This is a genomic window from Ureibacillus sp. GCM10028918, assembly GCF_042666115.1.
Lineage (GTDB): Bacteria > Bacillota > Bacilli > Bacillales_A > Planococcaceae > Ureibacillus.
Map to the genome: position 1 here is coordinate 57,672 of NZ_JBHTFK010000041.1, position 57,671 is coordinate 115,342.

The 57,671-nt window shown below is 36.8% G+C and carries 51 protein-coding genes, 2 pseudogenes and 2 riboswitches (2 of these 55 cut by a window edge); of the genes and pseudogenes, 16 read left to right on the top strand and 37 right to left on the bottom strand.

Features of this window, described 5'->3' with window-relative positions:
* Positions 1–333: the start of a hybrid sensor histidine kinase/response regulator gene (locus ACFQU5_RS19535; protein ID WP_390291804.1), read on the bottom strand. It extends 2,727 nt beyond the left edge of the window; the window shows 333 of its 3,060 coding nt (coding positions 1–333); its start codon is at positions 331–333; the stop codon falls past the left edge of the window.
* A 267-nt stretch (positions 334–600) separates the two neighbouring features.
* Between ACFQU5_RS19535 and ACFQU5_RS19540 the strand changes: the two genes are divergently transcribed.
* Positions 601–1,737 carry a response regulator gene (locus tag ACFQU5_RS19540; RefSeq protein WP_390291806.1) on the top strand — a complete coding sequence of 379 codons (1,137 nt, stop codon included), beginning with the start codon at positions 601–603 and terminating at the stop codon, positions 1,735–1,737.
* Between the two features lie 212 nt (positions 1,738–1,949).
* Here the strand turns inward: ACFQU5_RS19540 and ACFQU5_RS19545 are convergent, their stop codons facing one another.
* Genes ACFQU5_RS19545 through ACFQU5_RS19560 form a run of 4 tightly spaced genes read right to left on the bottom strand, consistent with a single transcriptional unit; the run spans position 1,950 to position 5,923 of the window.
* Positions 1,950–2,783, bottom strand: a complete 834-nt coding sequence (locus ACFQU5_RS19545) for an ABC transporter ATP-binding protein (RefSeq protein WP_390291808.1) — start codon at positions 2,781–2,783, stop codon at positions 1,950–1,952.
* Positions 2,783–3,814, bottom strand: coding sequence for a FecCD family ABC transporter permease (locus tag ACFQU5_RS19550; protein ID WP_390292083.1), 1,032 nt, complete (start codon positions 3,812–3,814; stop codon positions 2,783–2,785). Before ACFQU5_RS19550 ends, ACFQU5_RS19545 begins: the two co-directional genes overlap by 1 nt.
* A complete protein-coding gene (locus tag ACFQU5_RS19555) occupies positions 3,814–4,848 on the bottom strand; it encodes a FecCD family ABC transporter permease (protein WP_390291810.1) in 1,035 nt (344 codons plus the stop codon). Before ACFQU5_RS19555 ends, ACFQU5_RS19550 begins: the two co-directional genes overlap by 1 nt.
* Before the next feature lies 1 nt (position 4,849).
* A complete protein-coding gene (locus ACFQU5_RS19560; RefSeq protein WP_390291812.1) occupies positions 4,850–5,923 on the bottom strand; it encodes an iron-siderophore ABC transporter substrate-binding protein in 1,074 nt (357 codons plus the stop codon).
* Between the two features lie 476 nt (positions 5,924–6,399).
* On the opposite strand from ACFQU5_RS19560, the gene ACFQU5_RS19565 reads away from it, so the two are divergent.
* On the top strand, positions 6,400–6,954 hold the full coding sequence (locus tag ACFQU5_RS19565) for a biotin transporter BioY (RefSeq protein ID WP_486395364.1): 555 nt from the start codon (positions 6,400–6,402) through the stop codon (positions 6,952–6,954).
* A gap of 3 nt (positions 6,955–6,957) precedes the next feature.
* A complete protein-coding gene (gene bioB / locus ACFQU5_RS19570; RefSeq protein WP_390291814.1) occupies positions 6,958–7,953 on the top strand; it encodes a biotin synthase BioB in 996 nt (331 codons plus the stop codon).
* A 69-nt stretch (positions 7,954–8,022) separates the two neighbouring features.
* On the opposite strand, the gene ACFQU5_RS19575 is transcribed toward bioB, so the two are convergent.
* Positions 8,023–9,432, bottom strand: a complete 1,410-nt coding sequence (locus ACFQU5_RS19575) for an OmpA family protein (RefSeq protein ID WP_390291816.1) — start codon at positions 9,430–9,432, stop codon at positions 8,023–8,025.
* A 677-nt stretch (positions 9,433–10,109) separates the two neighbouring features.
* Positions 10,110–11,612 carry a sensor domain-containing diguanylate cyclase gene (locus ACFQU5_RS19580; RefSeq protein WP_390291818.1) on the bottom strand — a complete coding sequence of 501 codons (1,503 nt, stop codon included), beginning with the start codon at positions 11,610–11,612 and terminating at the stop codon, positions 10,110–10,112.
* A 250-nt stretch (positions 11,613–11,862) separates the two neighbouring features.
* A riboswitch (cyclic di-GMP riboswitch) is annotated at positions 11,863–11,944 on the bottom strand.
* 599 nt (positions 11,945–12,543) lie between these two features.
* Between ACFQU5_RS19580 and ACFQU5_RS19585 the strand changes: the two genes are divergently transcribed.
* The gene (locus ACFQU5_RS19585) at positions 12,544–14,082 is read left to right on the top strand and encodes an AbgT family transporter (RefSeq protein ID WP_390291820.1); all 1,539 of its coding nucleotides are present in this window, start codon (positions 12,544–12,546) and stop codon (positions 14,080–14,082) included.
* An 18-nt stretch (positions 14,083–14,100) separates the two neighbouring features.
* Entirely contained in the window at positions 14,101–15,456 is a 1,356-nt protein-coding gene (locus ACFQU5_RS19590; protein WP_390291822.1) for a M20/M25/M40 family metallo-hydrolase, read from the top strand.
* 396 nt (positions 15,457–15,852) lie between these two features.
* On the opposite strand, the gene ACFQU5_RS19595 is transcribed toward ACFQU5_RS19590, so the two are convergent.
* The 9 genes from ACFQU5_RS19595 to gucD form a co-directional block, all read right to left on the bottom strand.
* Positions 15,853–16,308 carry a hypothetical protein gene (locus ACFQU5_RS19595; RefSeq protein WP_390291823.1) on the bottom strand — a complete coding sequence of 152 codons (456 nt, stop codon included), beginning with the start codon at positions 16,306–16,308 and terminating at the stop codon, positions 15,853–15,855.
* A 3-nt stretch (positions 16,309–16,311) separates the two neighbouring features.
* On the bottom strand, positions 16,312–17,202 hold the full coding sequence (locus tag ACFQU5_RS19600; RefSeq protein ID WP_390291824.1) for a DUF3100 domain-containing protein: 891 nt from the start codon (positions 17,200–17,202) through the stop codon (positions 16,312–16,314).
* 36 nt (positions 17,203–17,238) lie between these two features.
* Positions 17,239–18,432, bottom strand: a complete 1,194-nt coding sequence (locus ACFQU5_RS19605; protein WP_390291825.1) for a M20 family metallopeptidase — start codon at positions 18,430–18,432, stop codon at positions 17,239–17,241.
* Positions 18,433–18,466: 34 nt separating this feature from the next.
* Positions 18,467–19,363: an NAD(P)-dependent oxidoreductase gene (locus ACFQU5_RS19610; protein ID WP_390291827.1), complete on the bottom strand. Its 897-nt coding sequence runs from the start codon at positions 19,361–19,363 to the stop codon at positions 18,467–18,469.
* Between the two features lie 14 nt (positions 19,364–19,377).
* Entirely contained in the window at positions 19,378–20,829 is a 1,452-nt protein-coding gene (locus tag ACFQU5_RS19615) for an aldehyde dehydrogenase family protein (protein WP_390291829.1), read from the bottom strand.
* Between the two features lie 82 nt (positions 20,830–20,911).
* Positions 20,912–22,564, bottom strand: a complete 1,653-nt coding sequence (locus ACFQU5_RS19620) for a helix-turn-helix domain-containing protein (RefSeq protein ID WP_390291831.1) — start codon at positions 22,562–22,564, stop codon at positions 20,912–20,914.
* 636 nt (positions 22,565–23,200) lie between these two features.
* Complete coding sequence (locus ACFQU5_RS19625; protein WP_390291833.1) at positions 23,201–24,598, bottom strand: FAD-binding oxidoreductase; 1,398 nt, start codon at positions 24,596–24,598, stop codon at positions 23,201–23,203.
* A gap of 70 nt (positions 24,599–24,668) precedes the next feature.
* On the bottom strand, positions 24,669–25,616 hold the full coding sequence (locus ACFQU5_RS19630) for a U32 family peptidase (RefSeq protein WP_390291835.1): 948 nt from the start codon (positions 25,614–25,616) through the stop codon (positions 24,669–24,671).
* Positions 25,617–25,663: 47 nt separating this feature from the next.
* The gene (gucD, locus tag ACFQU5_RS19635) at positions 25,664–27,133 is read right to left on the bottom strand and encodes an alpha-ketoglutaric semialdehyde dehydrogenase GucD (RefSeq protein WP_390291837.1); all 1,470 of its coding nucleotides are present in this window, start codon (positions 27,131–27,133) and stop codon (positions 25,664–25,666) included.
* Positions 27,134–27,884: 751 nt separating this feature from the next.
* Between gucD and ACFQU5_RS19640 the strand changes: the two genes are divergently transcribed.
* From ACFQU5_RS19640 to ACFQU5_RS19660, 5 genes are all read left to right on the top strand, one after another.
* Positions 27,885–29,072, top strand: coding sequence for an iron-containing alcohol dehydrogenase (locus ACFQU5_RS19640; protein WP_390291839.1), 1,188 nt, complete (start codon positions 27,885–27,887; stop codon positions 29,070–29,072).
* Positions 29,069–30,109 carry a DctP family TRAP transporter solute-binding subunit gene (locus ACFQU5_RS19645; RefSeq protein WP_390291841.1) on the top strand — a complete coding sequence of 347 codons (1,041 nt, stop codon included), beginning with the start codon at positions 29,069–29,071 and terminating at the stop codon, positions 30,107–30,109. The genes ACFQU5_RS19640 and ACFQU5_RS19645 overlap by 4 nt, the downstream gene beginning before the upstream one ends.
* Before the next feature lie 62 nt (positions 30,110–30,171).
* On the top strand, positions 30,172–30,678 hold the full coding sequence (locus ACFQU5_RS19650) for a TRAP transporter small permease (protein ID WP_390291843.1): 507 nt from the start codon (positions 30,172–30,174) through the stop codon (positions 30,676–30,678).
* A gap of 10 nt (positions 30,679–30,688) precedes the next feature.
* Positions 30,689–31,954 carry a TRAP transporter large permease gene (locus ACFQU5_RS19655; RefSeq protein WP_390291845.1) on the top strand — a complete coding sequence of 422 codons (1,266 nt, stop codon included), beginning with the start codon at positions 30,689–30,691 and terminating at the stop codon, positions 31,952–31,954.
* Between the two features lie 4 nt (positions 31,955–31,958).
* Positions 31,959–32,729, top strand: a complete 771-nt coding sequence (locus tag ACFQU5_RS19660; protein WP_390291847.1) for an IclR family transcriptional regulator — start codon at positions 31,959–31,961, stop codon at positions 32,727–32,729.
* A gap of 202 nt (positions 32,730–32,931) precedes the next feature.
* On the opposite strand, the gene ACFQU5_RS19665 is transcribed toward ACFQU5_RS19660, so the two are convergent.
* The 4 genes and pseudogenes from ACFQU5_RS19665 to ACFQU5_RS19680 all read right to left on the bottom strand — a co-directional run.
* Entirely contained in the window at positions 32,932–33,117 is a 186-nt protein-coding gene (locus ACFQU5_RS19665) for a hypothetical protein (RefSeq protein WP_390291849.1), read from the bottom strand.
* 201 nt (positions 33,118–33,318) lie between these two features.
* Positions 33,319–34,698 carry a sodium/glutamate symporter gene (locus tag ACFQU5_RS19670; protein ID WP_390291851.1) on the bottom strand — a complete coding sequence of 460 codons (1,380 nt, stop codon included), beginning with the start codon at positions 34,696–34,698 and terminating at the stop codon, positions 33,319–33,321.
* Entirely contained in the window at positions 34,698–35,885 is a 1,188-nt protein-coding gene (locus ACFQU5_RS19675) for an alanine dehydrogenase (RefSeq protein ID WP_390291853.1), read from the bottom strand. The genes ACFQU5_RS19670 and ACFQU5_RS19675 overlap by 1 nt, the downstream gene beginning before the upstream one ends.
* Before the next feature lie 534 nt (positions 35,886–36,419).
* A pseudogene (locus ACFQU5_RS19680) lies at positions 36,420–36,713 on the bottom strand (aldehyde dehydrogenase family protein); the annotation flags it as partial.
* 556 nt (positions 36,714–37,269) lie between these two features.
* Here ACFQU5_RS19680 and ACFQU5_RS19685 point away from each other — a divergent pair.
* On the top strand, positions 37,270–38,040 hold the full coding sequence (locus ACFQU5_RS19685; RefSeq protein ID WP_390291855.1) for a DUF4230 domain-containing protein: 771 nt from the start codon (positions 37,270–37,272) through the stop codon (positions 38,038–38,040).
* Between the two features lie 307 nt (positions 38,041–38,347).
* On the opposite strand, the gene ACFQU5_RS19690 is transcribed toward ACFQU5_RS19685, so the two are convergent.
* The 13 genes and pseudogenes from ACFQU5_RS19690 to ACFQU5_RS19750 form a co-directional block, all read right to left on the bottom strand.
* The gene (locus tag ACFQU5_RS19690) at positions 38,348–38,947 is read right to left on the bottom strand and encodes a TetR/AcrR family transcriptional regulator (protein ID WP_390291857.1); all 600 of its coding nucleotides are present in this window, start codon (positions 38,945–38,947) and stop codon (positions 38,348–38,350) included.
* 20 nt (positions 38,948–38,967) lie between these two features.
* Entirely contained in the window at positions 38,968–40,272 is a 1,305-nt protein-coding gene (locus ACFQU5_RS19695) for a phytoene desaturase family protein (RefSeq protein ID WP_390291859.1), read from the bottom strand.
* 1,103 nt (positions 40,273–41,375) lie between these two features.
* A complete protein-coding gene (locus tag ACFQU5_RS19700; RefSeq protein ID WP_390291861.1) occupies positions 41,376–41,771 on the bottom strand; it encodes a DnaB-like helicase N-terminal domain-containing protein in 396 nt (131 codons plus the stop codon).
* 51 nt (positions 41,772–41,822) lie between these two features.
* Positions 41,823–41,957, bottom strand: a complete 135-nt coding sequence (locus ACFQU5_RS19705) for a hypothetical protein (protein WP_390291863.1) — start codon at positions 41,955–41,957, stop codon at positions 41,823–41,825.
* Positions 41,958–41,963: 6 nt separating this feature from the next.
* Positions 41,964–42,059, bottom strand: a pseudogene (locus tag ACFQU5_RS19710) (conserved phage C-terminal domain-containing protein); the annotation flags it as partial.
* Positions 42,060–42,078: 19 nt separating this feature from the next.
* Positions 42,079–42,201, bottom strand: a complete 123-nt coding sequence (locus ACFQU5_RS19715) for a hypothetical protein (protein ID WP_390291864.1) — start codon at positions 42,199–42,201, stop codon at positions 42,079–42,081.
* Between the two features lie 393 nt (positions 42,202–42,594).
* Positions 42,595–43,020: an ORF6N domain-containing protein gene (locus ACFQU5_RS19720; RefSeq protein ID WP_390291866.1), complete on the bottom strand. Its 426-nt coding sequence runs from the start codon at positions 43,018–43,020 to the stop codon at positions 42,595–42,597.
* 334 nt (positions 43,021–43,354) lie between these two features.
* Positions 43,355–44,116, bottom strand: coding sequence for an ABC transporter ATP-binding protein (locus tag ACFQU5_RS19725; RefSeq protein WP_390291868.1), 762 nt, complete (start codon positions 44,114–44,116; stop codon positions 43,355–43,357).
* On the bottom strand, positions 44,113–45,078 hold the full coding sequence (locus tag ACFQU5_RS19730; protein ID WP_390291870.1) for an ABC transporter ATP-binding protein: 966 nt from the start codon (positions 45,076–45,078) through the stop codon (positions 44,113–44,115). Before ACFQU5_RS19730 ends, ACFQU5_RS19725 begins: the two co-directional genes overlap by 4 nt.
* An 11-nt stretch (positions 45,079–45,089) precedes the next feature.
* On the bottom strand, positions 45,090–45,953 hold the full coding sequence (locus ACFQU5_RS19735; RefSeq protein WP_390291872.1) for an ABC transporter permease: 864 nt from the start codon (positions 45,951–45,953) through the stop codon (positions 45,090–45,092).
* Positions 45,954–45,963: 10 nt separating this feature from the next.
* A complete protein-coding gene (locus ACFQU5_RS19740; RefSeq protein ID WP_390291874.1) occupies positions 45,964–46,968 on the bottom strand; it encodes an ABC transporter permease in 1,005 nt (334 codons plus the stop codon).
* 19 nt (positions 46,969–46,987) lie between these two features.
* Positions 46,988–48,595: an ABC transporter substrate-binding protein gene (locus ACFQU5_RS19745; protein WP_390291876.1), complete on the bottom strand. Its 1,608-nt coding sequence runs from the start codon at positions 48,593–48,595 to the stop codon at positions 46,988–46,990.
* Positions 48,596–49,276 carry a M15 family metallopeptidase gene (locus ACFQU5_RS19750; RefSeq protein WP_390291878.1) on the bottom strand — a complete coding sequence of 227 codons (681 nt, stop codon included), beginning with the start codon at positions 49,274–49,276 and terminating at the stop codon, positions 48,596–48,598.
* A gap of 313 nt (positions 49,277–49,589) precedes the next feature.
* On the opposite strand from ACFQU5_RS19750, the gene ACFQU5_RS19755 reads away from it, so the two are divergent.
* Positions 49,590–49,988: a site-specific integrase gene (locus tag ACFQU5_RS19755; RefSeq protein ID WP_390291880.1), complete on the top strand. Its 399-nt coding sequence runs from the start codon at positions 49,590–49,592 to the stop codon at positions 49,986–49,988.
* Positions 49,989–50,761: 773 nt separating this feature from the next.
* Here ACFQU5_RS19755 and ACFQU5_RS19760 read toward each other — a convergent pair.
* From ACFQU5_RS19760 to ACFQU5_RS19775, 4 genes are read right to left on the bottom strand one after another with little or no spacing between them, the layout of a single operon-like run.
* Positions 50,762–51,541 (bottom strand): energy-coupling factor transporter transmembrane component T family protein, encoded by a 780-nt coding sequence (locus ACFQU5_RS19760; RefSeq protein WP_390291882.1) that lies wholly within the window; start codon positions 51,539–51,541, stop codon positions 50,762–50,764.
* A complete protein-coding gene (locus tag ACFQU5_RS19765) occupies positions 51,522–53,195 on the bottom strand; it encodes an ABC transporter ATP-binding protein (protein WP_390291885.1) in 1,674 nt (557 codons plus the stop codon). Before ACFQU5_RS19765 ends, ACFQU5_RS19760 begins: the two co-directional genes overlap by 20 nt.
* Positions 53,192–53,770 carry an ECF transporter S component gene (locus ACFQU5_RS19770; RefSeq protein ID WP_390291887.1) on the bottom strand — a complete coding sequence of 193 codons (579 nt, stop codon included), beginning with the start codon at positions 53,768–53,770 and terminating at the stop codon, positions 53,192–53,194. Before ACFQU5_RS19770 ends, ACFQU5_RS19765 begins: the two co-directional genes overlap by 4 nt.
* Entirely contained in the window at positions 53,763–54,368 is a 606-nt protein-coding gene (locus tag ACFQU5_RS19775; RefSeq protein WP_390291889.1) for a YkoF family thiamine/hydroxymethylpyrimidine-binding protein, read from the bottom strand. Before ACFQU5_RS19775 ends, ACFQU5_RS19770 begins: the two co-directional genes overlap by 8 nt.
* Positions 54,369–54,468: 100 nt before the next feature.
* Positions 54,469–54,575: riboswitch (TPP riboswitch) on the bottom strand.
* A gap of 296 nt (positions 54,576–54,871) precedes the next feature.
* Between ACFQU5_RS19775 and ACFQU5_RS19780 the strand changes: the two genes are divergently transcribed.
* The 4 genes from ACFQU5_RS19780 to ACFQU5_RS19795 form a co-directional block, all read left to right on the top strand.
* A complete protein-coding gene (locus ACFQU5_RS19780) occupies positions 54,872–55,057 on the top strand; it encodes a hypothetical protein (protein WP_390291891.1) in 186 nt (61 codons plus the stop codon).
* A gap of 76 nt (positions 55,058–55,133) precedes the next feature.
* On the top strand, positions 55,134–55,358 hold the full coding sequence (locus ACFQU5_RS19785; RefSeq protein WP_390291893.1) for a hypothetical protein: 225 nt from the start codon (positions 55,134–55,136) through the stop codon (positions 55,356–55,358).
* A complete protein-coding gene (locus ACFQU5_RS19790; RefSeq protein ID WP_390291895.1) occupies positions 55,309–55,773 on the top strand; it encodes a hypothetical protein in 465 nt (154 codons plus the stop codon). Before ACFQU5_RS19785 ends, ACFQU5_RS19790 begins: the two co-directional genes overlap by 50 nt.
* Before the next feature lie 603 nt (positions 55,774–56,376).
* A protein-coding gene (locus ACFQU5_RS19795; RefSeq protein ID WP_390291897.1) for a glycoside hydrolase family 18 protein crosses the window boundary here: on the top strand, positions 56,377–57,671 show its 5' portion. The gene runs 13 nt beyond the window's last position; only the first 1,295 of its 1,308 coding nucleotides appear in the window; its start codon is at positions 56,377–56,379; its stop codon lies beyond the right edge, outside the window.

Genomic DNA, 57,671 nt, shown 5'->3' on the forward strand with positions numbered 1-57,671 from the left:
GAGCTCTATAAGGAGGCGATAAGTTCCATAAGGTTTTTCCTTGGTTCCATAATCGTCCCATTTGCCTGGCACTTTAATGAGCTGCTTTTCATCACGATATGCTTCAAAAGCCGAACGATCTGTATCAGGTTCGATAAAAACCCCTGCGTAGAATTCCCACTCCCCATCTAACTCTACTAGCTCTTGTTTCTCGAAGTTTACATCACTTAAATCCATCAACCCGTTTTGAGCAAGAGGCTGTCCGGAATCTTTCCAATAGTACACATGGATCCCATAAAAAACAGTGAACAAAACAAGCATTACGGAAAAAATTAGCGTTAATATTCTTTTCATCATACACCTTCAACATTTTATAGTATTAGAAAACGAAACTAGATAATATTCTACAAAGTGTCTATGAAGTTCTTCTAGATTCCTAGAGTAGACCTCTGCATAAGTAGGGACAAAATTCCTGTTTGTAGAAGAAACACCCTTTTTTAAGTATTTAAGTTTATTAATGATGGATTTTTTTATATAATAAGATATATTTTCCATTATATATAAATCCTTACAACTTAGTAATATATACATAAAAAAATGTGTTCTAAAAGGGGTAAAATCATGACTCGAGTGGTTCTTGTTGATGATGAGGAGTTCGCTCTTATATCTTTAGAGAAAATACTGGAAGACTTTCCCGAAGTAAACGTATTAGCTAAATATAATCATTACGAAGAACTTCTATTATTTTTGAAGAAGGAAACAATAGATGTAGTTTTTCTCGATATTGAACTGGGAACAATAAATGGATTAGACTTGGCGAAAGATATTTTATCAATCCAGCCATCCATTCAAATTGTATTCGTTACTGCTCATTCACAATATGCGGTACAAGCCTTTGAACTGAATTCAATTGATTACTTGCTGAAACCTATCTCATTCAAACGATTAGAAAAAACAATTTCAAGGGTTACCGAAAAAAAACTGCAGCCGAATATCCATAACGGCACAGTCAAAAGCGCTCCATTAGTTATACAGTGTCTACATGAATTTCAAGTGTTTCAGAATAACCAACCCATAGCATTTAAAACAGCAAAAGTAAAAGAACTGCTTGCCTACCTTTTTACACATAGAAACACCTACATTCATCGTGATTTATTGATAGAAAATTTATGGCCGGAGCAAGAATACAAGAAGGCAAAGACTAATCTGCATACATGCATCTCCCATTTACGAAAATTATTTAGTGAAATAGGATTTCAAGATTGCATAACATTTTCGAACCAAAGTTATTCTCTAACTTTAGAAAAATATGAATGTGATGCCGCTACTTTTTATGAGGTAGCTTCGAATTATAGTAAAGTGGATGACACAAATATCAAAGTGATAGAGAAAACGATTCGTTCGTATAAAGGTCATTATTGCGAAATAAATGGGTATGTATGGGCTGCTGAAAAGTCCGCAGAATTTCATATTTTAATGTCTTCACTGCTGAAAAAAACAATCCAATATATGCGAATGGTTGATCCAGCAAAGGCAATCGCCTATTCCCAACTATATTTAAAGCTAAATCCTTATTCGGATGAAATCGTAAATAGCATGATGGACTTGCTAGTTGCAATGGGCAGTCACTCGGAGGCAATCAAAGTCTTTCTCGATTATCGACAATTATTGAACGATGAACTAGGAATACAGCCTAATAAACAGCTCACTGAATTTTATAAATCTCTGTCAACAACTTCAAAAAACGTTCCAGTTTAATATGAATGACTGGAGCGTTTTTATTATATTCCGGAGACAATTCTATTTTTTAATACCTTTCAAGAATTACCCTAAAAACAGTATAGACAAAGCCATTGTCGACTTTGTCTACACACTGAACTCTTGCTGAACAAGAGTTTTTATACTGTTGGAAACTAATATTTCTAAATAGGATGATCCAGAGGTCCCCCAATCTGAATAATTATTATTTATTAGACAATTACCGCATTTTCAGGAGCGTTGACCATTTTATTATGATGTCGGCCAATTGGTACGACAGACGGAGAATCCGAAACCGGATCTTCAATGACTCTACAATTCAAATTGAAAATGTCTTTAATCAATGAACTTGTAATCACTTCCGATGGTGCCCCTTCGGCTACAAGCTTCCCTTTATGCAGTGCAAAAATATGGTCAGCATAACGTGCGGACAAGTTGATATCATGAAGCACCATCACAATCGTTGTTCCATATTTTCGATTTAAATCTGTCAGTAAATCCAATATTTCTACTTGATACGTAATATCCAAGTAAGTGGTAGGCTCGTCAAGGAAAAGGATGTCTGTTTGTTGGGCTAGTGCCATGGCAATCCAGACACGCTGTCTTTGCCCACCGGAAAGTTCATCAATATTGCGATCGGCAAATTCCGTAATATTCATGATGTCCATTGCTTCTGCAACAGCTTCGTAGTCTTGCTTTGACCAACCTTTCATAAACGTATGATGCGGAAATCTGCCTCTTCCAACTAAATCTGCCACTGTGATTCCTTCAGGTACGATTGGTGATTGCGGCAGAAGCCCCAATACACGAGCTAAATGTTTGGGCGGGATTTTATGAATTGGTTTTCCATCTAAACTGATTTGCCCGGAAGTCGGTTTGATTAACCGAGCCATCGTTTTCAATAGCGTTGATTTTCCGCATCCATTGGCACCAATGATAATGCTGATTTTATTGCTCGGTATCGCAATGCTGATATCGTGCAAGATGGTTTTTTTATCGTATCCAGCAGTGATGCTTTCGGCTTGAAACGTATGTGTTGGTTTCATTATAAGTCTCCCTTTCGATTGATTCGAATTAATAAGTAAATCAAGTAAGGTGCACCAAGAATACCAGTGATGACGCCAACAGGGTATCTAGCAACAAAGGCAAATTGTCCGATAAGGTCCGATGCTAATACTAAAATAATCCCTATCAGACCGGCTGGAAGGATATTTGAAAACCCGACACCAACTAATCTTTTTGCGATGGGTCCAGAAAGGAATGCAACAAATGCGATGGGCCCGGTTGACGCAGTAGCCAACGCAAGTATCAGCACCGAGCTGACAATTAGTATCAGCCTTGTCTTATTCGTATCGACCCCAAGTGAGGTAGCCGCTTGTTCCCCCAACTCCAGCATTTCTAATCGTTTACCAAAGAAAAGGATGATGGGCGTAAAAAGCAACACTATAATGACAAGTGGAAAAAGAGTTTCCATCTTCGCCCCATTTAAGCTGCCGCTTAGCCATCTCATTGCAGCAGGAAGGTCGTTCTCTTGACCAATCAATAATAAATAATTAATATAAGCCGTCAGCATCGCCTGTATCCCGATACCGATCAAGATCAATCTCCCTATTGAGAAGGAAGATCCTTTCGACAAAGCATAAATCACGAGGACAGTTGTAAGTCCACCAATGACAGAGGCAATCGAAATAACGGTAGTACTAGCCTGCAGCACAATGATGCAAAAAACAGCAGCTGCACTGGAACCAGCTGTAATCCCTATGACATTTGGGTTGGCTAGCGGATTTCTAAGCATCGTTTGGAAGATATACCCTCCCACACCAAAAGCAAAACCAGCAAATACACCGGCAATCATTCTAGGCAAGCGGATTGTTCCGACCGCAAAGGATGCCCCTTTGACATCTCCTCCCATTAGAACGCGAAAGACATCTTCTACTGGATAGATGGTGTTTCCCAGCATGAGCATAGTAAAGCAAAGTGCCAATGAAATCACGGCTAACACAGAGGTCATAATGATAAACCGACGTTGTCTTTTCAGCCTGGAATCCATAATGGAATGTATAGTTTCATTTATCATCATAATGCACGAATTTTCGCTTTCATAGTAATTAAAATCAAGATAGGCGCCCCAACAAATGCGGTCACAATACCGACCTCCAGCTCACCCGGACTGCCAAGAAGCCTTCCAAGCACATCGGACACGGTTAAAATAATCGCACCAGTAAGCGCGGACATTGGGATAATATAACGCAAATCCGGTCCGATCAGTAATCGGATGACGTGTGTTGCAAGTAGACCGATAAAGCCAATTGGACCTGCCAATGCTGTTGCAGCACCACATAAAAGGACAGCACCAAGAGCAGCAAAGAGACGTATCGTGCCTGTTCGCACACCTAACCCCGTAGCAACTTCATCACCCAATGCGAGTGCATTTAAGGCTGGCCCAGTAAAAATGGCAACGAGGAATCCGATAACTAAAAAAGGAACAAATGTTGTAATCGAATCCCAACTTCCTGATCCAACACTACCTACCTGCCAAAATCGAAATTGGTCCATCACATTGGAACGCGGTATCATAACAGCTACGACCAACGACGAAAGAATCGCGCTGGTAGCAGCCCCTGCCAAAACAAGTTTAAGAGGCGTAGCACCGCCACTCCCCATGGAACCAATCCCAAATACAAAAATCGAAGTAAGGATTGCCCCTACAATCGCAAGCCAAATATATTCATTAGCCGAACTGATATTGAAAAAGGCAATCCCGCAAACGACAAAAAGGGATGCTCCTGTATTGACCCCTAAAATACTTGGATCGGCAATCGGATTTCGAGTTACGGATTGCATTAACGCTCCGGAAACACCAAGTGCCGCACCACACATCAAACAAAATATCGTTCGAACAATTCTTTGCCGAACCACATTGGCCTCATGGGACAGAACGTCTGGATGGAATAAACCATCCATCAAATCTGCCCAACCAACCATGCGAGAACCAAATGCAAGCGAAGCTAAAATGCACACACCAAGCAATAGTAATAAGGGTATGAGAACTCTTAGTAAATTACGCGGAAGATGCAACTGTTTTTTTTCTGAAACGGATAAATTGTTCATGTTAGTTCAGCTTTTTTGCAACTTCTGAGATCAGCGTTAAGTAATCGTCAATTGTATATTCAATTGATAATGAGCTTGGCGTACCAGCTGCCGCAAGTGGCGTATTGTCTTCAATGACTACGACTGCACCGTTTTTAATGGCAGGCACACTTCCAAGAATCGGATCAGCTTGAAGTGCTTTTAATGTATTGTCATCACCGTATGTTACGAAAATTTCTGCATCGCTAAGAGCATCTGCATTTTCAGCACTTAACTCGATATAGAAGCTTTCTGAATCAGCAGTTTGTTCTTTAAGGCTTTCCGGATATTCCATGCCTAGTTCCTCAAGGAATTCACCACGAGGATCGGCTGGTGTATAAATGTAGAACTTCGATAAATCCGTCGCATTGAACATAGCAAATGCAGCTTTTTTCCCTTTCATTTCAGGGTGTTCATTGGCCTTATCTTGAATTAACTTTTCTGTATCAGCAATTAGTTGCTGCCCTTCTTCTTCCATTCCCATAGCCATTGAGTTGTATGTAATTTGGTCACGCCAAGTAGCTACCCATGGAGTCTCTTGATAAGCAACGACTGGAGCAATTTGACTTAACGTATCATACTCTTCTTGTGTAATACCTGAGTAAGTAGCAAGAATGACATCCGGATCTGAATCAGCAATCGCTTCAAAATCCAAACCGTCAGTATCTTGGTAAACGTTTGGATTTTCTTCACCAAGTTCTTTTAACTTTTCCGCAGTCCAAGGAAGCATACCCGTATCATCTTGCACACCATAGTTGGCAGCTGAGAAACCGACAGGCACAACACCAAGAGCAAGTGCCACATCATGGTTTGACCAGGCAATTGTCGCAATACGTTCAGGCTTTTCTTCAATTACCGCTTCCCCTAAAGCATGTTTAATAACGATTGGATATTCTGTTGCTGTTTCTTCCGTATCTGTGGTTGTATCTGTTGTTTCTGATTCAGTTGCTGCACTATCTTCTGTGCTTGATTCCTGATCTGAACAAGCAGCAAGTGCAAGCGAAAGAATCGAGATTAATAATAAGGTTAAAAATGAAAAATGTCTTTTTGACTTCATTTAAAATTCCACTCCTAAGTTTTAATTGATAATGATTATCATCTTCATTGATACTATATCCCTTGTAAGGATTAGTTGTCAATATATTATTTTTGTTTCCAGATTTGTAGGGTGAGCGGATTGATGGGGATCCTCATGGAAAAAGGAAGCCTGCTTGATTTTGCTTGGCTTCCTTTACTAATTAATAATGAGGGCTCGTAAACAAAAAACTAAAATCTATTTTTAGCTCCATCCTTCAAACACACCTGATTCACTCTTTTTTATTTATTTCTCCGCATGTCAGATTTCCCTTTTAATAATTTTCTAACACGCTTTTTATACCTACAAAATGGAAGATTGACAAGAAAATAGAATTGGGATAAATTTGTGTTAACTAAATTACTTTTTAAGTTAACATAAAAAGGAGGAATGTGTTAGTGAGTACTGTACCAAAGACACTACCAAAAACAAGCGTAGTAGATTTAGTGTATTGTGGCATGTTCGCTACATTGATGATGATTGGAGCAAATATTACATCATTTGCCCCATTCTTTGTAGTTGGTGGAGTACCGATTACGTTACAGACATTTTTTGCTGTGCTGGCAGGACTTGTGTTAGGTAGTAGGAATGGTGCCATTGCATGCACAGTATACATGTTGATTGGCTTAGCAGGGGCACCCGTTTTCGCTAAATTTAGTGGGGGCTTCGATAGTATTCTATCACCCACATTTGGTTTTATTTTAACGTTTATCATTGCAGCCTATATAACCGGGAAAGTGGTAGAAACGTTCCAAACCCTAAAGCACTATATTGTAGCCGCACTTTTATCCATGCTGGTTATTTATTTAGCTGGAACGAATTGGATGTACTTGTCCTATAAATTTTGGGCAGACGCACCACCACAGCTTTCCTACCAACTTGTCTGGGGCTGGATGTTGGTACCACTTCCAAAAGATATCATTTTAGCGATTTTTGCTGCCTTCCTGGCTTTCCGGCTTCAAGGGATTTTAAAAATTTTACCTATTAAAACATCAACCAAATTGGAGGATTGACGTATGTGGACTCAGCTTGCACAAGATGTTATGAATGGAAAAGAGTTAAGCAATCATGAAGCACTGGCTATTTTAAATATTAATGACGATGAATTACTTCCGTTGCTTCATGGCGCCTTTCAAATTCGAAAGCATTACTATGGTAAAAAAGTGAAGTTAAATATGATCATGAATGCAAAAAGTGGATATTGTCCGGAAGATTGCGGTTACTGTTCACAATCATCCAAATCAACTGCTCCCATTGAAAAATATCCATTTATTACAAAAGAGGAGATTCTAGAGGGTGCCAAACGTGCGTTTGAAAATAAAATCGGCACATATTGTATCGTAGCGAGTGGACGCGGACCAACCCGAAAAGATGTGAAAGTAGTAAGTGAAGCAGTTGCTGAAATTAAAGAAAAATACGGTTTAAAAGTTTGCGCTTGCCTCGGATTGTTGAAGGAAGAGCAGGCAGAACAGTTAAAACAAGCGGGTGTCGATCGCTATAATCATAACGTGAACACTTCCGAGCGTCATCATAACTATATTACAACAACGCACACATACGATGATCGAATCAATACAATTGACATTGTCAAGAAACACGGGATTTCCCCTTGTTCTGGAGCCATCATCGGTATGAAAGAAACGAAGGAAGATGTTGTTCATATTGCCCGGGCATTAAGAGCGCTTGATGCAGATTCGATTCCAATTAATTTCCTTAACGCCATAGATGGGACAAAGCTAGAAGGAACGAAGGAATTAAACCCAAGGTATTGCTTAAAAGTGCTCGCTTTGTTCCGCTATATGAACCCAACAAAGGAAATTCGAGTCGCAGGTGGTCGCGAAGTGAATCTACGGACATTACAACCCCTCGCCTTATACGCTGCCAATAGTATCTTTGTTGGCGATTACCTGACAACTGCTGGCCAAGAAGAAAACATGGACTATCGAATGCTAGAGGATCTTGGTTTTGAGATTGAACTGACAGAGAAACAGGAAGAACTTAGCAGAGTGTAATCAGGATCAACTTAATAGATTCCAAAAGCAAAAAAGTGCAAATTCTACTAAACTGAATTTGCACTTTTATTAGTATTTCGGATTAATCACAATTTCGACCCGGCGGTTTTTTGCTTTGCCTTCTTCAGAATTATTCAATGCAAGCGGCATGGTTTCACCATAACCTGCTGTACTCATCTTGATATGGTCCACTTTTCCGCTTTGTCGTATATACGTTTCGACCGATTTTGCTCTTTTTTCTGATAACGTAAGATTATATTGGTCATCACCTGTATTATCCGTATGGCCATTAATTTGAATTACCGTATCCTCTTTCAATGATGCTAAGTTTGTTATCAGCTCATTCAATGTTTTTTGGGCATCAGGTTTCAAAACGCTTTGATCATGATCAAATAAAATGTCATCAGGTAATTGGATTTTTGTTTCTTCCCCATCTGTGGTAACACTTGTATCTTCCGGAGCGTTAACAATTGGCGGTTCCGGATGCAGGACGATTTCAATCATATTCCCGCCTTCCTCATTTGGAACTACCTGCTCACCACTCATTTTTTCAAAGGATTCCCCGTAAGTTTGGTTCATTTTTGTTTGCAGTAAATGCGAACTTTGAGGTTTTGAAGTAATAACCATCGTACCTGTTTCTGTAATAGTGTCATATGGAATCTGTAATGAAAACGACCCATCACTAACGACATTGGCTCTGGAACTTACCCAATTTTGCGCGACAGCAGCCTCTTTAGATGAAAAATAAGAAGCAACCATCTCTGTTCCTTCTAATAAATTGGATTTCCCGTTTACATAGAAATAGTGATGATCATTCGTTAATTCTGTTTCGACCCATACATTCGTACTTCCATAATCTTGAGGAACCTTTTCCCTTTTTGGTGTTTCAATCGGATATACAGTTTTTTCCCTTCTAGGTAACACCAGAAGGGAAGCGAAGATTTTTTGGTATTCTTCGTCCAACAATTCATATTTATAGACAAATGGTCCTTTAAAGTTCTCCCCATACTCACCATAAACAGCCTTAACCTCATCTGTCTGCGCCAAGCCTCCAAGCGCAACTTCAATTGTTACTAAAACATAACCGTTGTCCTTTAAATCTGTCGGGATTTCAAATGTAAAATCCCCATTTTGATCGACTTCTGCACCTTTATCACAAAGAAGGCAAATCGGATTTCGAACTGAAAATGGCCGGTCCAGCCAATCAATTTCTACTATTGTACCTTCCATTAAATTACTATTCCCTTTGACTACAATCTTTCCATTTTCGTTTACTACTTCTCCACTTAATTGGATATCAGTAGAATTAGTTTCATCAACTTTATTTTCTGACTCTTCTTTTTGTTCTCCATTTAATTGTTCTGTAACAATACCACTACTTTTCTCTTCTTTTGTCTGTGTTTCCCCATTACTCTCACAGGCAACTAAGAATAATAGTGTTACAAAAATAAGTATAAACCAGGTTGTTTTCCTCTCCATAGTCCCCTCCTAAAATTCCAATTCTTTATATAAGTTAAATGACTTTTGTAAATTTTGGAATAAGTTCATAGCCCTAGGATAAATATCATTTTTATAGAATATTGCAACCTATAAATTTTATTGGGGAATCTATTTATCAGATACCAGTGTAACGACTACAGTAACCTTATGCTTTTTTTAATACCTAGTTTTCATATACTTTTGTAATAAGTTGGCTAACTTTTATACTAGCGCCAACAATAATGACATCATTTGTGAAAAAACTCTTTGTCCACTTTAAGTACATTAACAAAGTGTTGGTCGGTTAAATTAATAGGCGTTCTTATTTCAGTGGAAACTAGCCTTTTAATAGTCATCTTGAAACTGTTACTTGTTACTTCTAGAAAAGCAACGTTTTGGATAGTTAATTCAAGTAAATAAGTCCTTTACTTATTTGAATCAAGCTTGCCCATAGAAAACATAGATATCAAATTACACCATTATTTTATCTGTTCATCATTTAAAGATGCCCCAAAAGCAAAGCTCTTGGGACACCCTTTAAACACCATTTCAACTAATTGCAAAGAATAGACCGCCATACTAAGGTGATGGTCTATTTGAATCGGTTTTACGTTGTGAACCTATTTCTTCTTATGGCTCAGCATGCAACATAATTATTTCCGATGGATTCTTGCCTCTTAAAAAAACTTATATTGGTTTTTCCCTTTTCTTTTTGCCTCGTACATAGCTATATCCGAGTTCTTTAACAATAGTTCTAGTGTATCCCCGTCTTTAGGGTATAGGCTGATTCCAATAGTACCTGTAACAAATGTTTTAATGGAAGAAAAATGAAACCCCGATTTTACTTCTGATAAAATCTTTTGAGCGATTATTTCCAAATTTGAACTTGTTATATCTTCTAGTAATATCATAAATTCATCACCGCCATACCTGGCAGCGATACCATTATATTCCATCACGATAGGCAGAATTCTTCTAGCAACTTCTTTCAATAAGGCATCACCTATCTCATGCCCGTAAACGTCATTTACTTGTTTAAAACCATCTAAATCAAGGAATAGAATGGCTAATTCACCTTTATTATGTTGGGTTCTCCTACTGAATTCCGTAAAAAATAAATAACGATTTGGAAGCAGCGTCAGTTGATCATAATAGGCTAAATGACTTGTCTCATTATGTTTTTCTTCTAATGAAGAAAGCATTTGATTAATTGAACTCTCAAGAATAAACAATTCATCCTTAAAGTATTTACTTTGTGTAACCCTCGCTTTAATATCCTTATTCTCCTGAATCTGATTTAATTGCCACGAGAGATTGCCTACCCGACTGAGTATGAAGCGATTTAGAAGAAAAATGACAAGTATTATGAAAAATAAACTTGCAGCAACTAAATAGATGGTAATTTGGCGTACAGTCTTTTTTTCCTCTAAATAAAAATTTCGTTTATGATCAAAACTTATCTGATAGACAGAGTCTTTAGAGTAATCACTTAATAGTAATGAACCTGTTAATAAAGTTTCACTAATATTTTCAACATTGAATTGTTGTTCAACTTTGTTTACTTCAATAGGTTTAAGAGAAAGATTTAACGAAAGTTCATCGGACATTTCTTTTATGCTGTAATCATTGATTAGTCGACCCATTATTAATGTCCCAACTGATGGACCTTCTCCGTTACTTTGATAAATTGTTTCAAGCGAAGTCATGGCTAAGCCATTAGCCGTACTAACTAGACGTGTTTCGCTAACTCTATCCTGGTTAGTTAAAAGTGGCAAGAATGTTTTATAAAAGTCTGATTCTAATTCAGTTGGTTTCTTTTCCTCCAAGCTATACCCTAACTGTAAGACTAATTGTTTTTGATTATCGATGAACACATAGAAATCTACCTGATTATTTTCTAATGTGATTTTATCAAGATTCCGCTGAAGATACTTTTCGTTTTTATAGATCATATAATTATAGGTATCATCCCAAACCGCCCAATCACGAGTCATGATTCCCAAAACATCCACATTCGAAAGTATATTGTTATTTACTCTCTTCACATCTTCTAATGTATCAATACGATCAAGCTCAGTCGCCTCTTCTAACAGCATCGGAGTTAAATATGATAAGAGCAGTGAGATAAAAAGAGCCATTGAAAAACCAACTACAAGAATGGTCATTAATTTTAGTTTCAATCTGTTTCCCTCACTTATCTGATAATGTGACTTTCACATCACACTCCTATAATGTAGTTAGTCTTGTCATTTCTATTTACAACTTTACTTGAACATATAAAATAAATGCACATAAGCCATCACTAGTATTTGTATTTTTTATAACAAACATTCGATTAATGATCGAAAACGTTATATCCTATTTTGGAACCGCTTAGATAAACGCTAAAAAACCCTATACGTGTATAGGGCGCCCGAAAAGACAAAATACATTCGCAACTGGCTGGCATATCAATGACTTAGCCCCTATAGTTTTGCGTCCTACTTTTTCAAGTAGTTTGCCCCCATAAAATTATAGTATGAAATTATTATTAATTTAATATTAATATACCATATCGTAAACAGCCGAGAAGAGATATATTTACTCGCAATAATTATTAGATTTGATGTACTTTCTATTTTATGAGGATGTGCTGAGAATTAAAGACTCGCATGAAGAGAAGGACGATAAGCATAGAATGGCTTAAGGAGAAAGAGACGATTCCTCTTACTCTTTTTTTCTGAATAATATTTACAATTTTCAGATTTTTAAGTATATTAAATAAGACCATTTAGAGTCTTAGTTCCTTAAATTAAATGTTGTAAAACTACTTAATTTATTCTGCCTAGACTGCTAAATCGGGAGTTTATAACCGAGTTCAACGGAAGATTACCTAAGGTTACATATAATTCCTTTAGTGTCATCTAGAAAAATGATGGAAATACATAACGGAAGATAGGTTGACAAGTTTTTTGTTGATAGATTTTGAGAAGGCAAAAAACAATATTACCAGATTTAGATACAACCATTTGTTTTCATAACAATAAGCCAAATTCTGTCTTATCAACTGTCGACTGTATACACTTTTTTCTATCGAACTTATTCTCAAAAATTATAAAAGGAGTGATTGACTTGCTAGAACCATCGGCAAAAATTCAATTAGAAAAGCCAAAAGGGTTTATTCGATTTCTTAATGGAATTGAGCGATTGGGAAATCGTCTTCCCAATCCATTTGTTTTGTTTATCTGTTTAGCTCTATTGTGTATTTTGGTTTCTTGGCTGGTACATGCCTTCGGAGTTTCTGTTATACATCCAGGAACAGGAGAAGAAATATTCGTCAAAAGTTTAATCTCTACTGAAGGGTTAGCATTTATATTAGGATCAGCGATAGATAATTTTGTTAGCTTTAACCCGCTGGGAGTCGTCCTTGCATTAATGTTGGGGATTGGCCTATGCCAAAAAATTGGTTTATTTGAAGCTGCCATAAAGAAAACCATCTTGGGTGCTCCAAAAGCTATTATTACATATGCCGTGTTGTTTATCGGAATCCTTGGCAATATTGCATCAAATGGAGCGTATGTTGTAGTTCCTCCTTTAGCGGCAATGGTTTTCCTTGCTGTTGGAAGGCATCCTTTGGCAGGAATGGCTGCAGGGATTGCGGGTGTCGGTGCTGGTTTTACTGCCAATATTTTAATTACGGATTTTGATGCACTTATTTCGGGAATCTCGACGGATGCTGCAAAAACCATCAGTAGTGACATTGTGGTAACCCCTATTGATAACTGGATTTTTATGAGTATATCTGTTTTCGTACTTACGATTACGGGTGCATTCGTTACTGAACGGATCATTGAGCCAAAGTTGGGCGCTTATAAAGGAAGCGGGCAAGAAGAAGCAATAACAGCAGTTGGGCCGTTAGAAACAAAAGCCTTAAGAAATACAGTGATTTCAGCATTAATATATATTGGTTTTGTTGCTATATGTTTATTTATCCCAAATAGTCCTTTAAGAAATGAAACTGGTGGATTCATTCCCTCACCGTTTTTGGATGGAATCACGATGTTTCTTCTATTCTTCTTCTTAACGATAGGGATTACATATGGTGTATCCGTCAAGAAAATCAAGAATTCAAGTGATGTAACGAATTTTATGGTTGATGGAATCAAGGATATGAGTACCTTCATTGTATTGGCATTCGCCATTGCACAGTTTATTGCTTATATTCAATGGAGTAATTTGGCAATATGGATTTCCGTGGACGGATCAGAACTGCTTAAATCCATTAATTTCACTGGTTTCCCGGTTATTATTCTATTTGTATTATTAACGGCTGTATTAAGTCTCTTTATTACAAGCGGTACTGCTTTATGGTCAGTCCTGGCACCAGTCTTCGTACCTATGCTGATGCTATTAGATTTCCATCCGGCATTTATACAAGTGGCCTACCGGGTTGCGGATTCGGCAACAAATATGATTACGCCACTTAATCCGTTTGTGGCGATCATGCTCGTATTTATTACCAAATATGATAAAAAGGCCGGGCTAGGGACGCATATTTCTTTAATATTCCCTTATACCATCGCATTCTTATTTGTTTGGATCATCATGATATGCATCTTTGGCCTATTTGGAATTCCAGTCGGACCAGGGGTAGATATGTATTTAAAATAATTGAAAGTGGGGGTTATGATGAATAGTTCAAAATTGAATAGTATCTTGGCAGACAGAAGAGATGAGTACTTGGAGCAATTATTTACCTTGCTTAGACAGAAGAGTATAAGTGCCGAAAATATAGGCATGGAAGATTGTGCCCAATTAGTAAAAGGGATGCTGGACGAAGCAGGATTGAATAATACGAGATTAATTGACACAGGTGGCCATCCCGTTGTTTACGGGGAAATCATGAAGGATCCCGACGCTTTTACATTATTAATCTATGGGCATTATGATGTTCAGCCCGCAGATCCACTGGAGGAATGGAATTCACCTCCTTTTGAACCAACAATCAAGGATAATAAAATCTATTGTCGAGGCGCAGGAGACAATAAAGGTCAATTCCTGGCGCAAGTGTTGGCGATTAAAACATATCTGGATTCCATTGGTGAACTTCCGATTAATATAAAAATGGTCATTGAAGGAGAAGAAGAAGTTGGCAGCAGAAATCTAGCTTCCTTCGTTGAAACCAATCGGGATTTATTGAAAGCCGACCTTGTCTATACATCTGATGGACCTATGCACTCTTCCGGAGCACCGTTTGTGTTGCTTGGCGTAAGAGGAATGCTCTATTTGGAATTGACAGCCCAAGGAGCAGATTGGGATAACCATTCGGGCAACAAAGGAAACATTGTTCCTAACCCGGCATGGCAACTAATTGACTTAATGCACACGATGCGTGATCGAGATGGAAAAGTTTTAATAGAAGGCTTCTATGATAATATCCGGAAACCTTCGGAAAAAGAAAAAGAACTGATTCGAAACCTCCCTTTCAACCGCGAACAAGTGGCAGAACAAATCGGATATAATGATCTGGATATGGATGGAGAAACCTATTATCATAAACTAACAATGGAACCGACATTCAATATAGCTGGATTTACCAGCGGATACGGCGGTGAAGGGGCGAAGACGATCATTCCTGCAAAGGCAAACCTTAAGCTGGATATACGCCTCGTAGTCGATCAGGACCCTGATGATATTTATGAAAAGGTTTGTAACCATGTCAATAAATTTTCACCCGGTGTGAAAGTGTCCCGTATAGGTGCTATGCAACCATCCAGGACGCCCGCTGAACTGGATGTAGTCAAAGTCGTAACAGATGCAGTACGAACAAGTTATGGAATGGAACCGGTGCTACAACCAAGCCTGGGAGGAAGCCTGCCTGATTATGTATGGACCAAGATTCTAAACTTGCCATCCATCGTTGTGCCCTATGCAAACTTTGACCAAGGCAACCATTCACCGAACGAGAATCTTGGACTAGACAACTTTTTCAATGGGATTAAATGTACTTGTCAGGTTATTCATGAACTTGGGGAATATGCTTAGAGCAGCAAAAACTAAATAAGTGAAGCATTACAGTCGATTTTATCTTTCCGGGACCTGACCACTACTTCCGCAGATAAAATCAATAGACTTCACAAGTAAAGAAGTGCAAATTCTAATATACTGAATTTGCACTTTTTTATTATTTCGGATTGATTACAATCACTACCCAAACGTTTTTTGCATTTCCTTTAATTTGATTTTATTCGATTTGATTTGATTTGATTTGATCAATCTAGCTCCTCTATGAAGAAACATTAAGCCGATTCATTAAATCGAACGATTTTATTTGATATTTTTTCTGTTTAAACAAAAAACCAGTTGAAATATCAGTTATCCCGATTTTTCAACTGCTTCCATTCTATATAGCTTATAAGAACACCATGATATAAATAACTATTAAATAATTCCCTGCATACGTAAAATAATCTCTGCTATTACTGCTGAACCCAGGAATGTACCTAATATTACGAACATCCCTACAATAATCGTTTTCCATCCTAATTTAGCAAAATCAGTCCATGAACGACCTATTGAGATACCCGCATAAGCCAAAATCGGTGTTGCAATGGCTAATAGATTGACTTTGGCTGTCCACTCGACAATTTGTTCAGACCCAGGCACGCCTGGAATTGTAATGAGAAATGCTAATATTCCAATATAGGCAATACTCGGGATTTTTTTGTACGGATTCAGTCTATGAAGGATTAATCCAACCAAACTTATGGCCGCCAAAGTCAGAATTCCTGGAATTGACTCAAGTGGCATGACCTCATAACCAATCCAGTTTCCGATGATCACCATAAAAGAGACAATGATAAACAAGATAATCCATTCTTGAATATTTTTTAGCATAGATTATTTCACCACCCTTGTTTTTGAATCATCATTATCTTTCTCTGTTAACACTTCAATGTTTGATTCCGTATCAAGATTTGAAACCATTACAGCTTTGCCACTTTTTTTATCTCTTCGTTTCGTTAATACTTTATACATTTTTTCTGTTAATGGTAACCCTATAAAGATACTTGCATATAACCCAGTAACAGATGTTAATAGGTTACTAGCCCCTGAAAAAGCTGTAATCGTATCAGCCATATCCGGGAATGCAGCAACTAGTGGTCCCAGTGAAGCAGCTGTCATACTTCCACTTCCAACTCCAGTAGCCATAGCAAATGAATAGGGGTGAAGCGGGAGTGTAGTAGCCAAGAAACCAGAAGCTAATCCTATAAAGATAGATCCAAATACAGTACCGAAAATATACATGGACATGACGCCACGTCCTTCTGGAGAAGAAAGTCCAAATTTGTCAGTAATTAAGGCTAGATTCCCTTCTCGACCAATGGAGTGAGTCATACCAATACTTTCTCTTTTTAATCCCAATAAAATTGCAACAGGAAGCGCTAGGAAAATGGTACCTAAGTTTCCGATTTCCTGGAGGATCAAAGCTGGCCCCGCTGAAATCAATTGAGGTAAAGCGGGTCCTGCTTGAAGGCCAAACTTTGCAATTAATAGAGTGAGTGTAATATAAACTAGTGTTTCAGCATTTTCCGACTGTTTTTTGGTAACAACCGGAGTAAAATAAATGGCAATGCCAATGATTACTGCATAAAGCATAGGAAGTAATAAAATAATACCCATACCGACGGATATACTATGCTGTCCAATCAATTCTGTAACAATAACGATTGCTAATACGATAAGATGCAGACGCCAATCTTTCCATAAACCAAATGCTTTTCCCTCCATAGACATTGCTCCTTTATATGAGAATTCGAATGCTTCCTATACTTGTACCTCTTTTGCATGGACTTGCATATATTCCAAAGTTGCTTGTCCAAGAATTTTGGCTGCAATTAATAATGCTCTCTCATCAATATCGAATTTCGGATGATGGTGTGGATAGGATACTTCCCACTCAGGGTTTCTTGCACCTGTAAAGAAGAAAGTTCCTTTTACCTGTTGTAAATAATAAGAGTAATCTTCCCCACCCATAACAGGTTCTGTTTCTTTTACTGCTGTTACTCCTGGGATTTTCTTCGCTATTTCTGCTACGAACTCCGTCTCTTCCTTATGGTTAACAAGTGTTGGATAACCGCGGGTATAGTTGAATTCATAGCCTGCTCCAGCTGTTTCACATACGCCTTTAACGACTCTCTCCATCTCTTCTTCCATAAATGCACGAGTCTCTTCTTTAAAAGTCCTAACCGTTCCAAGCATTTCTGCATGGTCTGCAATAACATTATATGGATTTGCTGCTACAAAGGAGGTAACGGATAACACGGCAGCATCTAATGGATCGATTTTACGGCTGACAATTTGGTTTAAACTGTTAATGAGTTGACTGCCGACCGCTATGCTATCAATCGTTTGCTGTGGATAGGCTCCATGACCCCCACGCCCTTGTATGCGAATAGTAAACATATCCGGTGCTGCTTGAAGGGAGCCCACGCGATAACCAATTTCGCCTAATGGCGCTTCTGCCTGCAAGTGTGTACCAAAAATAACATCGACACCATCTAAACAGCCATCCTCAATCATGGAAATGGCACCGCCTGGAGGTAATTCTTCTGCATGTTGATGAAGAAATACTACGGTTCCAGAGAGCTCTGACTTCATTTTATTTAATGCTTTTGCCAAGCCTAATAGAGTTGCCGTATGTCCGTCATGACCACATGCATGCATCACACCATCGTTTTTAGACTTATAAGGTACGTCCGTTTGTTCAACAATCGGCAGCGCATCAAAATCTGCACGTAATGCAACTGTAGGGCCTGGCTGATCACCCTTTAAATAAGCAACAACACCATTCCCGCCAACTCCTGTTCGCGTTTCATGCCCTAACTTTTTGTGGAAATCAGCAATATATTCTGCTGTTTTCACCTCTTTAAATGACAATTCCGGATACTGGTGCAGGTGACGGCGTATCTCCACAATTTCCTCATAAACCTGATCTAATCCATCAAACAATTTTTGCATACAATTTTCCTCCTTTTATATTAAATAGATTTATTCATGAATTAATTATTTCTTTCTCCATCAGTTCTGCTAGCACTTCATAGACGGCAGATGAATCCAAATTCCCTTTTCCTTTGTTTCTGCCTAAAGTAAAAAGCTGATGAGTCATATCACTGACGAAAGTAGAAACTTGATGATCCTCCGCAAGATTTCGGTATAAGTGAATATCTTTAGTCATATTGGCTAACGAAAATTTCACATTTCCAAATGACTGATCCAGTATATTTACACCAAAAACATCCATAGCTCGAGTTTGTCCACTACCTTTTTGAAAAATCGAGGCAAGCTTTTCTTTCGGAACTCCTGCTTTTTCGCCTGTTAAAAATGCTTCACTCAGTAGGGAAATAACGCCGGCAACCACCATGTTGTGACAAAGCTTTACTGTTTGACCCGCACCACTCTCACCTAGATATTCAATATGTTTTCCTATTGATTGCAGGACGGGAAGAATTTCCTTAAATCTCTCTTCATTTCCCCCAATCATGATGGTAAGCGTTCCATTATTCGCACCATCTGGTCCACCACTTAAAGGACAGTCGTAAAATTCAACACCCCTGGTTTGAGCAACTTCATGTATATGTCTTGTGAGATTTACATCATTTGTGCTCATGTCGAGAATAAATTTGTCTTGGTTCATTCGGTAAAGAACTCCCCTATCCTCGTCTAGGACAAGCTGTTTAACTAACTCAGGGGATGTTAACGATAAAATAAGATAATCAACCTGACTCGCTAATTCTTCAGGATTTGAGGCTGCAATTGCTCCTTGATTTACTAAATTTCTCACTGCATCGTCATTAATGTCGTAGATAGTAACTTCGTAATTATTTTTCAATAGATTTTTGGCTATTCCACTTCCCATTAGTCCGCATCCAATGACTCCAACCGATTCCATGCAATGCCCCCCATCTATACCTTAATGTAAACCGTCTTATATTCGGTCCAGAATTCTAATGCTGTGGAGCCCTGTTCACGTGGTCCTAGACTCGAAGCTTTTTTTCCTCCAAATGGATATTGATTTTCAAAATAGTTCGAAGGAATATTCACATGTGTAACACCTGTTTCTATATGTTTAACAAAGTGCATGGCCTTCGCTAAATCCTTTGTATAGATGGTAGAAGATAAGCCAAATTCACTATCATTTGCTACATCCAGCGCTTCTTCATAGGAATCTACTTCAATAACGGCAATCACCGGTGCAAAAATTTCTTCCCGGAATATTCTCATTTCTGAATTAACATTACTAAAAACAGTCGGTGCCAAGAAATAACCTTTATCCCTGCCATTATCCACCAATCTTTTCCCACCACATTCGAGCACAGCACCATCTTGAATGGAAACCTGGATATGCTCTAAATACAAATTCAATTGATTTTCATCTATAATCGGCCCATTATCGGCATTTTCATCAAAGCCATCTCCAATGGTTAATGATTCCGCAGCCTCTACTAATCTAGTAATCACCTCTTTTGAAATAGCTCTTGGGACAATTAATCTACTTGTTCCGGTACAACGTTGTCCATTATCAAAAAAGCCGCTAATGACTATATTTTTAATTGTTTCATCCAAATCTGCATCCTCAAGTACGATGGATGCATTCTTTCCACCCATTTCCGCTTGTATTTTACCTCCACGATTTGTTACAGCCCTTCCCAATGCCAAGCCTACTTCTGTTGAACCGGTAAATGAAACAGCCTTAATCTTTGGCTGATTACCAATTGCCTGTCCTATTACCCCACCCGGTCCTGTTACCATATTTATGACACCTTTAGGTACACCTGCTTTTTCAAACAGCTCTATAATTTTTATACTGATTAGCGACGTATTACTAGCCGGTTTAAAAACTACTGTATTTCCTGCAACAATTGCTGGTGCTATCTTCCAGATACCTATACCAAGCGGAAAATTGTAAGGTGCGATGACACCAACAACACCTAAAGGTTCTCTCACTGTATAGCCAAAAATTTCCGGATCATTTGACGGAATGGTTTCACCCGTTAAACGTGTTGCTTCACCGCTAAATTGTTTCATCGCTTCGATTGTTTTCTGAACTTCACCCAAAGAATTTTTATATGTCTTTCCTACTTCTTTTGTAATGATCGCAGCGAGTTCTTCCTTTTGTTCTTCCAATAAGTTAATGAGTTTGAACAATACTTCACCGCGCTCGGGTACTGCCATTTTCGACCATGTTTTAAAAGCTTTCTCAGCAGCTTCTATCGCTACTTCTATATCTCTTTGGTCGGATTTTTGAAAATAACCTAGTATACTATCTTTATTGGCAGGATTAATGCTTGTATACAGCTCACCTGATATTGCTTGTACCCATTCACCATCAATGTAATTAAAATAAGTTTCGGTCATTCAAATATCACCTCACAACTTTTTAAATAATTTTAATATTCAAAATTATAAAAATAAATGTGGCAAGTCACAAAAATATAAATTACTCTTTGTGACTTGCCACATATAATTGAGTAGCGATAACGATATCCACCCACTCTTTTTCATTATTCAAATCAATCTGCAAAATTTCTTCAATTTTCTTTAGTCGGTAATACAGGGTATTCCCATGAATATGTAACTCGTTAGCAGTACCTTTATGGTTTTTATTATTATTTATGAAACATAGTAACGTTTCTACTAATACGAGGTCTGTTTTTAATAGCTTTCCAATCTTATCCTGAATGAAAATCTCTTTTCTTTGTGGTTCAATCTCATGAAAAAGCCTTTCCATACCGAGTTTAGCATACTCTACAATACGGGATGTCTTCGTCACTTTTGCATAATTAATGGACTGTATCGCTTCATTATAAGAAATGGAAAATTGCAGTATACTTGTTTTCCTTCCAATACCAATGAGAATTTCTTTGTCTTTCCCCGTAACAGCCTCTATCCCATTAATGAATTGCTGCAGCTGATATTCTTTCATATCCGGAAGAACGACAATCAGTTGAAAGGTATTCGTGACAATAAAGCTATTCACACAAATATTTTTAAGCATATTTTCAAATGAAAGTAAGAGCCACTGTTTATCTTTCAATTTATTTTGATCCCATAATGTTTTGACCGAACCCTCAATGATAATACATTGAAGATTGTTTACTTCATTCCACTGTAAATAATGCAGAATCCTCTTTAAATCATAGTTAGTTAGACCATTTAAAAGCTGATTAAAGATTTCATGTCGTAATTGAAATTCTTGTTCAAGCAATGCACTATCTTTCGTCAACTCAAGTGCGATGGCAGAACAGGCATGTTCAATAATTAATTGTTCAAATTCAGGGAAAGTTTCAAATGGTCGCGCCAGCTCTAAAACACCTAGAATTTCATGTCCACGCACAATCGGATAATAATTGCTATTCTGGCGATAACTATTGGTTTCGTGATGAACGACTTGAGAGCCGATTAAACTTTCCAATAATTGAAGAATACGACCAATCCCTTCTCCCTCTATGATGTATTGATAAAACTTTTTATGAATTGAAATCGTGTTGGATAACATTTTATTCTTTTGCAGCAAGTTATGATAAACCCGAGAGTGTTCAAGTGCAATGGCACTCTGATCGGCAATGATTTGAATGACCTCTAAATCTGCACGGGAAAAGACGCCATCCTGACTAAAGTTATCAACCATAAGGACTCCAAGACAGGTATCCTGATAGATAATCGGTACACAAAATGCGCTTTTTATCTTTTTCCGACGGACCCCCTCAAAATAACATTGATAGTTTCCTTCCGACATATTGCTCATATAAAGATCGATCTCTTGTTCCGATTTAAATAACTTGGCCTTTTTTTCTAAAAACACTTTCCCCGTAATCGATTCGCCCGGAGAAAGTACCATTTTCTTTAATGGCTCAATCTCTACCCCGATGGCCTCTGACAATTTAAGCTTTGCTGTTGATTCATCATACAAATAGATCATAAATGTATCTGTCACTGTAACCAACTCACTGGCAGCAGTGATTAAACTTTTTAGTACTTCTTCTAATTGTAAGGACTGCGTTAACATCTTATTAATTTCTAGCAATTTTTTTGCTTTAGAGAGTGTGAGAAAAGAGTAATCATTCTCCTGACTAATAATTATAGAAATCACCCCGATTACCTTCTGATAGTTGTCTACTAGGCCATTTTCGATAAAATATAGAGTTATTATTATTTTAACACAATAGAATGAATCTTCTAATAAGTGAGTGATTTTAATTGTAAGATTGTTGTGTAATTAATTGAACAACTTAAAAAGCTTACTTAAAAATTTGAATACGCCTAGAGCTACAGCGCTTCTTTTTCTTCTCCGATCTATACAATTACTCTTTCTATATCAAATTGTCCAAATAAAAAGAGAGCCATTACAGCTCTCTTTCAATCACAGTATATCAATAGATAACACCAACAATATCACCCTTGATAGAGGAAAAATATAAAAAGCACCCTAGACAACTTCTAAGTCCAGATCTACAAGTCTTTTAAATACATAATTCCTTCTATTGATGTATTCAGTTTTCATCTCCACAGCCTCTTCATGCTGAGTACCATGTTTTAAAGCTTCCATTGCTGCCAAAGATAAGTTACAACAACCGGTATTTCAAAAGCAAGATTTGCAATTTTTCTTATTCCCGACTCTTCGATTTCAACTTATGTTTGGTTGGGCAATTCATACTCATTACTCCTTTTAGCGTTCAGAAATCACCTAATGTCTACAACTTCGCAGTAACCCTACCATCTGAATCATTTAATCTAATCTAAAAATTTTACCTGGGTTTAAAATGTTATTCGGATCAAGCACTTCTTTAATCGATTTCATGACATCCAACGCTTTACCATGCTGGTCCTGTTGATACTTCATTTTCCCTAACCCTACCCCATGCTCTCCAGTACAAGTTCCCCCGACAGATAAAGCAAATTTCACGATTTGTTCGTTTACATAATCCACTTTTTCTACTTCATCTAGATTATTTGCGTCTAGAACGATACCAGCATGGAAGTTGCCGTCTCCTATATGGCCTATGATACTGCCATCAAGTCCACTTTCTTCAATACACTTACGGCTAAATTCAATGGCCTCTACTAAAGCCGATAACGGAACACAAACGTCCGTATTCAACACTTTCTTCCCGGGATTGGCATGTTTCAAAATATATAAGTGATTATGCCTTACTTCCCAAAGTTTCTTTCTTCCAATCGAATCTTTTTCGATATCAAATTGATAGCAGCCAAAGCCAGTAAATAATTCTTTTGTGACTTCCAGATCGCCATCAACATTACCCTTGGAACCGTGAAATTCCAAAAATAACGTCGTATCTTCTGTATAATTTGTTCCTGCACTTTTATTCATATCTTTAATGGTAATTGCTTCAACCAGTTCCATTCTAGCAATTGGAACCCCAACTTGAAGTAGAGAAGTTGCAGCTTGAACTGCATTTTGCAAGGATGAAAAAACCGCTCGTCCTGCAACAGTGACTTCCGGGATTCCATACAGCTGCAATGTGAGTTCAGTGAAAGCACCCAAAGTCCCTTCCGATCCTACGAAAAGCTCAGTCAATCGATAGCCGGATGAAGATTTTTTCGCTTTACTGCCCGTATGAATGACACTCCCATCAGCTAATACAACTTCAAGGTCACGAACATTATCCTTCATGGCACCATATCGAACAGTCGTTGTCCCGCTCGCATTTGTCGATGCCATCCCACCTAAAGTAGCATCTGCTCCTGGGTCAACAGGGAAAAACAATCCATGCTTTCCTAATTCAGCGTTTAACTGGAGCCTTGTTATACCAGGTTGTACTACTACCAATAAATCACTTGGATTGATATCTATGATTTTGTTCATTTCTTGAAAATTAATCGTAATACCACCACAGATTGGAATCGTTTGACCTTCCAATCCTGATCCAGCACCATAGGGCACAACGGGAATTTTATGTTCATTAGCAAAACGTAAAATTTCAACTACCTCTTCTTTCACTTGAGGGAACACGACCACATCCGGAAGACTAGATGGATGAAGGGATTCATCGTGGCTATGATTTAGCAGAACCGTCTCATTCGTGGTAATTCGATTCTCCGGTAAGATTTCTTTTAATCTTTCTACCACATTCATAGATTTTAAGCCACCTTTTACTTTATTCATTTAACTCCTCCACCTATTACTATGCGATTTTATATACAACTTTCAAACCGCTCGTATCCATACAAGATAATTAAATTTCAGTCGGTAACGTAACCTTCGCAATGCCAAGCCCTTTGGCACCTAATTCAGATGTTGTGGCCTCCGGATAGTAACGCTCGATCATCTGGATGCCGATTGCTGCTCGTCTTACACGTTCTTTCACCAGGTTGACGTTTAAATCTTCCAGATGCTGACCTGAAGGGTAGACATCCATATGATTACGAAGACCAAATTTAATATAAACCGGTGCAAGCACACGGATAATTTCTGGAATTTCATAGTAACGAAGGAATCCACCTAAGTTATCCGGTACTTCTACATAAAGATCGATTGGAATATCGATTGATTGGCGAATCGCAGCCAATTTTGAAAGTGTAAGTGCAGTCGGAACGTTATAAGTATCAGCACCTAAGTCTTGCATAATCTTAATCGAGACAGGGTTTGCAGCCCCCATTTGAACCGACGCTTTTACCACAAAATCTGCTGGAAGTTGACCAGCTTTTTTCATTTCTTTCGTCAGATAAAGAAGTCCCTCATCTGCGACAAGTGCTCCCCGAAGACCAAGTTTGGCCCCTCGTTTTAAATCTTCCATTGCATAGACAAGTTGGTCAGCCCCTTCGTGACGGTTTCCTATAAATTTCCCACCTGAAGTGAAGTTTTGAGCACTAATGTCCCAAGTTCCACGGGGACCAACAAATAAGCTTAACTCAATACCTCGTTCAGCAGACAACTCGCACATTTCACGGATTTCATCATCCGTTTGCAGCATGATGCCACTGCCTTGGGAAATTCTATGAACCTGGATGCCAAGGCGGTCGAGTTCGTCTAACGTCTCCTTTAATGCTACAGGTCCTTCTGTGCTTGGAAGTTCAATTCGGTACTGTGCACCATCTGGAAAACGTTTAGTAGAAGTTGGAAGGTCTTTTAAGTCAGTCGACGGAAATCCTAAGCTTTCAAGAAAATTACGCGTTTCTTTCATCTAAATCCCTACTTTCCCATCAAATTTGTATACATCTTTTGATTAATTTAGCCCTTAATAAAGATTGTCTTGATTTCTGTATAAAACTCTTGAGCTGCTTCACCCTGTTCACGCGAACCTGAACTCGAGCCTTTCATACCACCGAATGGTGCCTGAAGTTCCACACCAGCACTTTCTGCATTTACTCGAACTAATCCAGCCTCAATTTCGTCTGAGAACTTGAGGAATGAAGCAATATTAGAAGTAAAGATCGATGCGCTAAGACCGTATTTTGTATCATTTGCAGCTTGAATAGCCTCTTGAATATCTGCAACTTTGATGAGTGTGATGACCGGGCCGAAAATTTCCTCTTGGGCAATCCGCATATCCAACTTGACGTTTTCAAAAATCGCCGGAGTAATGTAGAATCCATTATCATACTCTTCGCCGTGAAGAACTTCTCCCCCTGTAATGAGCTGTGCTCCTTCTTCTTTTCCAATTTCGATATAGCTCTTAACTGTATTAAATTGACTTTCACTTGCACACGGACCCATCCAAATTCCATCATTCAATCCGTTACCGACTGTGATTTTTTCAGTTTCCTGAACAAGCTTTTCCTTGAATGTCTCATAGATATCGGCTTCAACTATAACCTTGCTTGTTGCTGTGCACTTTTGACCGGTAGAGCGGAATGCCCCACTGATGACAGCTTCCACTGATTTATCAAGATCTGCATCTTTTGCAACGATGACTGGGTTTTTCCCACCCATTTCAACTTGTGACTTGATGCCTCGTTCGGCAGCCGATTTTAAAACACCTTTACCTATTGTTTCAGAACCTGTAAATGTAATCGCATTCACTTGAGGATGAGCGATGATACCTTGCCCAATGATTGATCCAGAACCTGTGATAAAGTTCAAAACACCTTCGGGTAAACCGGCTTCACAAAAGCACTCGATAACCTTCGCAGCTGTAACTGCCGCTTCTGTTGCAGGCTTGAAGACAACTGTATTTCCGTAAACGAGAGCAGGTGCCAGTTTCCAAATCGGAATTGCCACCGGGAAGTTCCAAGGCGTAACGATGCCAACCACACCGACTGGTACACGTTTTGTAATCATGAGTGCTTCACTATCCGAAGAAGGGATCACATCTCCATTTTTTCTCATACCTTCGCCTGCGTAATAGCGAAGTATCGCTACTCCACGAGCTGTCTCCCCTTTTGCCTCAGGAAGTGTCTTACCCATTTCACGAGTCATTGTTTCTGCGATATCTTCAATTCTTGATTCAAGGATGTTTGCAACTTTGAAGAGGAGTTGACCACGTGCATGTTGTCCGATTTTTCGCCAATTTTCTTGTGCCTTGTGGGCTGCTTGAACCGCCTTTTCGATGTCTTCTAGTGTTGAACTTTGAACCCTTCCTACCACTTCGTTCTTATTCATCGGACTGATGCTGTCTAATAATTTTGTAGAGCTGGATTCCACCCACTCGTTATTAATATAGTTCTTGAATGTTGCAACTTTAGAAGTAATTGAAACCATTTTACATCCTCCTTTGTTTTTCTTTTTTTATTCGGCCTTTTCCCGAATATGCTTTCTGGATTTCCTGCTAATTTAGATAACCTGGATACCAAGTTCAGAATCTCGTCTTTGGCCACTTCAAATTTCACAATACAACTGTTTGCTGGCATCGAAAAACTACTCCGCCAATAATCTGATGTTCAAAGTTATCGGTGTTACAACATAGTGAAAAACCCATGGCCGCCTTCTTTGTTCGTACTTTCGATAGCTGGAACTCAATATTTTTACCTCGGTAATAACTGCTACTTAATTTAAGGTTCAATATATCGAACTAGGTTTAGCTAATTAAACCGTAAATTTAATGTATCAAGTATTGGTAACGATTTCAATACACTATTTAAAAAATTCAGAATACTATTCACATTGGGCGATATCTATAATTTTTGGGGATAGGAGGCCATTTTTCTCATGTCGATTAAAAGTGGCAGCTTTTTTTCGGATTAAAATAATGTTTAATTTAGGCTTATTTGGATTGCAATGCGTCCAATCACTTCCTGTAAAGCATTAGATTTTCAAGAATTACTTTAGTTTCGAGCCTTAAACAAACAAAGCCAAAACTAACGTAATTATTATTCCGATATACATTATTTAACAATAATTTTTAGAAAATTAAGAATTGTGTTGATTTAGATATTTATGTAATGCTATATTCTTCTTAAGTTCACTATATTGCCATCGGTTCAGTATATTGGACATATAAGGGGGATGTTGGATGAATAATATTTATAACTTTTATATGCCTACGAGGATAGTTTTCGGGCAAAATTCACTTGATGAGCTAAGTCGAATACTTAGTTTATATAGTGAAAGGAACTTTTTGATTGTTACAGATAAAGGGATTATTGCAGCGGGGTTACTTAAAAAGATTACTAACATTCTGGAATCGAAGGGATTTGGATATCAAGTCTTTTCCGAGGTGGAGCCTAATCCTAAATCTGCAACTATTAAAAAAGGGGTAGATTTTGCTACTGCCAACAAAATAGATTTCATCATTGCTGTTGGTGGAGGAAGCAGCATAGATACTGCAAAAGCGATCGCAGTAATGCTACGTAATCCTGGAGATATTTTGGATTACGAAGGAGTTGGAAAAATACCAAATCAACCTGTCGAAACCATTGCTATTCCGACAACTGCTGGTACAGGTAGCGAAGTAACAGCTTCTACAATTGTTACTGACGAAGCATCTTTATTTAAAGCAGCTGTAATAAGCGAGAAGATCTTCCCGACATATGCAATTGTGGATCCAATGCTTACTTTAGAATGTCCAAAATCGATTACAAGTTCAACAGGTATAGATGCTTTAACACATGCTATTGAATCTTATTTATCTAAGCAAAATAATGGTGTCGTATCGGAGATGGCATTAAATGCTATCAAACTAATAAATGACAACATCTTAAATGCATATATACGAGGTAACGATTTAGAAAGTCGCACGAATTTATTAGAGGCGTCTATGTTGGCTGGTCTATGCTTTTCCCAAACACGTTTAGGGAATGTACATGCAATTTCTCAATCTTTCGGTGGAATCTTTGATATACCACATGGATTTGCAAATGCAGTTTTATTGCCATACGTTCTAGAGTTTAACTTATTAGCTGCAGTAGATAAGTATTGCGATATTGCTAAAGCGATGAATGTATATGATGAACAATTATCAAAAAATGAAAACGCATACAAGGTGATTGAACGAATAGTCGAGTTAAATACACAATTGGAGATTCCTAGGACAACAAAAGAATTAGGTGTTCAGTTGGATTCGATTGATACGCTTATTAAAGATTCTTTACGTAGCGGAAATATCAAAGTAAATCCAAGAATAACAAATGCTGCGGATGTTAAAAAGATTATTGAAGATTCATATTATGGAAACTTGAAATTAATGGAGGTTAGCAAATGAGATTACTAAAATTCCTATTATTGACTTTAACAGTCATTATACTTGCCGCATGTGGTGATGACTCATCAAATGCTACTGTCACAACTAGTGCTGGTGGAGATGAGAAAGTTTATACATTAAAGGTAGCGCATTCATCTGCTGCCACTGATGATCGTTTAGAGAATTCACTTCAAGAATTTAAAAAATCGATAGAAGAAAGATCGGATGGTCGCATTATCATTGAGACTTATCCTAATAGTCAATTAGGTGCTGAAAGGGAAACTTTGGAAGGTGTACAAAATGGTTCAATTGAAATGGCTGTAATTTCGACTGGTCCTTTTTCAGGATTTTCGCAATCTATGATGCTATTAGATTTACCATATTTATTTAAAAATGGCGAAGAAGCATTTGGAGTGTTGGATGGTGAATTTGGTGATAAGTTATTTGAAAACTTGTTATCCGAGACGGGTATGCGTGGGCTTGCTTGGGGTGAAAATGGTGTCCGTCATATGGCGAATAATATCAAAAAAATCGAGACTCCAGCTGATGTAGATGGATTGAAGATTCGTACCCAGGAAAATCAAGCGCATATGGATATGATTAAAGCATTTGGTGGTGGCCCAACACCTATCGCTTTCAATGAGTTATACAGCAGTCTTCAACAAGGAGTAATTGATGGGTACGAAAATCCATTTTCTCTAATTGTTGGGATGAAGTTTTATGAAGTAACAAAATATCTTACATTAACAAGTCATGTATACGGAGTTTACGGGTTTGTTATTAATGATGATGTATATACTTCCCTGCCTGCAGATTTACAACAGATTTTGGAAGAAGAAGCTGATAAATGGGCTGTAATGGAACGTGAAATGAACCAAGAGCAAGAAGAAAAAGGAAGAAAAGTGATGGAAGAATACGGTGTTGAAATCACGGAACTTACAGATGAACAATACAATGCTTTCCGTGAACTGGCTATGCCTGTAGTAGAAAGCTATCGTGATGTCGTAGGTGCTGACATATATGATTTATTAATGGAGAAGTTAGAGGCAAATAAATAATTTTATAAACAATTAAAACCTACCAAGCCTTCTTGGTAGGTTTTAAGAAAGGTGTTGATAGAATGTTGAAAAAAATTGATAAAATAATGGACTTCTTAGAGGAGAATTTTGTATTTATCACGCTCTTATCAATGTTATTGATTGTATTTGCCAACTTTATATTCCGTTATTTATTTGGTTCACCAATTACTTGGGGAGAAGAGGCTTCAAGATATTTAATGATTTGGGCTACATTTATCGCAGCTAGTTTAGGGGTAAAAAAAGGTGCACATATTACATTAGATATTTTGGTTGTCTATTTACCTGAGAAAGCCAATCGTATTTTAAGAGCGATCAGTTATATTTTATCGATGATTTATTGTGTAGTTCTAATAGTAATTGGTATTCCGTTTATTAACAGTTTAATAGAAAAAGGACAATTATCTCCAGCTTTACACATGCCAATGCATATTGTGTATCTTGCTGTATTAGTTGGAACAATATTTATGTTTGTTAGGTATGTATTGCTGTTTATATCTGACATTATTAAGTCAGAACAAGTTGAAAAACCAGAGATTTTTGTAGATTAGGAGGGAGCATATGATAACGATATTAATTGTCGTACTACTAGTATTACTTATTTTAAATGTTCCTTTAGCTATCGGTGTAGCTTTTGCATCCATGGTTGCATTATTGAACTCCGATTTATCTGAATTTGTTGCGATTCAACGTATGATCACAGGATTAGATTCATTTCCATTAATGTCAATTCCACTATTCATGCTTGCTGGGAAGATTATGGAAAAGGGTGGAATCTCTAAAAGGCTAGTTGATTTTGCGGGAAGCATTGTAGGATCCGTTACAGGTGGATTTGCAATTATTGCTGTTATAGCCAGTATGTTCTTTGCTGCAATATCTGGTTCTGCGCCAGCGACAGTAGTTGCAATTGGTTCGATTATTGTTCCTGCAATGATTAAGGAAGGCTATGATAAAAAATTCGCATTAGCTTTAATTGCCTCCGCCGGAACTATTGGGATTATTATTCCGCCAAGTATTCCATTTATCACATATGGGATTTCAGCAAATACCAGTGTAGGGGATTTATTTGTCGCAGGGGTTTTACCTGGAATTTTAATGGGTTTAGCATTAATTATCTATGCATATATCATTTCGAAAAAACGTAATTATAAAGGTTTGGAAAAATCATCATGGGCTAATTTCTGGAAACATTTTAAAAAGTCAATTTTGGGATTATTAATGCCTATCATTATTTTAGGTGGTATCTATTCAGGGTATTTTACACCAACTGAATCGGGTGCCGTAGCATCAGTATATGGTTTAGTAGTAGCGTTATTTATTTATCGAACGATGAAATTTAAAGATTTAAAAACCACATTTGTAGAGGCTGGCGTTTTATCGGCAATGGTACTATTTATTATTGCTGCAGCAAACTTAATGAGTTGGGTTATTACAGTAGAACAAATTCCTACAAAACTTGCAGGAGTATTAATGGAAATTACAAGTAGTCCAGCAATGTTTATCGTGATTATCATGTTGATTTTCTTTGTAGTGGGTATGTTTGTGGAAATTAATGCAGCCATTATTTTAATCGTACCAATCTTATTGCCAATTTTAGGTATGTACGAAATCAATTTAGTGTATTTCGGTGTTCTTATGATTGTAAATCTAGCAATCGGTTTACTAACACCTCCACTAGGGGTTAATCTATTTGTAGCAAAATCATTAGATACTATCCGATTCGATGAACTTGTAAAGGCTGTAATCCCGTTTATTGGTATAATGATAGTGGTACTGGCTTTATTAGTTATTTTCCCTCAAATTTCATTAGTTCTATTAGGTGGTTAATATATTGAAAAATGAATATCAAGTTCCAGCTGCAGTTAAAATCGACAGAATACTCAAAATGGTTGTAGAACATAAAGGATCATTGCGATTGATAGATATTTCAAGGGAATTAGGGATTAGCAAGAGTTCGTGTTCTCTCCTTTTACGTACATTAGAACAATTAAATTGGTTAATAAAAGATAATCAGGATGAATACAAGTTAGGTCCATTTCTAGGTCATATTGGTCATCATTACTTTAAAGATTTAGAAATAATTGACCTTTTTAATGGTGAAGCGAAAAAGTCATTGGAAATTATTGATGAGCATATTCAATTGGGGATTTTACAAGAAAATCAAGTCATGTATTTAGCAAAAATCAAAGGGTCATCAACAATTGATTTAGTAACGCATCCGGGTTCAGTGTACCCTTCTCATAGTACATCAGTTGGTAAAATTCAATTAATAGATAAAAGCTATGAAGAGTTAGAAAAATTGTTTCCCAATGGACTAGAATCAGTAACCCCCCAAACGATTACAAATTTAGATGAACTGTTTAAGAATTTACAGAATGCAAAAACTCATGGCTATATCGAAGAACATCAAGAATCGGCAATAGGATTTCATTGTGTAGCCTGCCCTATTTATAATGCCGATGGAAAAATTATTGCCGGTGTGAGTACCGCAATGATAACGGAAAAATGGGACCTTAAGCATGACATTGCACGAGAGGAAATTATAAAACTAAGTCGAAGAATATCCTATCTAAACGGGTATGAGTTTAAAAAAATTGAGTGACAAAGTTTAAGGGAAAAGCTTGTAGTACCACTTCAAATGAATGTGATGGTTGTTTAGGAATTTCGAAATTAGAAATGCACTAAACTAAGTCTAATTGAAAACATAATAAGTGATATAGATAAACTGAGCATTCATATCAACCTCAGTTTATCTATATTTTTTTAAAATGGATTTTTGAGTATTTTTGGATTTATAAAGGCAATTAGAAAGGGCTAAGAATTATAGCTAGCTCCTTTTGAACATTACTTATTGACGTAATACTGTCCTTGGATTGTTGAGCTAATTCATTAGGTAGCTTTTGAATATTCTCTGTAGAAGATTCTAAATCCTTTTCCGTTTTGCTGACTGCTTTTTGATTTTCAGTAGATATTCGAACCGTTTCTTTCAACTCCGAATTCTTCTTCTCCAGCTGACGCAAGTGTACCTATTTTGAAGTTTTGTAGGAAATAATAGAATCCTGAGGGTGGAATCAGTTTTGAACATAAAAACTCGAATAAAGGACTGTTATATTGCATGAGTCCAGTATTCGAGTTTTATTTATAATGAGTATATATGTTTTAATATGCTATTTCGTTATTCCAATAACATCTTAATTCTTATCTAATGGAACAGGGGGTCGTCCATCTAAAGGAATCTTCCAGTACCACCATTTGAAGATTCTGGCTATCACAAGACAGCCAATAGAGATGGCAAAGAAAATTCCAACAAATGTCCAGTGTTGTCCGCTTAACAGCATAACAGGCCCTGCCGACCATGCAAATAATTCCAAAGGTGTATTAATAGGTCCAACTACCGCTGTATCTGTAAGTGTTTTTGACTTATTATTAGGATCAATAATTCTTAATAATGTAAGTCCGATAGCAAATACACCCGTTGAATAGCCATAAACAAATATGGAACGCTCAAACCAGCTCTCATAGTTCATAGCTGGTCCAATCACGATTAGCATTACCACAACTATCACTACACCCGACAGCATTAGTAAACCAAGTGGAAGGGCATATTCTACAACAACAGGTAATTTAATCGAAGCTACACCGAAAAATACAAGAAAATCGGTTGCTGCACTGCCTAAACGGTCAACTACCTTTTTATCAACATATTTATAAACACCTTTTTCTCCTCTACCTAGCAATATATACATAAGTAATGCTATTAAAAATGCTATCGTAAATGTTGGGAATTCAAGACCCCAAGTAGTAGCAATATAATTATTTAGAAGGTACCCTAAACCTGATGGAACAATTAATAAAGCTAAATGGAATGCCAATGGATCCAGTGCAATTGGTGAAACCGTATCATTGCCCATTGAAGTTCGATTTTGAGGTTGAACTAATCCTGTTTTTAAGTCCTCCGAAATTTGCGAGAAATCCTTTACATAATGAGTGTAGCCCTTCCGAGTTGCCCATTTTATAAAGATAAGTCCACCAAAAATACCTGCTAAAATCCCACCGGTAGCTGCTGTCATTCCTAGGTCAGTTGCAGTCTCCCAGCCTAATGATTCGAAAGTTGTGCCTACCGCTGCCGCAGTTCCGTGACCTCCATAGAATCCGGCTGCCAGCAGTAAACCAAATCCGTTATTAATCTCTGGGGCAAACTTTGAAATAATTAAAATGGAAAAGGCAATCGGAATAGACATTTGAAGACCTATAACAAGAATTTTATAAGTGGCATATGCGCCCATTCGATTAATATCCTTTTTCATATTGCCCGGTGAAAAGGAAAATCCGTTTATCCCAACTGCCGCAAATACAAAAATGGTAATGATCCCTGCATAAGAGCCGATATCTTCGGAAAAGGGTAGGATATTTAGAAAGCTAGGCCCTAATGCCAAACCTAAAAACCCTGCCAATAAGCTCGCTGGAACAAAGCTTCTTTGAATAAATTTAAATTTTGCGCGAAGCAGCATACCTATTAAAATCAGGATACTGGCACAAGCAAAATCTACTAGTATCGTATATAAAGTCATTAATCCACTCCTCCGATAGCATCAGTGCTTAAAAAGTTATTTGATCTCGTTGATGTCGCTGGAGGTGCCGGGTCTAAACTTTCATTTTTTATATTTAAAACGGCTTCTGGTCTTATCCAAGGTCTATTTTGAATAGCACTTGTTTCTTCATGTGTAAGGTAACCTTTATAAGCAGTTAGACTTCGTCTTAAAAAGCCGTCTTTGATACAAGCTGCTTTCACACCTAGATTAAGAATTGATTGAATATGTGGAAGTACAGATGCTGCATAAGCTACAGAGGTAGAATTAGCAATAGCTCCAGGAATATTGCTCACACAATAATGAACGACGCCATTTTCGATATATGTAGGATTTTCATGCGTTGTTTCACGGAAGGATTCAATCGCACCATCAGTATCATTACTAATATCCACAATAACTGATCCTTTTTCCATTAAATTGAGCATATCACGATCTATTAAATAATCTTTGCGTTCCTTTGGCCATTTTACACAGTTAATCACCATATCAATTTCCGGAAGCAATTCTTTAATGCCTTGTTTAGTTGATAACTGCGTATTCACTTTTTCATTATACGTTTTTCCAATATCTCTCAATACCCCGTAATTCACATCCATAACCGTACACCATGCTCCTAATGAATGTAAAACCTGCAGTGCCGATCTTCCTACTAATCCCCCACCAAGAATAAGTACCTTCATACCTGGGGCTCCAGCTAAACCGCTAACAAATTTCCCTTTCCCACCATTGATCGTCAGCATTGCTTGTAGACCCATTAATGCACCTTGTTTTCCTGCTGCTTCACAATTTACTGAACCGAATCGATGTGAATCCTCTGCTGTGAATGCAATACATTTGCTATCGAGTATAGCTTGTACTTGCTCTTCGTGTGCAGCTGGATGTATGCACGTATAGATAATTTGATTTTCCTTGATTAATTGATATTCATTTTCTTCAATTTCTTTAACTTTTGCTAGAAAGTCACATCTTTCATACATCTCTTCAATTGTTTCAACTATTTCGGCACCTTGCTCCTCATAAACTTCATTACAGAATCCTGCCCGAATTCCTGCATCTTTTTGGACAAGAACTGTATGGCCATCGCTTATAATCGTTCCAACTTCTGTTGGAGTAGCAATTACTCGATACTCGCCCACTTTAATGTCTTTCAATACACCAAATATCATTTTCTTCCCCCACTGTTTTAATATGTTCAATAGCATGATAAGTTAATAGCTATTTCTTGATAGTTTTGTTATATAAAACCAGGTTGATATAATAAAACTTAGAGAATAGTATAACAATTACAAAAAATCGTTTCAATATAATTTAAAATATTCACTCAATTCCGAACACGACATAGCGCAATCCAGCATTAATTTAAAGAATGCCTCTAGTTAAAGATAAGTTATTTCACAAAAATTTCAGCAACTAAAGTAATAGAATAAATTACGTGCAAAATTAAAAAATGATTGTTACTAAATAAGTGACAACCAAATTGTTTTTCTCTTCATAGTCCCCTCCTAAATTACCAATTCTCTATCTAAGTTAAAGTTTTTAAAAATTTTGGAATAAGTGCAGTCCTGGGTAACTGGATAACTAACTCTTATTCCATAGAAAAAACACCTCTACGTTGCTTTTAAGGGTCACTTCATACCCGTTTCTCAACGCAAGGTGTTTTTATTTATCTCAATTTATTGGGTCAGTAAGAGCAGTAGCTTTTACAAACCTACTGATAAATATTTTGTTTCTAAGTATGGCTCAATCCCTTCAGAGCCACCTTCACTGCCAACACCGGAGTCTTTCATGCCACCAAATGGAATATGTGCTCCTGATGGCGCGCCATCATTCCAGCCGATGATTCCGTAATACAAGTTTTCACTTAAATATAAACCATCTTTATAATTTTCTGTAAAGAAGTATGCAGCTAAGCCATATGGTGAATCATTGGCGATCGCAACAGCTTCTTCAAATGTCGAGAATGTTACAATAGGAATAACAGGGTCAAATGTTTCAATAAATGGGAATATAGGGATCGTATTAGCCATTTTTTACTAAGAAGGTAATTTACGTTAAATCCCAAATCTTATTTCAAGAATTGATAAAGTTGAATTTTAGAGCATTTCAAAGAAAAACTACTACACAAACAAAGGATTATTGACGGCTAAAGGGTACGTTTTCTATCATTCTTATGTAAGTTTTAAAGGTTTTTTCAAATAGTAGTAGCCTTCTTTTTGAGAGGGATTGTTGGTAGTATTCCTTTGAATTACTACTAATTTGCAGGCGTTATAAGTAAGCGTCACGAGGATAAAAATCAGTTAATACTTATAATGAATTAGCTTAAACTCTACCATTTAATTCCATAAAATAATGAACAATTTATCCTATATATGTTAAAATATTTATATAAATATAATAGGAGGCACGAACTCATAAAGAAGTTGGAACAGGATTTACTACAATAACTGATGGTAATTTCTACAACTTTTTGCGTCAACTGATAATGCCTTACATAATAGATTAGTAGAAAAAAGGATAAGCATCTTAATAGTAAAAATCAAAGGAGAAAAAATGGATACAAATAGAGACATTATAAAAGAAAAAGACGAAAAAATTGCACAGCTAGAAAGATTATTAGTAGAATTAACGGCATCACAACAGCAAAGTGCTGCAACTATTGCAGTGGATTATAACTCAAGATTTTTACCTACACCGAAAAGAGGATTTAAGTATTTCTTAAAAGCTAGTAGATTGAAGATTATTTTGGTCATCCTTGCTTTTTTAGTCATTGCTGCAGGAGCAATTTTGCTATTTTCGGGCAATCCATTCAAACAAGAGTCTGTCACGTTTGTTGAAGAAGTAAAAGAGCTCTCCACATTGGCAACAGCTGAAGCTCATATGAAAACAGTTCTGCAAGAAGAGGATAATGAAATATTTGGTAAAGACATCCCTTTTAATCTTGATCTACCAGGAACAAAACGAGAAATACTATTAATTGTACCTGCAACAGTTATTGCTGGTGTTGATTTGAAAGGGATTACTTCTAAGGACATGACTATTAATGAAGAAACAAAAGAAATAGATATTACCCTTCCTCATGCAGAGCTCATCCAGGAACCATCCGTACAAATGGATAAAATACAAACCTTTGTCGATGGCGGGCTTTTCCGTGATGATGTTAAATGGGATGAGGGATTTGACCTAGCCGATAAGGCACTAGAGCAAATTAGTCAAGAAGCCATCTCTGAAGGTTTATTAACTACTGCAGAGAAAAATGCAGAAAAAGTGTTAAAGGAGTTTTTTAAAAATATTGGTTATACGATATATGTCACGTTTAACTAATAAGAGGGCTTTCTTTGAGGAGCATGATATGCACAGGAAACTATTAATACTTTCAAAACAGCACCTTCCACACAAAATGGAAAGGTGCTAGTTGTGTATTTCAGAAAAAACCACACTTATTTATGGTACAGTTCACCTTAATGAGTCTAAATGAGGTTAATTACATGGAGTTATTTTCTGCGTTATTAAACTTTAAAAATTAATGATTAGCCCAGATTTCTATCATAAAACAGTACATTTTTTTACTTACTTCCGTCTGCAAGCTTTCCACCAATGAAAACTCCATCATAATTTCTAATTGAATTTCTTATTTTTGGAATAATACACGATCCACAATATCCTGCACTGTACGAATGCGCATTTCTAGAAATTCTCTTTCGTCCAATTCTCTATTATAAAATTTATATAAGGCATTTCGATGGGAATAGAAGAAATAACAAGATCCCAGAAGAGAAACCAAATAATCGACTGGTTCCTCAACACTTCTAATTTCTCCTTTTTCTACTCCCTCAAAGTATAAAGCCATAACCATTTGAAAATAGAGGTTTTGTTCATACAAATTGTCAAAAATACGATTGCCTGTATTAACAGCTTGATCCATAATTTTTACAAAAATCGGGTTATTATGAATAAACGTGGTGAAGTGCCTTATTAAAATTGACATTTTTTCCTTAACTGTCAAAGATGAGGGTATTTCTAATTTTGTTGGTGCTGATTTTTCAAACAAATAGTTAATCGTTGATACATAAAGTTCTTCTTTGTTTTTAAAATGATAATAGATTAGAGCCTTATTTACGCCTGCTTCGATTGCAATCCGATCCACTCTGGCTCCTTCATAACCCTTATCGGCAAATTCAACTAATGCCGTCTCTAAAATCTTTTCTTTACCAGGAATTAACTCTGTCATTTGTTCTCCATTCCTTTTGATTAAACATTATTCACATGCTTCCTTGAATTTCTCAAACTAATCTCCTCACTAACTGCCCAAGCACTCTCATATGCTGGGAATCCTAAGCCACCTCGGCCAGCTGTAGAGTCTCCTGCAAAATAGAGTGATTCCACTGTCTTACTTTTAAAAGGGAGGAATTCATTACCAGTATGTCTTGCAATCCCATTCACCATAGCCCTATTTATTATTCTTGTTCCTACAGTTAGCTCTCTCCATCCAGTATAGACAGTATCGAGAATTCTCTCTATTGATTGTTTGGACTGCTCCGCATGATGATCATCTTGTTGCTCCTGTTTGGTCAAAAACTTTAAACAGGAGAGCAGTTGCCCGTTATTTGTAACCGATGAAGGAACATTTAAGCTGTAATCATTAATATATACGTTTTCGTCAAGATCCAATATGTTCGTTATGTCTTTTCTTAAAGATTTAGATAGCATTAAATCATAAACGTATACAAACTGGGGTGATTGGTTTAGATAAGGGCTAAGTTCATCTATAAGCGGATCATAGGTAATAATATTTGCGATAGACTGAGGTGGCAAGTTCAATACAACTGTATCTGCATATAATTTTTGATTCTTTGTTTCAACACCGACCACATTACCGTCCTGAATAATAAGTCCTTCGACCTTACACCCCACCTGAATTGTTCCACCGTGTGTCATAATATGTGTTTTTAGTTTATCCAATAAATCATCATATGCCGCATAAGCAAGTGGCTCCATGTTTGAATATTCACAGTTTGCAAGTTCAACAAAAGAGTTCATAGAATAACAATCCAATGCCCCATCATAAACAGATAGAGCTACATATGCCTTAATTACTTTTGCTACAGAAACATTTTTTATATTTTCATTTATCCAATCTTGTACTGTTAGATTAACATCGAAAGTAGGCTTAGCCTTCACCATTTGTATAAATTTTTTAAGAAACATAAAATGATTAGTCAGACCATGAATGGCTTTTGAAGTCAGAATTCCTGATCCTAAAGGTGTAGGCAGTAATTCGCTATCTGTAAAGATCTTAAATTTAGTAAGACTTGCTTTACTATATTTTAAATCAATGTTTAGTTCTTTGAAGATACTTTTTACGGGATGTGCTTTAGGTGCCAAGATTGCATGAGCTCCATAACCTAATGTAAAGCCTCCCTTTTTTATTACGTGCGATCTTCCACCTAATATCGGTGATCGCTCGACAACTGTCACTTGATGTCCCCTTCCTGCCAATAAACCGGCAGTAAATAACCCCCCTAAACCCGCTCCTATAACAATAACCTTATTCATTTGAATCACCCCTTGGTATAATTTCCCTAATTCAATTTTAGACTAACTAGTTAGTATAGTCAATGGATAGTATTCAGTTTATTGAAACAATTCTGATTGCCATTAAAGTCTTTTTTTATGTTGCTGAAAGGGAGTGATACAGAGCTATTTCAAAATGGACAGATTAATGGGTGAAATAAGGAATACCAAATAATATCACTATAAGAATTAAAATATTGCGCTACAGAAAAGAGAGATAGTTCTCTACAACTTTTGTAAGCACCTTCTTTTTTAAATTCTCACTAATAATAATAATAATAATAATAATAAGGAAATTAATTTGCCGATTCTCCTCACGGTGACAAAATAAGCAATAAGGGTTATTCAAATAAAGATAGAAGTTATCACGCTTCACCTGTTCATGGGATTAAGCATTGGTAATATACGGTTTTATCATCCGAAAAGTATACGATTCTATCAAGAAAAGGAAAAAATCGTTTTGAGGCAATAGAAACCGTTTGGGAGTCATAAGGCATTATACTTGGTCTAGCAAATCATTGGTTCCCTATTATATAGCTTTACTTAAGTTCCACACATCTTAATTGGAGCAAACTTGGATTTTTTGGATTTTAATCCAAAACTAAAAACAAGCCAAAACTCGGTATTTTGGCTTGTAGTTTTATATTTTTCCAAATTACCTCATTTACTTATGATACGGTTCACCATGCTTAATATTAAACGGTTTATAATAAAGTACAATTCAATCTAATCGTGATAGGTATGCTTTGAAGTTATCGCCAGCTTTTCCTCCACTTCACACCGTACGTGCGACTTTCACCGCATACAGCGTTCCAATTAATTCAATTTATTCGTTTTTTATGTTAGGAAAAGATTTAATATGGAATTAGATTGCTTCGTTCAGACATTGCTCATGCAATTTCATTTACAAAGTTTAGTTGCTTCTTATCTAATTGAAGTACTTTCATCAGTACTTTTATTTTATCTTGATTTTTGAGGTGGATTAGGAAATAGCTAATGAGCTTTCATTCGATTTTCAAAATAAACCGTCTCACCAATGTAAGCTTCTTCTTTATTACCATTTAACACGTAAATGACTGGGTAGTTTAAGTATTGTTTTTTGTTATTAATTTGATTGATGATTTCATCTTAAACTGCCATGTGAGAATATCAATTGGAATTTGTTGTTTTTGTTTCTTCCGCCAATCTTTTTTGAGAAGTTCTAGGTAGGCTTCAAATTTTTCAGAATCCCCATAGTTTTGTAGATTTGCAAGGTAGTTGGCACCACCGACTTCACCTGGTTCTACCATGGTTAAAATCGTAATATAGTCGACAGGTTGATTGTTCCTTGCTAGGTTTTGCATGGCTAGATAAATAGAGCGGTGAATTTGAGATTGAAACATGTCCGTTCTGAGGACTTCATCGACAATCAAGTAATTTTCTTTCAGCATGGTTCCTAGCAAACTCTTTTCTAGTAAATCTATGCTTAAATCTGGAGACATTACGTGAGCTCCCCTTCCACTTAGTACAAGCACTAACTTGTTGTATTTGTACTAATCTTCTTCCCCTGCATCAAAGTCTAGAACGATTGGTTGAACGGATGTATTCGATTTTAGCGTTTGTGTATCGGTCGATTCGTTGAGGTAGTTTTCAAAGTTCGTTGGGCTAAATAGTGTACTAGGTCTCAAAAATGGCTTCATATCGGGTCTTGGAAGCCATTGGAGCACCTTTGTATCAATGACTTTCTTAAAGTCCTCCAGTTTGTATCCATCTGCTAATCGTCCATTGATGAGGCGTTTGGTAGCTTTGTTATTTACTCGAAAGGTTTTTGTTTGTTTTTTGGTTTAAATATTGAATGATTTCAGCAACAACACGCACATTGTGTTCTTTTACTTCTTCTTTTTTTAATTCTTTTAAATCTGATGCGGCCAACTCGTCTGTAACCTCCCCCCAAATTTGTTCGGTAGGTGGCATACATTTGCACGAGTGGGTCAGGTTGGATTTCCAAGACAGCATAAAAAACATCGTAGTCTATACGATACCATTTGGTCTTATTGACCTTCATCTCGTTGTACTGTTGGGTCGACACAATAATCCCATCTTCTTCTAGCCCCAAAAAGATTCGACTAATCGTCTTCTCAGACCAAAATGGAAACTGCCGTTGCCATTTTGTATAAGTATGGTGGTACCAAGTAAAACCTCCATATTTCAAGGGAGACTGCTGCAATTTATAATGCAGTTGTTGCAGAACAACGGCTTCATTCAACCTAAGCTTTGTTGCTATGGTTGGTAATACCTGTAGAGGGGATTCATTTATTAGGAGTTTCATATTGTAAACAGCTCCTTCGTTAAAAAGTATAAAAACTTCTCTCTTGTAATCATATCTTCAGCTTTCTGGAGTACCTGGATTGCCTGCTTTACTTCTTCGGACTGCGTAAGAACAAAATAGATAAATTGACAATACGAATGCCACGCCTTTATGCAATTCATTAGTGAGGCATGTTCATAGAGACCATGCTCGGTCCATAGATATATTGCCTTTTGCTTTGTTAACTCTTCATCAAGGTGGTCGTTTATAAATTCTTCAAAGTCCTGGAATTGATTATCAAGTAAATAATAATGTTCGCCTTCTTTAAATCGATTGATGTTTTGGAAAAAAGCGATTGTTAGCTCGTGAGGAGCTCGACAATACAGTTTTGCTAATTCCTTTGTTTCCAGAACTGCTTCTCCATTGAATTCAATAATGTTCATTTTTGTCACATCTCCTTTTAGTAAGTGGTGCATATTTGCTTTCACTTAATAAATATCGTTTTTTAGTGGAAAAAGACATGGTGGTGAGAAAAAGTTGAGGGTATGGGGAATAAGAGCTTCTCGGTTGGAAAATTAGAGATTTGCTTGGTTTTAAAGTATAAAAAAACCAGGACAAGTGTGCCCTGGTTGGTTATGGCATTATAAAAAATGTACCTTTCGGACATTAATTTGTGTATGAAAAAACTACTTGCCAACGTCATCCAATAACAACTGTTTCCCAAAATACGAGTAACGGTTGTAAATTCATTTTAAAATAATCGATTGTGTATTTGTATCATTTTGAATTTAATACTGAAGATAACAGCTTTTGTGTATAAGGTTGTTCAGGATGTTCAAATATTTCATTGGTGTCTCCAACCTCTACTATCTCCCCTTTAAACATTACAGCAACTCTTTGACACATATATCTAATGACCGACATATTGTGGGATATAAACAAATAGGTTAAATTTCTCTCCTTCTGTAACTCTTTCAGTAAATTTAACACCTGGGCTTGTACGGAGACATCCAGTGCAGAGGTTGGTTCATCCAGTACAATAAATGAAGGATCAGTAATCAAAGCCCGTGCTATGGCAATTCTCTGTCTTTGCCCACCACTAAATTCATGTGGATAACGATCCAAATGTTCTTCCTTCAACCCAACTCGTTTTATTAATTGCAGTAGTCGCTCCCTATTTCCCTTTTCTCTTCTTTCTACTTTCGAAAGGGCGAGTAACGGCTCCAAAATAATATCTTTCACACTCATTCTAGGATCAAGGGAGCTTTGAGGATCTTGGAAAACAGTTTGAATTTCGCCAGCCTCCACACGGTTATATTTCTTTTTATTCCAAAGGGGATGTCCCTTATAAGTGATGCTCCCATTAGAAGGCGTCTCTAACCCAATAATCATTTTGCCTAAAGTACTTTTTCCTGAGCCGGACTCGCCGACGATTCCTAAAATTTCTCCTTCAATAATAGTTAGATTCGTTGATTTTACCGCTATCATACAGTCTTTTCCTGTACTATAAATTTTCTCAAGCTGTGAAATTTCTATCATACAATCACCTTCTCTAACCAGCAGGATGCTTGATGACTTGACCTACCATCCTTTAATTCGGGATGTTCTTCTTTACAAATATCCATTACAAAATGGCATCTTTCAGAAAATGCACATCCTTTAGGTCGTTTAAGTAAATTAGGCGGCTCACCTTCAATCGCCTGTAATGGTTCATGTGGTTCAACCGAATCAGGTAGAGCATTTAAAAGAGACTTGGTGTAAGGATGAATGGGATGACTTAACACATCCTTTGTATTTCCACTTTCCACAACTTCCCCTGCATACATTACAAGTATCCGATCACAAACATTTGCAACAACACCTAAATCATGTGTAATAAGTAAAACCGAAGTGCCTCTTTTTTCATTTAATTCTTTGATCAAATTAATAATCTCATATTGAATTGTTACATCAAGCGCAGTTGTAGGTTCATCAGCAATTAGTAGACTAGGTGGAGCTGCCATGGCAAGTGCAATAACAATTCGTTGCCTCATTCCACCACTCAGTTCAAAAGGATACTTCTTTGCAACTAGCTCTGGATTATCGATATAAACTTCCCTTAATGCATGTAATACAGCTTCTTTTGTTTCTTTCGATGATAAATTACGATGTTGCTTAATTACATTAAACAGTTGTTTTCCAATTCTCATCGTCGGCTGTAAGGCAGTCATTGGTTCCTGAAATACCATCCCAATCTCTTTTCCTCTTAATGCTTGAATGTTCTTTTTACTTAATTCAAGTAAATTATCACCATTATAAAGAATCCTACCCTTTGAAATAATGGCATTTTCTTCTAGAAGCCCTAAAATCGATAAAGCAGTAATTGATTTACCAGAACCCGATTCACCAACAATCCCTAATATCTCACCACGATTTAGAGAGAGATTCATATTTTTCAAAGCCTCTGTTTTGCCGCGCATTCCTTCAAAATCAACATGTAAATTTTTAATTTCCAGCATCATGACTCTCCCTCCTAACGCGCTGATTTTGGATCCAATACATCACGGATTCCATCTCCAATTAAATTAAGTGCACCTGAAGATAAAAATAAAAATAAACCTGGAAAAACTGGATACCACCAATAAGTTAAAAGGTATGTCCATCCAATACTTATCATCGCACCCCACTCAGGCGTTGGGGGTTGTGCTCCTAATCCTAGGAACCCTAAAGTCGCAATTAATAAAATTGTATCCCCTACATCCAATGTCGCCTGAATAATAACAGGTGAGATTGCATTCGGAATAATATGCTTGATGATTATGAGTGCCTTATTTATTCCAAATGTTTCAGCAGATTTCACAAATAATTTTTCCTTTAGCAACATGGCTTCCCCGCGAGCAAGGCGAATATAAACAGGAATTTTTACGATAGCAATCGCAATCATCGCGTTTTGTAAATTCGGACCTAGTACTGCAGCTAACGCCATCGCTAATATTAAATTCGGAAAGGCTAAAATCATATCGACAAAACGCATTATGATCGTATCCACAATGCCACCGATATAACCTGAAATTGTACCGATTACAATGCCGATAGCAGCTGCTATGACAATGATTAATATTCCGACGCCTAGAGAAAGCCTAGCTCCATAAAGAATCCTTGTAAAAATATCCCTTCCTACTTCATCAGTACCAAACCAATGCTGAGAAGAGGGGGGCTGAAATTTATTGACTAAATCAATTTTATTAGGGTCAAAGGGAGAAAAAAGAGGAACTATTACTGAAAATAAAACAATTAATGCTAGAATGATTATTCCTACCCAAGTCATTTTATTTTGCTTTAATTTATACCAGATAGGGTTACTTTTTAGATTTTTAGAATAGTAGTTAATCTGCATAAAAATCCCCCTATTTTTTCATTTGTGGATTTAATAATCCATAAATAATATCTACAATTAAATTAATCAATACATAGCCAATACTAATAATAATCGTAAAGCCCATCATCGCTGGGAAATCTAAATAAGAAATTGAATCTACAACGAATTTCCCCATCCCAGGCCAACCAAAAATCGTCTCTGTTACAACTGCTCCTCCAAGTAGTGAACCAAAGGCTACACCAATGACAGTAACAGTAGGAATTAATGCATTTTTTAAGGCATAGGAGATGATTAATAAACGTCCCTTTATACCGTTTGCAATTGCTGTGCGAATATATTCCTGACTCATGACCTCAAGCATACTAGCTCGAACTTGTCTTGTGATGACAGCTAGTTGTGCATAGGACAAAACTAATGCAGGTAGGATAAGATGCTGTAAACTGCTTTTTAGTGCAACCATATCCCCAGTGAAAATACTATCTAAAATATAGAAGCCTGTAATATGTGTAGGAGGATTGATATCAAGTGCAATCCGTCCATTTGAAGGGAGCCATCCTAACTTCCCATAAAAAATTAAAATAACAATTAACCCGCTAAAAAATACTGGAATGGATACCCCACTAATCGAAAATACGCGACTTAGATTGTCCCAAATTGAGTTCTTTTTCAAGGCTGCAAGAATACCTAATGGAATTCCTAACACAATCGCAATTGCAAAGGCTGCAATAGCTAATTCAATGGTTGCTGGAAAAAATGTAATCAATTCATCTAATACTGGGCGTTGTGTACGTATGGAAGTACCTAAATCACCAGTTAATAAATCACCAATGTAGTGAAGATATTGGATCCAGACTGGCTGGTCTAGACCCAATTGTTGACGAATTGATTGTAAAGTTTCTTCACTTGCCCTTTGTCCAGCAATCAAACTTGCAGGGTCGCCAGGAATGACATGGGACATAAAGAATGTCACCAATGTCACCCCAAATACGACAAATAGTATAAGGCCTAATCTTTTAACAATCATTTGTATCATGGTTCGTCACTCCAGTTGTTTATTTAGACATTTCACTTAAGAAGTAGATACCTTCCAACATCGGATTATAAACAAAGCCTTTTACATCTTTACTCATAGGTAAAATAAAGTCTTTTTGATATAGAAGAATATATGGAGCTTCTTCCATAACGATATCTTGGATTTGCTTATAAATTTCTTGACGTGCAGATTGATCATTATTTGTAGCCGCTTCTTTTAACAAATTGTCTACTTCGCTATTTGTATAGAAAGCTCTGTTCCCTGCTAAACCGTGGTTAGCTGAATCGAACCAGTAATTCATGAAGGCATAAGGGTCACCAAAGTCTGGGCTCCACACACCTAATGCTAGATCGAATTCGCCTTTTTCCATCATTTCACGAGAAGTAGCATAAGCAACTTTATTTAAGTTTAATGTGACACCAATATCAGCTAAATTTGATTGAATTGCTAATGCCTCTGTTTCCCACCATGTTTTATTATCAGAGTATAATAATTCAAGTGTTAAATTTTCTACACCAGCTTCAGCTAATAATGCTTTTGCTTTTTCTACATCGTAATTATATTGATGTACACTTTCATCATGACCCCAAATACCATCAGGAATTGGTCCACGCATTTGTGTTGCATAACCTAGTTGGACTGCACTTACTAAGCTTTCATAATCCATAGCATAGTTTAATGCTTGACGAACTTTTTCGTCCTGTAATGCTGCATTGCCTTTACTTGTATTGATATAAATATAGTCTGCTAATAAACTTGGCTCTTGAATTAATGCGACATTTTCTAATCCTTTAACCGAATCAATTTGATCGACAGGAATTCCTTCTGCAATATCGATTTCGCCTTTTTCTAATTGCATACGTTGTACCGATGGATCGCCTACAATTCTAAATAAGATTGATTTAAGCGTTGGTTTTACCTTGGAATGTTCATTAATTTCAAGTTTTAATGAATCTCCTTTTTTCCACTCAGTTAACTTATATGGGCCACTTCCTAATGTATTTTCTGCTAAGTAATTTTGACCCAAATCACCATTTTCTTCGTGTTCCATTACTGTTGGGCTTACTATGTTTCCATAGTTTGCTGCTAATGTTGATAGGAATGGAGGGAAGTTTTCAGATAACACGAATACCACTGTCATCGGGTCATCTACTCGAATTTCAGATACCATGCTATATACGCCTGCAGGACCATTAGCAATTTTCAACGTTCTATCAAAGCTTGCTTTTACAGCTTCCGCATCAACAGGTGTACCATCAGAGAATACATGACCATCCTCTAAGGGGAATGTCCAAGTTTTACCGTCTTCGCTAACTTCCCATTTTTCTGCTAAGCCTGGTTTAATATTTGTTGTTGCACCGTCGTAGTCTACTAATCTTTCATATGAGTTGTAGATAATCTTCCAAGTACTATTGTCCATTGTTATAGCTGGATCTAATGAAGTAACATCTGCAGGGATGGCAATAACTAATTGATCTGGATTTGTTGCTGTTGTTTCTGTTTCGGTTGGAGTTGTTTTATCTGGTGTGGTTTCTGAAGATGTCGGAGCGTTTGCATTTTCTTTACATGCTGTGAGAAGTATTGCAGTAATAATCATTAATAATACATAGCTAAGCTTTTTTACCATTCAATTCTCTCCTTTAATATGAAGTTCAATGCCAAAATAGATTGGCCTATTTCTCGAATCTTCAGCCCAGCGAGCATTTCCATAATCAAAATGCCACCATTCCTCAGGATTCGTTCGAAAACCTACACTTTCCATTGACGTTCTTAGAAGACGGCGATTATCACGTATTTGTACTTCCTGAGCCGTCAACTGTTCTTTATGTTCAAAGTATAAGGTGTGTGCTTTTTCGGTAAATTCATCGAAGTCAGTCCCCATATTGAGCCAACCATGGCTATTTCCAATCGTTAAATCTACAGCCCCACCAGTGTAATGTGGTGATGGTTTAAGTGGGTTTTTCGATGGAGTTGCAACAAACTGTGATAGGTGCTGTAATAGTTCTTCTTCTGTGTCAAATTTCGTTTCAAATTGGCTTTTGATGGTTTCATATAATGCCCTTTGGGTTGCAAAGGAACGCCATCCATCTAAAATAACGAGGTAATGGTCGTTTGGAAGTTGATTAGCAACCTGCAACAATTTAGAAACTACTCCCTCTCGTAAATAGCAATCATTTATTGCCCCGGGAATCTGATGTTTAAAATAATAGGGAAATACTTTTATTTTTTCTGAAACTGTTGAAAGAGAAACTAATGGTTCTTCATTTTCGGTAATAACATTACCAACTTTTGGATATTCAGAATCCAATTGAGCACCTCCCCTTAACAACTTAATTGGTAATATAGAGATATAAAAAACTTCTATTTAAAAGCAAATTTCTAAACAAACAACTCTCTATTAATATAATTTTCTGAATATTTTTATTTTAATTGAAAGATTATTGGAAAGCAATGGAATTTTTACTATACACTAGATTAAAAGACTGACCCAAAATTGGATCAGCCTTTTTTTATTATAAGTAAAATTTCCAGGACCATAAGTATGCCAATATAGAAGCATATAAGATATTTGTCAAAAACATGTTAATGAGTGCTTCAGTAATCTACAAAAATATAGAACTGTGAAGGCCTATGCTTCTAAAGTATTTGATTTCGCAATAAAGCGAGACTATTTACAATCCAATCCAATAAAGTTAGTTGAAACACCTATACGGCATAAGCTACCTGGTGAAGAGGAAATTGAAAACTTTTATACACGTGAACAATTATTAACTTTTTTAAGTTGTTTAGAAAATGACTACAATTTTAAAGCTTATATTTTTTTTAGACTATTAGCATATAGTGGTATGCGTAAAGGAGAAGCTTTGGCTCTAACTTGGAGTGATATAAACTTCGAAGATAATGAAATCCGAATAAATAAAGCAATATCAAGAGGAAAAGATAGTTTGCTTTATGTGAAAACTACAAAAAATAAAAAAGCTCGTACAATAAAAATGGACACTTCTACAAGGAGATTCTAAAGGATTGGAAAATTAGACAAAATGAAAAATATACGGTATTAGGATACAGTACTTCAAACCCTAAGCAACTCGTTTTCAGCAACGAACATAATACATTTATTCAGCCCACAAAAACACGTAAGTGGATTGTTCAAATTCAGAAGAAATTCAACTTAGGTTAAATCACAACACACGGACTCCGTCATACTCACTGCAGCTTATTATTTGAAGCAGGTGCAACTATTCCTGAGTACAAGAACGCTTAGGTCACGATGATGTACAAACAACGATGAATATTTACACTCAAGTCACTAAAAAGGCTAAGGAAAATACAATTCAAAAATTCACTGATTACCTAGATAAACTTGAAGATGACACTGAATAAGAAATGCCAAAAAAAATACCATTGATTGATATTCAATGATATTGCATGATATAGACAAAATAAAAAACCCTTGATTTTCAAGGGTTTTAACACTGTTTGAAATCCTATGATTTCGTACTATGGAGACGGCGGGTGTTGTTTTTTTTAAATCCTTAGACCCTATAATATCAACGTTTATCAGACGTTTTTGACCATTAAAAAATTCTCTTACAAAGGAATTAATAAGGTTTACTAAAATTACTTACGGAGATATTTTAATTAAACTTATTCAAACCAACAACTCATTTAGCTTTCTAAATGCTCATAAAAACACCCCGTAAATGTTAGTTTGCATCTAACATTTACGGGGCAGTTCATTAATGGGGAAGAAAGTCTTTGTGTAGAATTTTTGTAAATAAATTATCTAATATTATAGTTCACCATTATATAGCTTCAGAAAACCAAGTGAGGAAGACGTATACACTGCTACTGCGTAAAGAGTAAGCATAAGCACGAGGAATAGCCAATCTTCCTTTGTGATTGTAAATTGTCGTAGAAAGGTTCGATTCCTTTCACCTGTAAAGCCTTTTGATTCCATCGCAGTGGCGGTTCTTTCAGCTTTTCGTATGGCACTTGCAAGAAGAGGAATAGCATAACGCTTATACTGACTCCATTTCCCTCTGATGGTAGTTGCCTGATGTACTCCTCGAATTCGGTGTGCTTCTCGGATTATTTTCAATTCGTCTTTCATCATGGGCAGAAACCTATACCCAGCTAGTACCCCATATGCAATTCTTGGCGACAATTTAAGTTGCTGTATCAAACTTAAAATAAAATGTACAATATTTGTCGTAAAAATAAAGAGTAATGATAAGGCAGCAACACTTAAAACGCGCACAGCCAATGCTAGTGCCACAATAAATGTTTCACGCGGAAATTCAAAAATCAAAATCGTTATCACTTGATCTGGGCTATCCGGTTGTTTCCCAAAAATCAACGTTGTCCAGAACATGCCAAATGAAAACAGGATAAAAGGCAGAAAATAAAGAAAATATTTTTTTAAATTCACTTTTGCACCAACAAACATTAGTAATAGCGTACTTAAAAGTAGAATAGTAGGGGTAACCGGATCGAACACCAACGCTAGCAGTACTACTAAAATTACTATTGTTAGAGCTTTCATCGTCGGATTAAGTTGATGTAAGAACATAATCATGATCTTCCTTTTCGCAAAGTCGTTGCATTTTCACTTGAATCGGTAGGTCGATTCCCCACTCACGCAGCACTTCAATAGGTTGTTGCCAAAGTTCATTAGGTGTACAATCTGCCACAACCATTCCTTTATACAACACGATTATTCGGTCTGCGTAAGTTTGAACGAGCTCCATGTCATGGGTAATCATCACAATTCCGCTTCCTGTTTGATACCGCTCATCTAACATAAGCATCATTTCATTGTTTGTCGTCGCATCTTGTCCGAAAGTTGGTTCATCTAAAATAAGCATTTTTTGTTCATCTACAATCATGGTGCCAATACTTAACCTTCTCTTTTGCCCTTGACTGAGTGTATAAGGATGCTCTTTTGAATAGGCGGTTAATCCGAAATGTTTAAGTATTCGACCCACACGCTGCTGTATTTCTATTTCATCTACACCCTTCATTTGAAGACTAAAGGCGATTTCATCGTAAACTGAATTCGTAATAAATTGATGTTCAGGATTTTGAAAGACGTAACCGATTTCCTTTCGAACCTCCTTTTCGCTCCAATTGTGGAACGCTTTACCATGCAGCAAGACAGTCCCATTTGTAGGTCTTTGAAGGCCTGAAAGAATCCTTGACAGAGTGGTTTTCCCACTGCCATTCGCCCCAACAATCGCAACAAATTCCTGTTCCTGAATGGTTATGGATATATTTTTCAGGATAGCTTGGTCGTTGACAGTAAAAGAAACATCATTACATTCTAAGAATACGTCTTGAGTTTCTCGTTCAATTTTTTCGACGTTTCGCTCCCATTGAGTGTTAGACCAAAGATGAGCTTCACGTGCGAACTCTTCTAACGTTAAGGGAATAACACGGGAATCAGGACCTACATACGGCAGAACCTGCTGGGCTATTTTGGGAAGCCAGATTCCCTCTTCTTCAATCTCCTTTTGATGTGAACGAATCGCCTGTCGCAATGATCCATCGTAAAAAACCGAACCCTTCTTATTTAACAATAGGCATCGATCGGCCAATTCGGTCCACTGATCTAGCTGGTGCTCGATAATAATCAACGAAAATCCAATTTCATTTTTCAACTGCTTAATTGTATGAATTAAATCCATTCTTGCGATTGGATCGAGATTGGCAGTAGGTTCATCTAAAATAAGCAGACTCGGCTTCATTGCAAGAATACATGCTATGGCAAGTTTTTGTTTCTGACCTCCCGATAAAGTTGAAATGGTGGATTGTTTAAAATTTTCCATATTCACTAGGTGTAAAGCATAGTCAATTCGCTTTTCTATCTCTTCCCGTGGTACAGATATGTTCTCCAAACCAAATGCAATCTCATCTTCCACAGACAACATACAAAATTGTGTTTCTGGGTCTTGGAAGACAACTCCTACATGACGGCTTAGCTCACCAGGTTTGTAGGAAGTTGTTAGTTTCCCATTAATCAGGATTTCTCCTGATATAGCCCCGTCCAACTCACGAGGGTAAAGTCCATTAAGGCAAAGCGTGAGCGTACTTTTTCCGCATCCACTTGGTCCAAGAACTAGAATGCTCTCACCTTGCTCTAACGAAAAAGAAATATCAGACAAAATATCTCTTTCTGTGAATTCAAACTGTAGCGAGAGATTTTGAACCTCAACAAGGGCTATCATGTAACTTCCCTCTTCCGAATCTCTTTACCGAGTGCGTAGCTTGAAAGCACACCCGTTTTTGCAAGTCCGTCGCTAATAATCTTTCCAAGAAGACCCGCAATTAAAGCGCCACTTATAACGCGTGCAACAAACATGGCGATTACATACCCTGTTTCGAGAGCTGCAAAACCACCCATAAAATATCCGTAGATAAAGCTTGTTACAGCAGATCCAACTCCCGCTAGCATAAGAACCCCTGTGGAATAGTTTCTATATCTTGTTGCTGCAAAGACTGCTTCTGCCCCAATCCCTTGAATCATACCAGCGATGATTAACATAGGACCAACCGCATTCCCAATCAACACCTCAATCATAGCTGCAATCGTTTCAGATAAGAAAGCAGCTCCTGGTTTCCTGATAATATAAGCAGCAATGATTGAAACGATAAACCAAATACCAAAAATTAAATCATAGCCAATTGGACCAAAGAAACCAACGAGCAACTTACCTACAGGCAGGAATGCCAAATAAACAACTGCGAAGACAACGGACAATGCAGAAAGCACCACTATTTCTTTAAAACGCCAATTATTCATGTTTGGTACCTCGGTGCGATGGACTATTTGCCGAGAAGCTCACCGTCATGACAGTGTGGCTTGAGCCAGCATTTACAACTTCCTCGAATACTGTTTGAAGTCCTTTACAAATTTTCGAAGCATCTCCATCTAGGCGTGTAGAATAATGTGCTGGTGTCACAGACGCATATTCCTTTATTGCTTCTATTTGTTGATAGATGACGTCCATATATGAACCATTTCCTAACGGGTATAGAGAGAACTTTGCTGCTATGTGTTGATTTATTTGCTCACACACGAGAGCATTGGCAGGTTGATCATCTTTGGCTAAATATACATCACCTTCTGAATCTCCTGGACAGCCAAGTGAATAGGTAGCTTGAAAAGCAATATGCTTTCCTGACTTCGCAGCATTTAGAAAAATGGCACTTGTGACATCAAAGACATGCACCACCTTCCCACGAACAGTTGTTGTAACATCATCTGTCTTCATCCATACCTTCGTTGTATCTACTTCCTTAAGTGCACTTGTGATGATGTCGATAAAATCATCACTCATTGGGTGCAAGGAAAAACTAGCGCCCGCAATTTTACTTGCTCCACAACTTTGATTTGTCATTTTACTTCCTCCTAATCTATTGATCTCTTGGTTATTGCTCAAAGACAACAAAAAACTGCATCCCAGAGGAATGCAGTTAGAGTTTATAGACATGAATGAAAATGATCTAACCGCACTTCCCCACGCTGGTATTATCCAGATCGGGTGCAAAGAGTCAGAACAAAACAGTTCTTCTCAGCCATTTACATAGCTCCCCTAGTGCTTATCTCGGTATGCAGTTTTCTATTTAGACCATAACAAAGGAATTTATGTTTGTAAAGGTATATTTTGAATTAATCCCCTCCTCAAAATATTATGCATTTTCAAACAATACTTTGGTACAGTTTTCTTTCTTTAACTGGCCTAAGAGTTTCGAGGGGTAGTTTCTTTCTATCTTTGTTTAGTTATCTTAAAATAAAAATACTGTAAATTTTAGCAATTCAGCCTATATTATTTCTATATTTCGCAACTTCTAAATTATCTATTTCAAACGTAGATAAAAAGGTGGATAGGATAGAAATAATATGAAAGCGGAGGAACAATATGAGGAAAATAGCAAAACGCTGCTTGCTGCAATTTTATTATTCATTATGACTACCCGAGAAATAGCTGAAGCGCATCCAGGTGGAACTGACGGTAATGGGGGCCATAAAGTCATTTATCCTGATGCGTTTGAGGAAATGGAAGAAACAGAAGAAACAACAGAGTAAGACACTCGTTTCTTTTATATCATGTTAATTTATTTTTCAATAGAATAGCTTTTTAATTAAAAGGAGAAAGAAAAAAATGAAAACAAGTTTCAAACTAGTAATCTTAGGATTATTAACGACGGCTTTTCTTGCAGCATGTGGGCAAGATACAAAAGATGTAGAAGTGAAGGAAGAAAGTCAACAAAGTGAAGATGTACAAAAAGAAGCTGCGGCTCTCCCTAAAGAAGAAAAAAAAGAGACTGAATCTAAACTTGGTTCTAGAACAAATCCTGTACCTTTCCAAAACTACTACAGTAGATGACGAGTTATATGCCAACCAAGGTAATCGCTACGCAATCAAATTTGATTTAACGGTAACAGAGGTTATTGGCGGTGATGAAGCCTACCAAAAATTATTGTCTATGAACCAATTCAATGAAGCTGCTCCCGAAGGATATGAATGGGTATTAGCATATACAAAAGTGAAATTTGTTGAGTCTGAAACAGCAGATTTATCCTTTTTTATCGACGGAACTATGAATTTTGAAATGGTAAGTGAGTCCGGAGATATTTATAGTGGTGATGTTTATGCGACAGCTGAACCAGATTTCAGCTTTGAAATGTACGTAGGTAACGAAAAAGAAGGTTACATTGCTAATTTAGTGAAAACAGGAGAAAAAGCACAACTTCGCTATGAAGAAATGTTGGGCGGACATGTTTTCTTTAATTTACAGTAATTTGAATTTCAAAAATAAAGAGCAACAAACAACACAATAGAGGTAAAACGCTTGGGTATTTTTGAACTTCCCCAAGCGTTTTTGTGTTCTAATTTATTGTTATCTTGCTGTTATTTTAGTTGTTAATTGATGTATTATCACTTTCTCGGAATTATTAATAAAAAAGCCTCCCTTTTAAACTAATTGGCAATAAAAAAGGGAGACATCACCAAAGTGACATTCTTTTTTTGCTTAATTGAGTTTAGATAACAAAAGAAAAACGCCAAAACCTCCGATATTAAGGTTCTTGGCATTTTATAAAACTATATATTTTCGTATATGGAGACGGCGGGAGTCGAACCGCCTTCTCTTATAAACATTAAAATAACAGCATTTATAAGAATTCAAGGCACTTTTTTATATTTGCTAAATGCCAAATTAAATGCCAAAGCAATTAAATTAGCGTTGTTGGGGGCAACTTTTTATCCTTTTTATATAATTATTAATAATTAATTTCCTAACATAGAGGAATATACTATGCAGAAAATTTTATTTCTTATAAATTCAAATCATCCAGTTAATGGTATAATACCATTTGAATTACCTTAAGGAAGGATGAGATATTTGAATTCTTATTTGAATCAGAGTAACAGTCTTAAACTTGTACAACAGTTCGGCCCTTCATTAGAAAAACGCATTAGGGACTTTTTAGGTTGGAATACAGGGAGACTAGCATATTACCAAGACTCTGAAAATACATATGACGTTCAAGTTGACGGTTATTTTGGAACTTCTAGCGATCCTACAGCATTTGTTTCGGTTACATATTGTTCACCAGATAAACCGGGTCATAGTAATGAAAACAAATTGCAACTAAAATTAGGTGAACTGATGCTTCTTAAAAGTAGATATCCTAGTATAAAAGGAATACTAGTTATCGGTGGAACACGGCAGGCATGGTTAGCATACGTACTAGAAGCCTTTGAATATTTTTTTGATGAAGTTATATATACTTGGGAACCTACATTTGAAGCTCGTATGTTAAATCTAAAAAATGGTGTTATAAGCATCCAAGGTCAACATAGTCAAGTATGGGAACAATTAAGTAAAGAATGGGCATCGATTACTCTTTCATATGATGAACCTATTGATTCATATTTACGAGAAAATGCTTGGAACTATATGAAGGATAACGGAGCAGAGGGTCTATTACCTGAAAATATTAAAAGTCCTATTATTCGTGAATGTATGTCTGTAGCCTATCAAACCTCTTTACGTTCAAGAAATAGAAATGGAAAAGAATGGACAAACTATTTAAACCAAGACTGGGATAAATTATGGGAATCTCGCTCTTATTTTAATCCAGGAGAAGCAGTGATTGAATTAATACTTAAAAACAGTGGATATGCATATCAAGGTGGTATTGCGAAAGATGTTACAGTACCCTCTTTAATTCACCATTTAGGCGGGGAAAATGTAGATAAAACGAAAGTCTCGGAGGACTTTATATTATTCTCTCAAAAACTTAATAGACCCATTTTTATTCAGTCTAAATCCACTGGCGGTGGACGTGATAGACATGGAAAAAACATTCAAAATCGAACTAAGGAACAAATTGCACGTAGCCTATTCTATCGTGGATATATTAAGGACAATTCTATATTCCTACGTGAAAAAGATTTTGTCTGGATCGGAGTATTAGATGGAGACTGGGGTGTTACGAAAAAAACTGCCCATAAATACATTCACATGTTACAATGGGCCGGATATGATAAATTAATTGCAGCTGACAGCCTTTCAACTGAAGCTTTAGATGTAGAATATACCAATCAATTAAGCAACTATTTAGATACCCTAGACTGTGTTAAAGACCCCTTAGTATTTAATGAACTTTGGAGTGCATGGTTACAAGAACGTAT

What these genes read in the sequence shown, in the direction of transcription:
- ACFQU5_RS19540 (WP_390291806.1), top strand. Translation starts at nt 601, where the DNA reads ATGACTCGAGTGGTTCTTGTTGATGATGAGGAGTTCGCTCTTATATCT.
- ACFQU5_RS19545 (WP_390291808.1), bottom strand. Translation starts at nt 2,783, where the DNA reads ATGAAACCAACACATACGTTTCAAGCCGAAAGCATCACTGCTGGATAC.
- ACFQU5_RS19550 (WP_390292083.1), bottom strand. Translation starts at nt 3,814, where the DNA reads ATGATAAATGAAACTATACATTCCATTATGGATTCCAGGCTGAAAAGA.
- ACFQU5_RS19555 (WP_390291810.1), bottom strand. Translation starts at nt 4,848, where the DNA reads ATGAACAATTTATCCGTTTCAGAAAAAAAACAGTTGCATCTTCCGCGT.
- ACFQU5_RS19560 (WP_390291812.1), bottom strand. Translation starts at nt 5,923, where the DNA reads ATGAAGTCAAAAAGACATTTTTCATTTTTAACCTTATTATTAATCTCG.
- ACFQU5_RS19565 (WP_486395364.1), top strand. Translation starts at nt 6,400, where the DNA reads ATGTTCGCTACATTGATGATGATTGGAGCAAATATTACATCATTTGCC.
- bioB (WP_390291814.1), top strand. Translation starts at nt 6,958, where the DNA reads ATGTGGACTCAGCTTGCACAAGATGTTATGAATGGAAAAGAGTTAAGC.
- ACFQU5_RS19575 (WP_390291816.1), bottom strand. Translation starts at nt 9,432, where the DNA reads ATGGAGAGGAAAACAACCTGGTTTATACTTATTTTTGTAACACTATTA.
- ACFQU5_RS19590 (WP_390291822.1), top strand. Translation starts at nt 14,101, where the DNA reads ATGAATAGTTCAAAATTGAATAGTATCTTGGCAGACAGAAGAGATGAG.
- ACFQU5_RS19595 (WP_390291823.1), bottom strand. Translation starts at nt 16,308, where the DNA reads ATGCTAAAAAATATTCAAGAATGGATTATCTTGTTTATCATTGTCTCT.
- ACFQU5_RS19600 (WP_390291824.1), bottom strand. Translation starts at nt 17,202, where the DNA reads ATGGAGGGAAAAGCATTTGGTTTATGGAAAGATTGGCGTCTGCATCTT.
- ACFQU5_RS19605 (WP_390291825.1), bottom strand. Translation starts at nt 18,432, where the DNA reads ATGCAAAAATTGTTTGATGGATTAGATCAGGTTTATGAGGAAATTGTG.
- ACFQU5_RS19610 (WP_390291827.1), bottom strand. Translation starts at nt 19,363, where the DNA reads ATGGAATCGGTTGGAGTCATTGGATGCGGACTAATGGGAAGTGGAATA.
- ACFQU5_RS19615 (WP_390291829.1), bottom strand. Translation starts at nt 20,829, where the DNA reads ATGACCGAAACTTATTTTAATTACATTGATGGTGAATGGGTACAAGCA.
- ACFQU5_RS19625 (WP_390291833.1), bottom strand. Translation starts at nt 24,598, where the DNA reads ATGAATAAAGTAAAAGGTGGCTTAAAATCTATGAATGTGGTAGAAAGA.
- ACFQU5_RS19630 (WP_390291835.1), bottom strand. Translation starts at nt 25,616, where the DNA reads ATGAAAGAAACGCGTAATTTTCTTGAAAGCTTAGGATTTCCGTCGACT.
- gucD (WP_390291837.1), bottom strand. Translation starts at nt 27,133, where the DNA reads ATGGTTTCAATTACTTCTAAAGTTGCAACATTCAAGAACTATATTAAT.
- ACFQU5_RS19640 (WP_390291839.1), top strand. Translation starts at nt 27,885, where the DNA reads ATGAATAATATTTATAACTTTTATATGCCTACGAGGATAGTTTTCGGG.
- ACFQU5_RS19645 (WP_390291841.1), top strand. Translation starts at nt 29,069, where the DNA reads ATGAGATTACTAAAATTCCTATTATTGACTTTAACAGTCATTATACTT.
- ACFQU5_RS19650 (WP_390291843.1), top strand. Translation starts at nt 30,172, where the DNA reads ATGTTGAAAAAAATTGATAAAATAATGGACTTCTTAGAGGAGAATTTT.
- ACFQU5_RS19655 (WP_390291845.1), top strand. Translation starts at nt 30,689, where the DNA reads ATGATAACGATATTAATTGTCGTACTACTAGTATTACTTATTTTAAAT.
- ACFQU5_RS19670 (WP_390291851.1), bottom strand. Translation starts at nt 34,698, where the DNA reads ATGACTTTATATACGATACTAGTAGATTTTGCTTGTGCCAGTATCCTG.
- ACFQU5_RS19675 (WP_390291853.1), bottom strand. Translation starts at nt 35,885, where the DNA reads ATGATATTTGGTGTATTGAAAGACATTAAAGTGGGCGAGTATCGAGTA.
- ACFQU5_RS19685 (WP_390291855.1), top strand. Translation starts at nt 37,270, where the DNA reads ATGGATACAAATAGAGACATTATAAAAGAAAAAGACGAAAAAATTGCA.
- ACFQU5_RS19690 (WP_390291857.1), bottom strand. Translation starts at nt 38,947, where the DNA reads ATGACAGAGTTAATTCCTGGTAAAGAAAAGATTTTAGAGACGGCATTA.
- ACFQU5_RS19695 (WP_390291859.1), bottom strand. Translation starts at nt 40,272, where the DNA reads ATGAATAAGGTTATTGTTATAGGAGCGGGTTTAGGGGGGTTATTTACT.
- ACFQU5_RS19700 (WP_390291861.1), bottom strand. Translation starts at nt 41,771, where the DNA reads ATGTCTCCAGATTTAAGCATAGATTTACTAGAAAAGAGTTTGCTAGGA.
- ACFQU5_RS19720 (WP_390291866.1), bottom strand. Translation starts at nt 43,020, where the DNA reads ATGAACATTATTGAATTCAATGGAGAAGCAGTTCTGGAAACAAAGGAA.
- ACFQU5_RS19725 (WP_390291868.1), bottom strand. Translation starts at nt 44,116, where the DNA reads ATGATAGAAATTTCACAGCTTGAGAAAATTTATAGTACAGGAAAAGAC.
- ACFQU5_RS19730 (WP_390291870.1), bottom strand. Translation starts at nt 45,078, where the DNA reads ATGATGCTGGAAATTAAAAATTTACATGTTGATTTTGAAGGAATGCGC.
- ACFQU5_RS19735 (WP_390291872.1), bottom strand. Translation starts at nt 45,953, where the DNA reads ATGCAGATTAACTACTATTCTAAAAATCTAAAAAGTAACCCTATCTGG.
- ACFQU5_RS19740 (WP_390291874.1), bottom strand. Translation starts at nt 46,968, where the DNA reads ATGATACAAATGATTGTTAAAAGATTAGGCCTTATACTATTTGTCGTA.
- ACFQU5_RS19745 (WP_390291876.1), bottom strand. Translation starts at nt 48,595, where the DNA reads ATGGTAAAAAAGCTTAGCTATGTATTATTAATGATTATTACTGCAATA.
- ACFQU5_RS19760 (WP_390291882.1), bottom strand. Translation starts at nt 51,541, where the DNA reads ATGTTCTTACATCAACTTAATCCGACGATGAAAGCTCTAACAATAGTA.
- ACFQU5_RS19765 (WP_390291885.1), bottom strand. Translation starts at nt 53,195, where the DNA reads ATGATAGCCCTTGTTGAGGTTCAAAATCTCTCGCTACAGTTTGAATTC.
- ACFQU5_RS19770 (WP_390291887.1), bottom strand. Translation starts at nt 53,770, where the DNA reads ATGAATAATTGGCGTTTTAAAGAAATAGTGGTGCTTTCTGCATTGTCC.
- ACFQU5_RS19775 (WP_390291889.1), bottom strand. Translation starts at nt 54,368, where the DNA reads ATGACAAATCAAAGTTGTGGAGCAAGTAAAATTGCGGGCGCTAGTTTT.
- ACFQU5_RS19780 (WP_390291891.1), top strand. Translation starts at nt 54,872, where the DNA reads ATGAAAGCGGAGGAACAATATGAGGAAAATAGCAAAACGCTGCTTGCT.
- ACFQU5_RS19785 (WP_390291893.1), top strand. Translation starts at nt 55,134, where the DNA reads ATGAAAACAAGTTTCAAACTAGTAATCTTAGGATTATTAACGACGGCT.